The organism is Actinokineospora sp. UV203, from assembly GCF_056323665.1.
In genome coordinates this window covers 6,389,167-6,445,546 of record NZ_CM150484.1, presented here as the reverse complement: position 1 = coordinate 6,445,546, position 56,380 = coordinate 6,389,167, and the positions used below count along the sequence as shown (strand labels likewise).

Annotated in this window: 59 protein-coding genes (2 of these 59 running past the window's edge); 5 read left to right on the top strand and 54 right to left on the bottom strand. The window is 69.0% G+C overall.

What is annotated here, in order from left to right:
- The 18 genes from fmt to pyrR all read right to left on the bottom strand — a co-directional run.
- A protein-coding gene (gene fmt, locus ACUZ2Y_RS31030) for a methionyl-tRNA formyltransferase (protein ID WP_476325572.1) crosses the window boundary here: on the bottom strand, positions 1-861 show its 5' portion. The gene continues 63 nt to the left of window position 1, outside the view; 861 of the gene's 924 nt are visible here — the first part of the coding sequence; it begins with the start codon at positions 859-861; its stop codon lies off the left edge, out of view.
- Positions 861-1,406 carry a peptide deformylase gene (gene def / locus ACUZ2Y_RS31025; protein ID WP_476325570.1) on the bottom strand — a complete coding sequence of 182 codons (546 nt, stop codon included), beginning with the start codon at positions 1,404-1,406 and terminating at the stop codon, positions 861-863. The genes fmt and def overlap by 1 nt, the downstream gene beginning before the upstream one ends.
- Positions 1,407-1,483: 77 nt before the next feature.
- Positions 1,484-3,520 carry a primosomal protein N' gene (locus tag ACUZ2Y_RS31020; RefSeq protein WP_476325568.1) on the bottom strand — a complete coding sequence of 679 codons (2,037 nt, stop codon included), beginning with the start codon at positions 3,518-3,520 and terminating at the stop codon, positions 1,484-1,486.
- Between the two features lie 30 nt (positions 3,521-3,550).
- On the bottom strand, positions 3,551-3,718 hold the full coding sequence (locus ACUZ2Y_RS31015; protein ID WP_476325566.1) for a DUF397 domain-containing protein: 168 nt from the start codon (positions 3,716-3,718) through the stop codon (positions 3,551-3,553).
- A 6-nt stretch (positions 3,719-3,724) separates the two neighbouring features.
- Positions 3,725-4,558 (bottom strand): helix-turn-helix domain-containing protein, encoded by an 834-nt coding sequence (locus ACUZ2Y_RS31010; RefSeq protein ID WP_476325564.1) that lies wholly within the window; start codon positions 4,556-4,558, stop codon positions 3,725-3,727.
- Between the two features lie 57 nt (positions 4,559-4,615).
- Positions 4,616-5,020 carry a DUF5313 family protein gene (locus tag ACUZ2Y_RS31005; RefSeq protein WP_476325562.1) on the bottom strand — a complete coding sequence of 135 codons (405 nt, stop codon included), beginning with the start codon at positions 5,018-5,020 and terminating at the stop codon, positions 4,616-4,618.
- 60 nt (positions 5,021-5,080) lie between these two features.
- Positions 5,081-6,262: a methionine adenosyltransferase gene (gene metK, locus ACUZ2Y_RS31000; RefSeq protein ID WP_476332147.1), complete on the bottom strand. Its 1,182-nt coding sequence runs from the start codon at positions 6,260-6,262 to the stop codon at positions 5,081-5,083.
- A gap of 63 nt (positions 6,263-6,325) precedes the next feature.
- Positions 6,326-7,582, bottom strand: coding sequence for a bifunctional phosphopantothenoylcysteine decarboxylase/phosphopantothenate--cysteine ligase CoaBC (coaBC, locus tag ACUZ2Y_RS30995; RefSeq protein WP_476325560.1), 1,257 nt, complete (start codon positions 7,580-7,582; stop codon positions 6,326-6,328).
- Positions 7,579-7,866: a DNA-directed RNA polymerase subunit omega gene (gene rpoZ, locus ACUZ2Y_RS30990; RefSeq protein ID WP_091380704.1), complete on the bottom strand. Its 288-nt coding sequence runs from the start codon at positions 7,864-7,866 to the stop codon at positions 7,579-7,581. The genes coaBC and rpoZ overlap by 4 nt, the downstream gene beginning before the upstream one ends.
- Positions 7,867-7,882: 16 nt before the next feature.
- Positions 7,883-8,488 carry a guanylate kinase gene (gmk, locus tag ACUZ2Y_RS30985; protein WP_476325557.1) on the bottom strand — a complete coding sequence of 202 codons (606 nt, stop codon included), beginning with the start codon at positions 8,486-8,488 and terminating at the stop codon, positions 7,883-7,885.
- Positions 8,485-8,802 carry an integration host factor, actinobacterial type gene (gene mihF, locus ACUZ2Y_RS30980; protein WP_091380708.1) on the bottom strand — a complete coding sequence of 106 codons (318 nt, stop codon included), beginning with the start codon at positions 8,800-8,802 and terminating at the stop codon, positions 8,485-8,487. The genes gmk and mihF overlap by 4 nt, the downstream gene beginning before the upstream one ends.
- A 450-nt stretch (positions 8,803-9,252) precedes the next feature.
- Positions 9,253-10,074 (bottom strand): orotidine-5'-phosphate decarboxylase, encoded by an 822-nt coding sequence (gene pyrF, locus ACUZ2Y_RS30975; protein ID WP_476325555.1) that lies wholly within the window; start codon positions 10,072-10,074, stop codon positions 9,253-9,255.
- Positions 10,071-13,415, bottom strand: coding sequence for a carbamoyl-phosphate synthase large subunit (gene carB / locus ACUZ2Y_RS30970; RefSeq protein WP_476325553.1), 3,345 nt, complete (start codon positions 13,413-13,415; stop codon positions 10,071-10,073). The genes pyrF and carB overlap by 4 nt, the downstream gene beginning before the upstream one ends.
- Positions 13,415-14,611: a glutamine-hydrolyzing carbamoyl-phosphate synthase small subunit gene (gene carA / locus ACUZ2Y_RS30965; RefSeq protein ID WP_476325551.1), complete on the bottom strand. Its 1,197-nt coding sequence runs from the start codon at positions 14,609-14,611 to the stop codon at positions 13,415-13,417. Before carA ends, carB begins: the two co-directional genes overlap by 1 nt.
- Positions 14,604-15,146, bottom strand: a complete 543-nt coding sequence (locus ACUZ2Y_RS30960) for a PH-like domain-containing protein (protein ID WP_476325549.1) — start codon at positions 15,144-15,146, stop codon at positions 14,604-14,606. Before ACUZ2Y_RS30960 ends, carA begins: the two co-directional genes overlap by 8 nt.
- On the bottom strand, positions 15,143-16,420 hold the full coding sequence (locus tag ACUZ2Y_RS30955; RefSeq protein ID WP_476325547.1) for a dihydroorotase: 1,278 nt from the start codon (positions 16,418-16,420) through the stop codon (positions 15,143-15,145). Before ACUZ2Y_RS30955 ends, ACUZ2Y_RS30960 begins: the two co-directional genes overlap by 4 nt.
- A 70-nt stretch (positions 16,421-16,490) precedes the next feature.
- Entirely contained in the window at positions 16,491-17,423 is a 933-nt protein-coding gene (locus tag ACUZ2Y_RS30950; RefSeq protein ID WP_476325545.1) for an aspartate carbamoyltransferase catalytic subunit, read from the bottom strand.
- A complete protein-coding gene (pyrR, locus tag ACUZ2Y_RS30945) occupies positions 17,420-18,010 on the bottom strand; it encodes a bifunctional pyr operon transcriptional regulator/uracil phosphoribosyltransferase PyrR (protein WP_476325543.1) in 591 nt (196 codons plus the stop codon). The genes ACUZ2Y_RS30950 and pyrR overlap by 4 nt, the downstream gene beginning before the upstream one ends.
- Positions 18,011-18,265: 255 nt before the next feature.
- On the opposite strand from pyrR, the gene bldD reads away from it, so the two are divergent.
- Positions 18,266-18,754 carry a transcriptional regulator BldD gene (bldD, locus tag ACUZ2Y_RS30940; RefSeq protein WP_018686187.1) on the top strand — a complete coding sequence of 163 codons (489 nt, stop codon included), beginning with the start codon at positions 18,266-18,268 and terminating at the stop codon, positions 18,752-18,754.
- 168 nt (positions 18,755-18,922) lie between these two features.
- On the opposite strand, the gene nusB is transcribed toward bldD, so the two are convergent.
- From nusB to ACUZ2Y_RS30925, 3 genes are read right to left on the bottom strand one after another with little or no spacing between them, the layout of a single operon-like run.
- Positions 18,923-19,342 (bottom strand): transcription antitermination factor NusB, encoded by a 420-nt coding sequence (nusB, locus tag ACUZ2Y_RS30935; protein WP_476325540.1) that lies wholly within the window; start codon positions 19,340-19,342, stop codon positions 18,923-18,925.
- A gap of 1 nt (position 19,343) precedes the next feature.
- Positions 19,344-19,907: an elongation factor P gene (gene efp, locus ACUZ2Y_RS30930; protein WP_476325538.1), complete on the bottom strand. Its 564-nt coding sequence runs from the start codon at positions 19,905-19,907 to the stop codon at positions 19,344-19,346.
- A 38-nt stretch (positions 19,908-19,945) separates the two neighbouring features.
- A complete protein-coding gene (locus ACUZ2Y_RS30925) occupies positions 19,946-21,040 on the bottom strand; it encodes a M24 family metallopeptidase (protein ID WP_476325536.1) in 1,095 nt (364 codons plus the stop codon).
- 60 nt (positions 21,041-21,100) lie between these two features.
- On the opposite strand from ACUZ2Y_RS30925, the gene ACUZ2Y_RS30920 reads away from it, so the two are divergent.
- A complete protein-coding gene (locus ACUZ2Y_RS30920; protein ID WP_476325534.1) occupies positions 21,101-21,529 on the top strand; it encodes a B-4DMT family transporter in 429 nt (142 codons plus the stop codon).
- A 121-nt stretch (positions 21,530-21,650) separates the two neighbouring features.
- Here ACUZ2Y_RS30920 and ACUZ2Y_RS30915 read toward each other — a convergent pair whose 3' ends face one another.
- The 15 genes from ACUZ2Y_RS30915 to ACUZ2Y_RS30845 all read right to left on the bottom strand — a co-directional run bounded on the left by ACUZ2Y_RS30915 (position 21,651) and on the right by ACUZ2Y_RS30845 (position 36,005).
- Entirely contained in the window at positions 21,651-23,132 is a 1,482-nt protein-coding gene (locus ACUZ2Y_RS30915; RefSeq protein ID WP_476325532.1) for a glycoside hydrolase family protein, read from the bottom strand.
- An 84-nt stretch (positions 23,133-23,216) separates the two neighbouring features.
- Positions 23,217-23,651: a type II 3-dehydroquinate dehydratase gene (aroQ, locus tag ACUZ2Y_RS30910; RefSeq protein WP_476325530.1), complete on the bottom strand. Its 435-nt coding sequence runs from the start codon at positions 23,649-23,651 to the stop codon at positions 23,217-23,219.
- On the bottom strand, positions 23,648-24,757 hold the full coding sequence (gene aroB, locus ACUZ2Y_RS30905) for a 3-dehydroquinate synthase (protein WP_476325528.1): 1,110 nt from the start codon (positions 24,755-24,757) through the stop codon (positions 23,648-23,650). The genes aroQ and aroB overlap by 4 nt, the downstream gene beginning before the upstream one ends.
- Positions 24,754-25,266: a shikimate kinase gene (locus tag ACUZ2Y_RS30900; RefSeq protein ID WP_476325526.1), complete on the bottom strand. Its 513-nt coding sequence runs from the start codon at positions 25,264-25,266 to the stop codon at positions 24,754-24,756. The genes aroB and ACUZ2Y_RS30900 overlap by 4 nt, the downstream gene beginning before the upstream one ends.
- Positions 25,263-26,456 carry a chorismate synthase gene (aroC, locus tag ACUZ2Y_RS30895; protein ID WP_476325524.1) on the bottom strand — a complete coding sequence of 398 codons (1,194 nt, stop codon included), beginning with the start codon at positions 26,454-26,456 and terminating at the stop codon, positions 25,263-25,265. Before aroC ends, ACUZ2Y_RS30900 begins: the two co-directional genes overlap by 4 nt.
- 557 nt (positions 26,457-27,013) lie before the next feature.
- Entirely contained in the window at positions 27,014-27,763 is a 750-nt protein-coding gene (locus tag ACUZ2Y_RS30890) for a prepilin peptidase (RefSeq protein WP_476325522.1), read from the bottom strand.
- 170 nt (positions 27,764-27,933) lie between these two features.
- Positions 27,934-28,350 (bottom strand): SH3 domain-containing protein, encoded by a 417-nt coding sequence (locus ACUZ2Y_RS30885; protein ID WP_476325520.1) that lies wholly within the window; start codon positions 28,348-28,350, stop codon positions 27,934-27,936.
- 16 nt (positions 28,351-28,366) lie between these two features.
- The gene (locus ACUZ2Y_RS30880; protein WP_476325518.1) at positions 28,367-29,245 is read right to left on the bottom strand and encodes a shikimate dehydrogenase; all 879 of its coding nucleotides are present in this window, start codon (positions 29,243-29,245) and stop codon (positions 28,367-28,369) included.
- Complete coding sequence (gene mltG / locus ACUZ2Y_RS30875; RefSeq protein WP_476325516.1) at positions 29,193-30,416, bottom strand: endolytic transglycosylase MltG; 1,224 nt, start codon at positions 30,414-30,416, stop codon at positions 29,193-29,195. Before mltG ends, ACUZ2Y_RS30880 begins: the two co-directional genes overlap by 53 nt.
- The gene (ruvX, locus tag ACUZ2Y_RS30870) at positions 30,413-30,904 is read right to left on the bottom strand and encodes a Holliday junction resolvase RuvX (RefSeq protein WP_476325514.1); all 492 of its coding nucleotides are present in this window, start codon (positions 30,902-30,904) and stop codon (positions 30,413-30,415) included. The genes mltG and ruvX overlap by 4 nt, the downstream gene beginning before the upstream one ends.
- Positions 30,901-33,564 (bottom strand): alanine--tRNA ligase, encoded by a 2,664-nt coding sequence (alaS, locus tag ACUZ2Y_RS30865; protein WP_476325512.1) that lies wholly within the window; start codon positions 33,562-33,564, stop codon positions 30,901-30,903. The genes ruvX and alaS overlap by 4 nt, the downstream gene beginning before the upstream one ends.
- Before the next feature lie 55 nt (positions 33,565-33,619).
- Entirely contained in the window at positions 33,620-33,895 is a 276-nt protein-coding gene (locus ACUZ2Y_RS30860; RefSeq protein WP_476325510.1) for a hypothetical protein, read from the bottom strand.
- Complete coding sequence (locus tag ACUZ2Y_RS30855; RefSeq protein WP_476325508.1) at positions 33,892-34,308, bottom strand: DUF948 domain-containing protein; 417 nt, start codon at positions 34,306-34,308, stop codon at positions 33,892-33,894. Before ACUZ2Y_RS30855 ends, ACUZ2Y_RS30860 begins: the two co-directional genes overlap by 4 nt.
- A gap of 55 nt (positions 34,309-34,363) precedes the next feature.
- Positions 34,364-34,588 carry a hypothetical protein gene (locus ACUZ2Y_RS30850; protein ID WP_476325506.1) on the bottom strand — a complete coding sequence of 75 codons (225 nt, stop codon included), beginning with the start codon at positions 34,586-34,588 and terminating at the stop codon, positions 34,364-34,366.
- Positions 34,589-34,667: 79 nt separating this feature from the next.
- Entirely contained in the window at positions 34,668-36,005 is a 1,338-nt protein-coding gene (locus ACUZ2Y_RS30845) for a replication-associated recombination protein A (protein ID WP_476325504.1), read from the bottom strand.
- Positions 36,006-36,049: 44 nt separating this feature from the next.
- Between ACUZ2Y_RS30845 and ACUZ2Y_RS30840 the strand changes: the two genes are divergently transcribed.
- Positions 36,050-36,652, top strand: coding sequence for a uridine kinase family protein (locus ACUZ2Y_RS30840; protein ID WP_476325502.1), 603 nt, complete (start codon positions 36,050-36,052; stop codon positions 36,650-36,652).
- An 8-nt stretch (positions 36,653-36,660) separates the two neighbouring features.
- Here ACUZ2Y_RS30840 and ACUZ2Y_RS30835 read toward each other — a convergent pair whose 3' ends face one another.
- The 9 genes from ACUZ2Y_RS30835 to ACUZ2Y_RS30795 form a co-directional block, all read right to left on the bottom strand.
- Positions 36,661-36,867, bottom strand: a complete 207-nt coding sequence (locus tag ACUZ2Y_RS30835) for a hypothetical protein (protein WP_476325500.1) — start codon at positions 36,865-36,867, stop codon at positions 36,661-36,663.
- 46 nt (positions 36,868-36,913) lie between these two features.
- Entirely contained in the window at positions 36,914-38,197 is a 1,284-nt protein-coding gene (locus ACUZ2Y_RS30830) for a site-specific integrase (RefSeq protein ID WP_476325498.1), read from the bottom strand.
- Positions 38,198-38,231: 34 nt separating this feature from the next.
- Positions 38,232-38,435 carry a helix-turn-helix domain-containing protein gene (locus tag ACUZ2Y_RS30825; RefSeq protein ID WP_476325496.1) on the bottom strand — a complete coding sequence of 68 codons (204 nt, stop codon included), beginning with the start codon at positions 38,433-38,435 and terminating at the stop codon, positions 38,232-38,234.
- 23 nt (positions 38,436-38,458) lie between these two features.
- Positions 38,459-40,054, bottom strand: a complete 1,596-nt coding sequence (locus tag ACUZ2Y_RS30820; protein ID WP_476332145.1) for a replication initiator — start codon at positions 40,052-40,054, stop codon at positions 38,459-38,461.
- 116 nt (positions 40,055-40,170) lie between these two features.
- On the bottom strand, positions 40,171-40,554 hold the full coding sequence (locus tag ACUZ2Y_RS30815; RefSeq protein ID WP_476325494.1) for a hypothetical protein: 384 nt from the start codon (positions 40,552-40,554) through the stop codon (positions 40,171-40,173).
- Positions 40,551-41,999 (bottom strand): FtsK/SpoIIIE domain-containing protein, encoded by a 1,449-nt coding sequence (locus ACUZ2Y_RS30810; protein ID WP_476325492.1) that lies wholly within the window; start codon positions 41,997-41,999, stop codon positions 40,551-40,553. Before ACUZ2Y_RS30810 ends, ACUZ2Y_RS30815 begins: the two co-directional genes overlap by 4 nt.
- 541 nt (positions 42,000-42,540) lie before the next feature.
- Positions 42,541-42,867, bottom strand: coding sequence for an AMED_5909 family protein (locus tag ACUZ2Y_RS30805; RefSeq protein ID WP_476325490.1), 327 nt, complete (start codon positions 42,865-42,867; stop codon positions 42,541-42,543).
- The gene (locus ACUZ2Y_RS30800) at positions 42,864-43,286 is read right to left on the bottom strand and encodes a hypothetical protein (RefSeq protein ID WP_476325488.1); all 423 of its coding nucleotides are present in this window, start codon (positions 43,284-43,286) and stop codon (positions 42,864-42,866) included. The genes ACUZ2Y_RS30805 and ACUZ2Y_RS30800 overlap by 4 nt, the downstream gene beginning before the upstream one ends.
- Positions 43,287-43,295: 9 nt before the next feature.
- The gene (locus ACUZ2Y_RS30795; protein ID WP_476325486.1) at positions 43,296-43,769 is read right to left on the bottom strand and encodes a hypothetical protein; all 474 of its coding nucleotides are present in this window, start codon (positions 43,767-43,769) and stop codon (positions 43,296-43,298) included.
- 164 nt (positions 43,770-43,933) lie between these two features.
- Between ACUZ2Y_RS30795 and ACUZ2Y_RS30790 the strand changes: the two genes are divergently transcribed.
- On the top strand, positions 43,934-44,683 hold the full coding sequence (locus tag ACUZ2Y_RS30790) for a GntR family transcriptional regulator (protein WP_476325484.1): 750 nt from the start codon (positions 43,934-43,936) through the stop codon (positions 44,681-44,683).
- A 62-nt stretch (positions 44,684-44,745) separates the two neighbouring features.
- On the opposite strand, the gene ACUZ2Y_RS30785 is transcribed toward ACUZ2Y_RS30790, so the two are convergent.
- The 7 genes from ACUZ2Y_RS30785 to aspS form a co-directional block, all read right to left on the bottom strand.
- A complete protein-coding gene (locus ACUZ2Y_RS30785; RefSeq protein ID WP_476325482.1) occupies positions 44,746-45,129 on the bottom strand; it encodes an SCO5389 family protein in 384 nt (127 codons plus the stop codon).
- 1,252 nt (positions 45,130-46,381) lie between these two features.
- Entirely contained in the window at positions 46,382-47,308 is a 927-nt protein-coding gene (locus ACUZ2Y_RS30780) for a zinc-binding dehydrogenase (RefSeq protein WP_476325480.1), read from the bottom strand.
- A gap of 12 nt (positions 47,309-47,320) precedes the next feature.
- The gene (locus ACUZ2Y_RS30775) at positions 47,321-48,418 is read right to left on the bottom strand and encodes a pyridoxal-phosphate-dependent aminotransferase family protein (RefSeq protein WP_476325478.1); all 1,098 of its coding nucleotides are present in this window, start codon (positions 48,416-48,418) and stop codon (positions 47,321-47,323) included.
- 10 nt (positions 48,419-48,428) lie between these two features.
- Positions 48,429-49,250, bottom strand: a complete 822-nt coding sequence (locus tag ACUZ2Y_RS30770; RefSeq protein ID WP_476325476.1) for an SGNH/GDSL hydrolase family protein — start codon at positions 49,248-49,250, stop codon at positions 48,429-48,431.
- Positions 49,251-49,391: 141 nt separating this feature from the next.
- A complete protein-coding gene (locus ACUZ2Y_RS30765) occupies positions 49,392-50,606 on the bottom strand; it encodes a hypothetical protein (protein ID WP_476325474.1) in 1,215 nt (404 codons plus the stop codon).
- Between the two features lie 166 nt (positions 50,607-50,772).
- Positions 50,773-51,714: a DUF389 domain-containing protein gene (locus ACUZ2Y_RS30760; RefSeq protein WP_476325472.1), complete on the bottom strand. Its 942-nt coding sequence runs from the start codon at positions 51,712-51,714 to the stop codon at positions 50,773-50,775.
- On the bottom strand, positions 51,715-53,511 hold the full coding sequence (gene aspS, locus ACUZ2Y_RS30755; protein ID WP_476325470.1) for an aspartate--tRNA ligase: 1,797 nt from the start codon (positions 53,509-53,511) through the stop codon (positions 51,715-51,717). It lies immediately after the preceding gene.
- Positions 53,512-53,970: 459 nt separating this feature from the next.
- On the opposite strand from aspS, the gene ACUZ2Y_RS30750 reads away from it, so the two are divergent.
- Positions 53,971-54,849, top strand: a complete 879-nt coding sequence (locus ACUZ2Y_RS30750; protein WP_476325468.1) for a hypothetical protein — start codon at positions 53,971-53,973, stop codon at positions 54,847-54,849.
- 114 nt (positions 54,850-54,963) lie between these two features.
- On the opposite strand, the gene ACUZ2Y_RS30745 is transcribed toward ACUZ2Y_RS30750, so the two are convergent.
- A complete protein-coding gene (locus ACUZ2Y_RS30745; protein ID WP_476325466.1) occupies positions 54,964-55,608 on the bottom strand; it encodes a hypothetical protein in 645 nt (214 codons plus the stop codon).
- Positions 55,609-55,760: 152 nt separating this feature from the next.
- Positions 55,761-56,380 carry the 3' end of an intein-containing Rv2578c family radical SAM protein gene (locus tag ACUZ2Y_RS30740; protein WP_476325464.1) on the bottom strand. 1,291 nt of this gene lie beyond the right edge of the window, so the window shows 620 of its 1,911 coding nt (coding positions 1,292-1,911); its start codon lies beyond the right edge, outside the window — the gene reads right to left on this strand; the stop codon is at positions 55,761-55,763.

Genomic DNA, 56,380 nt, shown 5'->3' with positions numbered 1-56,380 from the left:
TTTCTTCCCTTGTGCCTGTACTTCGCCCAGCTTCAACGGCCACGTTGCCGTCCCGACCAGGATGCGCTTGCGCTCGACGAGCAGTTCACCCGGGGCGAGATCGCCTTCGGCAGGGCTCATCGGGCCGAGCTTGATTCGCTCGCCGCGGAACTCCGCCCACGCGCCCGGCTCGGGCGTGACCGCGCGAACGCGGCGGTCGACCGCGAGGCCGGGGAGGGTGAAGTCGACCTTCGCGTCGTCGACGGTGATCTTGTGGGCGTAGCTGACGCCGTCGGCGGGCTGCTCGCGCGCGACCAGCTTGCCGTCTTCGATCCCGTCCAGTGTGGACAGCAGAAGACCGGCACCCGCGTGAGCGAGCCGGTCGAGCAGGGCACCCGAAGTGTCCTCGGGCTTGATCGGCTCGGTGAGCACACCGAAGACCGGGCCCGCGTCGAGTTCCTTGACGATCTGGAACGTGCTGGCGCCGGTGATCTCGTCGCCGTGGTAGATCGCCGCCTGCACCGGCGCCGCGCCGCGCCAGGCGGGCAGGACCGAGAAGTGCAGGTTGACCCAGCCGAACCGGGGAATGTCCAAAGCGGACTGCGGCAGCATGGCGCCGTACGCCACGACCGGGCAGCAGTCCGGCTCGATCTCCCGCAGCCGCGCCTGGAACGCCTTGCTCGACGCCTTGCCCGGGCTCAGCACCTCGATGCCGTGCTCATCGGCCAGCGCCCCGACAGGGGAACGCACCAGCTTGCGACCGCGGCCCGCGGGCGCGTCCGGCCGGGTGACGACGGCGGCGACCTCGTGGCGCCCGGACTCCAGCAGGGCGCGCAGCGACGGCACGGCCACCTCGGGCGTGCCTGCGAACACCAGCCGCATCAGCGGGCCCCGAAGAGCGGGTGCGGGCTCTGCTTGAGCGTGGGCACCGCGCCGTCGAACCATTCCGCGTTGCGGATCTCGCGCATCGCGAGCTTGCGGGTGGTGTCGTCGAGCCGGTCGACGAACAGCACGCCGTCGAGGTGGTCGGTCTCGTGCTGGATGCAGCGGGCCAGCAGGTCGGTGCCCTCGACCTCGATGGGCTCGCCGTGCACGTTGAACCCGCGCGCGACCACGTTGCCGTGGCGGCGGCAGTCCCAGGAGAAGCCGGGGATCGACAGGCAGCCCTCGGGGCCTTCCTGGTAGTCCTCGCCGACCGAGGTCCACACCGGGTTGATCATGTGCCCGGCGAACCCGTCGCAGTGGTAGGTGAACACGCGCAGCCCGACCCCGAGTTGCGGCGCGGCGATCCCGGCGCCGCCCTGGGACTCCATCGTGTCCCAGAGGTCCTTGACGAGGTTGTGCAGCTCTCGGTCGAAGTCGACCACCTCGGCCGCGGGCGTGCGCAGCACGGGATCCCCGAAGAGCCGGATCGGCTGAACGGTCACAAAGCTCCTTCGACGTGCGGGCGGTCGTCCCAGTGTATTCAGCCCCGATGCGGCGCTTCACCCCGGCGCGGACCGGGTCAGATCATCTCCAGCGGATCGAGTTGGACGCGCAGGGGGTCTGGTTCTTTGCGGGCGGTGCGGATGGCTTGGGCCTTGGCCAGGGCGGTGGCGAGGGCTCGGCCTTCGGCGCGGGTCACGCGGATCAGGGCGCGTTCGCGGGCCGCCTGGCCGTCGGCGTCGAGTTCGCCCAAGGGGACCGGGCCGAGGACTTCACCGGTCGGGGGCAGGGGGAGGTCGTCCAGGAATGCGGCGAGGGCGCTGGGGGTGCCGTCGACGGAGGCCATGCGGACGGCCGGGGGGAAGCCGAGTTCGGCGCGGGCGGCGAGTTCGCGCGACGCGTGCCAGACCGGGTCCCAGCGGACGAGGGCTTGGACGGTGGGGGCGGCCGAGTCGGCCATGACGACGACTCGGCCGCCCTCACTCGCGGGCCTGACCAGCGCGGACGCGGTCATCCAGCGGCGGAGGGCTTCCTCGGTGGCGCGCAGGTCGGCGCGGTTGAGGAGGGCCCAGGCGTCGAGGAGGAGGGCGGCGCCGTAGCCGTTCTCGGCGACGGGTTCGGCGCCGGGGGTGGCGACGACCAGGGCGGGTTCGGGGCCGACGGCGGCGAGGACTTCTTGGCCGCCGGAGGTGCGGACGGGGACTCCGGCGAAGGCCCGGCCCAGTTCTTCGGCGGTGCGTTTGGCGCCGATGACGACGGCGCGGAGTTTGCGGGAGCCGCAGGTGGGGCAGCGGTAGTTGGCGTCGGCGGCGGCGCACCAGCGACAGGCGGGGGGTTTGCTCTCGCCCTGGCTCAGGGGGCCCGCGCAGCGGCGGCAGCGGGCGGGGGTGCGGCATTCCTGGCAGGTGAGGGCCGGGACGTAGCCGCGGCGCGGGACTTGGACCAGGACTGGGTGGCCTGCCTTGAGGGCGGCTCGGGCGGCGTCGAAGGCGACGGAGGGGACGCGGGCGGTGCGGGCGGCCGGGTCGCGGGCGAGTTGGGACTCGTGTTCGCCGATGGCGGTGACACGGGGGGCAGCGTCGCGGATGGTGTCGCGGGTGGCGACGATCTCGGGGGCCCAGCCGGAGTCGACGAGGACCTGGGCCTCGGCGGTGCGGGCGAAACCGGCGACGAGAACGCTTGCTTTGCCTAGAGCGCCGCGCTGGATGAGGACGTCGCGGACGTGCGGATATGGGGAACGCAGGTCGGAGTGCTGGTCGTCGCCGTCGTCCCAGACGACGAGGATGCCGGGGTTCTCGACCGGGGCGTAGGCGCTCGCGCGGGTGCCGACCACGATCCGCGCGCGACCGCGCCGCAGGGAGAGCCAGGCCCGGTAGCGCTTCGCGGGACCTTGGTCGGCCGACAGCGCGACGACGGCGTCGGCTCCCGCGAGGGCCACGCAGGCGGCGTGGACTCGGGTGACGTCGCGGTGGTCCGGGACGACGAGGACCGCGCCCCGGCCTGCGGATGCGGCGGTCGCGGCGAGTTCGGCGAGTCGGGTGGGCCAGTCCTCCCCCGGCACGGCCTGCCAGACGGCGTGGGCCTGCCTGCCGGTGCGGACGGCTTCGAGGAAGGCGGTGCCACGCGGGTAGCGCGACCAGCCCGCCGGGTCGGGGGCGGCGGACGGTGGGGTGGGTTCGGCGGGGTCTTCGGCTTCGACCCGGCCGTGGCGGGGTGGGATGGCGAGGCGGAGGACGTCGATCATGGTGCCGCCGTAGCGGTCGGCGACGGCGCGGCAGAGGCGGGCGATCTCGGGGGCGAGGACCGGTTCGGGTGAGACGACTCGGTCGAGGAACTGGAGGTTGCCGGGGTGGTCGGACTCGGCGATCCGCTCGATCAGGAACCCGTCGACGAGTTGGCCGGCGAAGCGGACGCGGATGCGGCAGCCGGGGACGGCGTCGGCGGCGAGCTTGTCGGGGACGAGGTAGTCGTAGGTGCGGTCGAGGTGCGCGAGGGGCACGTCGACGTAGACCTTGGCGACGGGCAGTTCGGCAGCGGGCTGTTGCTTGCCCTTCGGGGGGGCGGGTTTTTTGGGTGCGGCGACCTCGAACAGGGCGTCGGGGTCGGCTGCGGACATGTGCGCTGGTCTACCAGAGGGGACCGACGATCACTCGGCGCGGGCCAGCAGGTGCGGAGCCCAGGACGAGACGGGGAGGCGCAACGTTCCCCCATCCGGGTTCTTGGAATCACGCAAACGGACCTCGGTCGAGTAGACAACTTCAACGCAGTCATCGTCGTCAGTGCTGAAGGTCGACTTCCGCCACTCAGCGTGCATGCTGTTTCAGCTCCGTTCGTGATCAGCCGCCATCATCGCCATGAAGTTCACCGAATCGGTGGAACTCAAAGCCACCTTCGCCAGCATATCCGTGAGCTCACGAAATTCGTCGGTGTCTTCCTGCTCGTGCAGGAAGCCTGATGCGCCCACGTGCTCCACGTAGACGATCGGCGGTTCCTTGGCGAACTCCATTTTCGAGAAGTAGCCGGGGTTGCGGTAGGCACCGTGGCGGAAGGGAATCACGTGGATGGCGATGTTGGGCAACTTGGCCATGCCGATCAGCCAACGCAACTGCTCGGCCATCTGTTCGGAGGTTCCATATGGCCTGCGCAGAACCCCTTCATCGAGGATGGCGGTATAGGTAGGGCTGGCCAGTTTGGTCAGCACACGTTGGCGATCCATTCGGATCGCCACCCGAGTGGCCTGTTCTTCGGCGGTCAACTTGCCGAGCCCGATGATGGTGCGCACGTAGTCGCGAGTTTGCAGCAGGCCGGGCACAACCGAGGGCGCGAAGTTCACGATGGAAATCGCCGTGTCCTCAAACACTTGCAGGACGGATCGGTTGATCGGCAGCCGAGCCGCGAGCCAATGCGGGGCAGCCAGATCCTCGACCAGATCCATGATCCGTTTGCGCTCTTCGCCGATCACGCCATAGATCGCGAGCATGGCCGACACCTCGGCCACGGTCGCGACTCGGCGGGCGTTCTCCGTGCGGTTCAGGGTGGCGATGGAGACGCCTAGGCGGGCGGCGGCTTGGCGGGTGGTGAGGCCAACTCGCTCGCGCATGGTCGTCAGTTCGTTCCCCAGTGCGCGCATTCTGGCGGGCAGTCGTTCGCTCATGTGTTCATGAGATCAGCTCCCCACCGCACCGCAACCGACACGAATGGCTGAGGTTTCTCAGGGGTCGAAACGCTGATCGTGGTAGGCCGCGTACATCGCGACCACTTCCGCCCGATCATGCGGCTCGGCCTCTTCGCGAATACGCCGATTCAAACCCGCCGGGTATCCGTGCTTCACGAGCCGCCGCTCCGACGCGTGCTCCATAAAGGACATCGCGAAGTACAAACCAGTGATGTAAGCCAGCGTGACCATCGAAAACCGCAACGACAACGGGCCGGGAACGAACAGCAGCAGCCACCACGGTGCCAACAGCACCAGGGACCTGGCCAGGTGGCGGAAGACCCACGTCCTACACGTCAGGTCCCAGAGCACCCAGTGCCGAAACTTGTCGGGCAGCCTTCCCCCGATGGCATACCAGAGCCACCGCAACGGGCCAGGACGGTCTCGGACCACACTGGACATGCTAAGCGGCCGGTGTCCAGGTGGCTTGATCACCCTGGACACCGGCCGCTTAGGAAGAACCTAGTGACCGACGGCCTGCTTGAGGTCGTCCGCGCGGTCCGTGCGCTCCCACGGCAGGTCCAGCTCCGGGCGACCGAAGTGGCCGTACGCCGCCGTCGGCGCGTAGATCGGACGCAGCAGGTCCAGGTCGCGGATGATCGCCGCGGGACGGAGGTCGAAGACCTCGCGGATGGCCTGCTGGATCTTCAGCGGGTCGGCGTTCTCGGTGCCGAAGGTCTCGACGAACAGACCCACCGGAGCCGCCTTGCCGATCGCGTACGCGATCTGCACCTCGATACGCGAAGCGAGTCCCGCCGCGACGGCGTTCTTCGCGACCCAGCGCATCGCGTACGCGGCCGAGCGGTCGACCTTTGACGGGTCCTTGCCGGAGAACGCGCCACCACCGTGACGGGCCATGCCGCCGTAGGTGTCGACGATGATCTTGCGGCCGGTCAGGCCGGCGTCGCCCATCGGGCCACCGATGACGAAGCGACCGGTCGGGTTGACCAGGAGGCGCACGTTCTCGGTGTCGAGGTCGAGATCGGCCAGCTCCGGCAGCACGACCTGCTCGCGCACGTCGACGCCGAGCAGCTTCTCCAGGTCGACGCCCTCGGCGTGCTGGCTGGACACGACCACCGTGTCGAGCCGGACCGCGCGGTCGCCGTCGTACTCGATGGTGACCTGGGTCTTGCCGTCCGGACGCAGGTAGGGCAGCACACCGTCCTTGCGGACCTTGGTGAGCCGCTTCGCGAGCCGGTGCGCGAGCGCGATCGGCAGCGGCATGAGCTCGGGGGTGTCCATGCAGGCGTAGCCGAACATCAGACCCTGGTCGCCCGCGCCCTGGCGGTCGATCTCGTCCTCGGCGTGGTCTACCCGCGACTCGTACGCGGTGTCGACGCCCTGGGCGATGTCCGGGGACTGCGACCCGATGGCGATGTTCACGCCACACGAGTTGCCGTCGAAACCCTTGGCCGAGGAGTCATACCCGATGTTGAGGATGACCTCGCGCACGATCGACGGAATGTCCGCGTACGCCTCAGTGGTCACCTCGCCGGCGACGTGCACCTGGCCGGTGGTCACCAGCGTCTCGACCGCTACCCGCGACCGCGGGTCCTTGGACAGCAATGCGTCCAGAACGGAGTCACTGATGGCGTCGCAGATCTTGTCCGGGTGGCCCTCAGTGACCGACTCCGAAGTGAACAGTCGGCGGCTACCTGTTTCACTCACGACTAACCCCACCTCATCCGAAGACTTATCGTCTTCACTTTATCCAGGCGGCGTGTCGCGCCGCGACCGGCTGATTGTGCTCACCACTGCGTCCCAGACTTCGGACGCCACTTGTGCTTTCGAGCCGAAGGCGATAGCGCGTTCCGTGCCGTCGGCGCTGAGCAACCATCCTTCATTGTCCTCGGTCTCGAACGCTTTGCCTTCTCCCACCCTGTTGACCACCAGCAAGTCGCATCCCTTGCGGGCGAGCTTGGCGCGCGCGTGGTCGAGGACGTCGGACCCGTTGTCGCCGGTCTCGGCGGCGAATCCGACGATAATCTGCTCGGAGTCCGGTTCGCGGCGGCGGTTCTCGACCAGCTCGGCCAGCACATCGGCATTGCGGGTGAGCGCGACCGCGTCCGGGTCCGCTTCGGTCTTCTTGATTTTGAACTCGGCCCGGTGCGTGGGCCGGAAGTCGGCTACCGCGGCGGCCATGACCACTACATCGGCGTCGGCGGCCGCTTTGTGAACAGCGTCGCGCAATTCGGCCGCTGTTCCGGCGTTGACGATGTCCGCGCCCGCGGGTTCCGGGAGCGCGGCGGTGTGCGCGGAGACCAACGTCACGCGCGCGCCGCGCTGCACGGCCGTGCGCGCGAGGGCGTAGCCCTGCTTGCCGGACGAGCGGTTGCCCAGGAAGCGCACCGGGTCGAGCGGTTCACGGGTGCCGCCCGCCGAGACGACGACGTGCAGGCCTTCCATGTCGCGCGGCAGGGCGTCGGAGCGGGCCATCAGCAGCCGGGCCAAGTCGACGATCTCGGCCGGGTCGGCGAGCCTGCCCTTGCCGGTGTCGGCGCCGGTGAGCCTGCCGCTGGCGGGCTCGGACACCACGACCCCACGCGAGCGCAGGGTGGCGACGTTGGACCGCGTGGCCGCGTGCTCCCACATCTCGGTGTGCATGGCCGGGACCATCAGCACCGGGCAGCGCGCGGTGAGCAGGGTGTTCGTGAGCAAATCGTCGGCCAGGCCGTGCGCGGCCTTGGCGAGCAGATCCGCCGTCGAGGGCACGACCACGACGATGTCGGCCTCTTGGCCGAGTCGCACGTGCGGCACCTCGGGCACATCGGAGAACACGCCGGTGTGGACCTTGTTGCCGGACAGGGCCTCGAAGGTCGCCGCACCGACGAACCGCAGAGCGGCCTCGGTCGGCACCACCCGCACGTCGTGACCGGACTCGGTCAGTCGGCGCAGGACCTCACAGGCCTTGTAGGCGGCGATGCCGCCGCCTACGCCCAGGACGACCCGAGGCCGGGACGTCACTCGCCCTCGGTGTGCTCAAGCAGACCGGAGTGGATTTCGCGCAGCGCGATGGACAGCGGCTTCTCGCGCGGGCCGGGCTCGACGAGCGGGCCGACGTACTCGAGAAGACCCTCGCCCAGCTGGGCGTAGTAGTCGTTGATCTGGCGCGCGCGCTTGGCCGCGTAGATCACCAGGGCGTACTTGGAGCTGACCTTCTCGAGCAGGTCATCGATCGGCGGGTTGGTGATGCCTTCGAGGGCGGTCGACGGCTCGCCCAATGCGCCCAACTCGGTAGGGGTGATCACTCGCAACAGCTCCAGGTCAATCCGATGATGGCGTGAGTACCAAGGTTAGCAACTCGGTGGCAGCCTGCCGTACATCGGCATTCACCACGACCGCGTCGAACTCCGTCGACGCGGCCAGTTCTTCCTGCGCTATTGCCAGCCTACGGGCGACCACGGTCTCCTCCTCGGTGCCACGGCCGGTGAGCCTGCTCACCAGCGTGTCCCAGGACGGCGGCACCAGCATGACCAGCTGGGCCAGCGGCATGGCCGCGCGCACCTGGCGCGCGCCCTGCAGCTCGATCTCCAGCACGGCGGGCTTTCCCGAGGCCAGCGCGGCCTCGACCGGCCCGCGTGGGGTGCCGTAGTGGTTGCCCGCGAACTCCGCGTGCTCCAGCAACTCGCCCGCCTCGACCATGCGGTCGAACTCGGCGCGGGTGACGAAGTGGTAGTGCGCGCCGTCGATCTCGCCGGGGCGCGGGGCCCTGGTCGTGACCGAGACACTGAAGTAGAGGTCGGGGTGGAGCCTGCGCAGTTCGCCGACCACGCTCGACTTGCCCACACCCGACGGACCCGACACGACAGTGAGCCGGGACCGGGTAGCGACACCCGGGCCCGGCTCACGGCCGTTCAAACTGTCATTCACTCGCTGGGGAACTCGGCGAGCAGGGCCTTGCGCTGACGGTCTCCGAGACCGCGCAGACGGCGGCTCGGGGCGATCTCCAGGCGCTCGATGATCTGCTGTGCACGCACCTTGCCGACGCCTGGGAGGGCCTCCAGCAGAGCGGTGACCTTCATCTTGCCGAGGATCTCGTCGTTGTCCGACTGAGTCAGCACGTCCTTGAGGGTCGTGCCACCTCGCTTCAGGCGCTCCTTGAGCTCAGCCCGGACGCGACGGGCGGCAGCCGCCTTCTCCAGCGCTGCGGCCCGCTGCTCCTCGGTCAGCTGGGGAAGGGCCACGATTTCCTCCGTGGGGATTGGTTCTCCGGATCGGTGCCAGGACGTTACCGAGCCCTGGCCTGCGAAGACAACGCGGGTCCCGTCTGTGCGCACGGTGACGACGTGCTAGAAGTTGATCAACGTCCGCGATCATGTGGGGCTGTGACCTGCGTCAACCGGCTGGGCGGGGCCGGAAAGCGGCTCGTCACGGAGCGCGATCGGGTGCCCACGGGAGGAGAAAGTGTCATTTCCACCACTTTCCGAGTTGTGCTGAACACACCCCGTCAGACCACCCGCCGCCACCTGCGCGAACAGAAATGGGGTCGGCGAATAGGCCGAATGGCGTAGTCGGAAAGGATTCGGTGTCCGATTGTCGCGGCGGAGTGCGGTGTGGATGGCGGCAATACAGCGCACCTGTGAACGCGAAAGCGGCGCCGTGATGTGCCACGGCGCCGTCTTCTCGTGCGATGGTCAGATGGCGGCTAGTTCGTCCCTGGCGCGCAGCGCGGCGGTGCGTAGGTCCGCGACATCCGGGCCGTGCTTCAGGACGTCCCTGGAGCTCGTGGGGAGCACGTGGGCCGTCGGACCGAACACCCGGTCCAAGTCCGCCGCGCCCGCGCCCTGGGCGCCCACGCCGGGGGCCAAGATCGGGCCGTTGAGCTTCGACAGGTCCAGGCCCGTCTCTCCCACCGTCGCGCCGATGACCAGGCCCACCGAGCCCATCGGGTCGGCACCCGCGTTTCGCGCCGCGGCTTCGTCCACGACCGTCTGCGCGACCAGGTTGCCGTCACCCACGGCGCGCTGGACCGAGGCGCCTTCCTTGTTCGACGTGAGCGCCAGGACGAACACGCCTCGGCCGGTGCGCTCCGCCTCGTCGATCGCCGGGGACAGCGAGCCGAACCCCAGGAAGGGCGACAGCGTCACCGCGTCCGCGGCGAGGGGAGAACCCTCACCGAGGTACGCGGCGGCGTAGGCGGCCATCGTGGAGCCGATGTCGCCCCGCTTCACGTCCAGCAGCACGAGGGCGCCCGCGGCCTGGGACTCGGCGATCACGCGTTCCAGGACGGCGACCCCGCGCGACCCGTAGGCCTCGAAGAACGCCGACTGCGGCTTGAGCACCGAGATCTCCCCCGCCAGCGCCTCAACACACGTCAGCGCGAACCGCTCCAGGCCGCTGACATCGCGGGGCAGGCCCCACGCGTCGAGCAGGCCGGGGTGCGGGTCGATGCCGACGCACAGGCGCCCGCGCGCGGCGACCGACTCGGCCAGCCGCGCGCCGAACGGGGCCCTCACTTGCGGACCTGGGCGGCCACATCGGCCCGCAGCGACGCCTGCAGCTCCTGCAGGGACCGCACGCCGATGTCGTCGCGGATCAGGGCCTCGATGCCATGCACCGCCGCCGCCGCGCCCTGGATCGTGGTGATGCACGGGATGTCGCGCGACACGGCGGCCGTGCGGATCTCGTAGCCGTCGACACGGGGGCCGGGGTTGCCGTACGGGGTGTTGATCACCATCTCGACCCCGCCCTCGCGGATCAGGTGGACGATGTCGACCTCACCCGGGACCGCCTCGGTGTGCTTGCCCACGACCGTGCACGGAATCCCGTTGCGGCGCAGCACTTCCGCCGTGCCCGAGGTCGCGAGGATCTCGAACCCGAGGTCGGCGAGGCGCTTGACCGGGAACACCATCGCGCGCTTGTCGCGGTTGGCGACGGAGACGAACACCCGGCCCGAGGTGGGCAGCGAGCCGTAGGACGCGGTCTGCGACTTGGCGAACGCCTTGCCGAAGGACACGTCGATGCCCATGACCTCGCCGGTGGACTTCATCTCCGGGCCGAGCAGCGAGTCGACGCCGTGGCCTTCCTTGGTGCGGAAGCGGTGGAACGGCAGGACCGCCTCCTTGACCGCGACCGGCGCGCCCGGGGGCAGCTCGGCACCGTCACCGAAAGCGGGGAGCATGCCTTCCTCGCGCAGCTCCGCGATGGTGGCGCCGAGCATGATCCGCGCGGCGGCCTTCGCGAGCGGGGCCGCGGTGGCCTTGGAGACAAACGGAACCGTGCGGCTCGCGCGCGGGTTGGCCTCAAGGACATAAAGCACGTCGTCCTTGAGCGCGTACTGCACGTTGAGCAGCCCGCGCACACCCACGCCCTTGGCGATCGCCTCGGTGGAGCGGCGGACCGCCTCCAGGTCGGTGCGGCCCAGGGTGATCGGCGGCAGCGCGCACGACGAGTCGCCGGAGTGGATGCCCGCTTCCTCGATGTGCTCCATCACGCCGCCGAGGTAGACCTCGTCGCCGTCGCACAGGGCGTCGACGTCGATCTCGATGGCGTCGTCGAGGAACCGGTCGACCAGCACCGGGTGCTCCGGGCTGACCTCGGTGGCCCGCTGGATGTAGCCGGCGAGGGTGGCCTCGTCGTAGACGATCTCCATGCCGCGGCCGCCGAGCACGTAGGACGGGCGGACCAGGACCGGGTAGCCGATCTCGTCGGCGATGCGCTTGGCGCCTGGGAACGAGGTGGCGGTGCCGTACTTCGGCGCGGGCAGGCCGGCCGAGGTCAGCACCTCGCCGAACGCGCCGCGGTCCTCGGCGAGGTGGATCGCCTCGGGCTGGGTGCCGACGATCGGCACGCCCGCGTCGGCCAGCCGCTGCGCGAGACCCAGCGGGGTCTGGCCGCCGAGCTGGACGATGACACCGGCGACCGTGCCCGAGCGCTGCTCGGAGTGCACGACCTCCAGGACGTCCTCGAACGTCAGCGGCTCGAAGTAGAGCCGGTCGGAGGTGTCGTAGTCGGTGGACACCGTCTCCGGGTTGCAGTTGACCATGACGGTCTCGAAACCGGCTTCGCGCAGGGCCATGGCGGCGTGCACGCACGAGTAGTCGAACTCGATGCCCTGGCCGATGCGGTTCGGCCCAGAGCCCAGGATCAGCACCTTGGGCTTGTCGTGCTGCGGCGAAACCTCGTTCTCGGCTTCGGGGTCGAGCTCGTAGGCCGAGTAGTGGTAGGGCGTGTTCGCGGCGAACTCGGCGGCGCAGGTGTCGACCGTCTTGTAGACCGGGCGCACGCCGAGGCGGTGGCGCAGCGAGCGGACACCGTCCTCACCGGCGAGTTCGGGGCGCAGCGCGGCGACCTGACGGTCGGAGAAGCCCGCCCGCTTCACCCGGCGCAGCAGCGGCTCGTCGAGCACGGGCGCGTCCATGACCTCGTCGCGCAGCTCGATCAGCGAGGCGATCTGGTCGATGAACCACGGGTCGATGCCGCTGGCCTGGTGCACCGCGTCGACGCTCGCACCCATGCGCAGCGCGCGCTCGACGGTGTAGAGCCTGCCGTCGTGCGCGGTCCGCAGGGCGTCGAGCGCGGTCTCCTGGGTCATGGTCTCCGGGTCGGGCCGGGTCCAGAAGCTCGCGTCCTTGGTCTCCATCGACCGCAGGGCCTTGCCCAGCGCCTCGACGAAGTTGCGGCCGATCGACATGGCCTCGCCGACGCTCTTCATCGTCGTGGTCAGCGTGGCGTCGGCGCCGGGGAACTTCTCGAACGCGAAGCGCGGGACCTTGACCACGACGTAGTCGAGCGTGGGCTCGAACGAGGCCGGGGTCTCGCCGGTGATGTCGTTGGTGATCTCGTCGAGCGTGTAGCCGATGGCGAGCTTCGCGGCGATCTTGGCGATCGGGAAGCCGGTCGCCTTCGACGCCAGCGCGCTGGAGCGCGACACCCGCGGGTTCATCTCGATGACGACCATGCGGCCGTTGCCCGGGTGGATGGCGAACTGGATGTTGCAGCCGCCGGTGTCCACGCCGACCGCGCGCAGCACATCGATGCCGACGTCGCGCATGTGCTGGAACTCGCGGTCGGTGAGCGTCATCGCGGGAGCGACGGTGACCGAGTCGCCGGTGTGCACGCCCATCGGGTCGATGTTCTCGATCGAGCAGATGACGACGACGTTGTCCTTGCGGTCGCGCATCAGCTCAAGCTCGTACTCCTTCCACCCGAGCACGCTCTCCTCGATGAGCACCTCGGTGACCGGGCTCTCGGTGAGGCCGGTGGAGGCGAGCCGCTCCAGCTCGTCGTGCGTGTGCGCCATGCCGGAGCCCAGGCCGCCCATGGTGAACGACGGGCGGATGACGACCGGCAGGCCAAGGTCGGCGACGGTCTCGCGGACCTCCTCCATCGAGTGGCACACGCGGCTGCGCGGGGTCTCGGCGCCGATGTCGGCGACGATGTTCTTGAACTTCTGCCGGTCCTCGCCGCGCTGGATTGCCTCGATGTCGGCGCCGATCAGCTCGACGCCGAACTTCTCCAGGACACCCTTCTCGTGCAGGGCGACGGCGGTATTGAGCGCCGTCTGCCCGCCGAGGGTGGCGAGCACCGAGTCGACCGGGTGGCCCGCGTCGAGCTCGGCCTGCAGGACCTTCTCGACGAACTCGGCCGTGATCGGCTCGATGTAGGTGGCGTCGGCGAACTCCGGGTCGGTCATGATCGTCGCCGGGTTGGAGTTGACCAGGCTGACCCGCAGGCCCTCCTCGCGCAGCACGCGGCAGGCCTGGGTGCCGGAGTAGTCGAACTCGCAAGCCTGGCCGATGACGATCGGGCCGGACCCGATCACCAGGACGTGCTTGATGTCTTCGCGTATGGGCATTAGGACTCGCCTCCTGCATTTTGCGGGACACCCGCACCCGGTCGGGCAGATCGTGGCGAAACAGCGTGCCACGACCCGCCCTCCATCAGAGTCACGAACTGGTCAAACAAGTCAGCGGCGTCGTGCGGACCAGCCGCCGCCTCGGGGTGGTACTGCACGGAGAACGCGGGCACGTCGAGCGCGCGCACACCCTCCACGCAGCCGTCGTTGGGGCAGTAGTGGCTGACCTCGGCGGCGCCGAACGGGGTGTCGAAGCGCTCCCCCGCCTCGCCTTCGAGGGCGAAGCCGTGGTTCTGCGAGGTGATCGCGACCCGGCCGGTGGCGACGTCGATGACCGGGATGTTGATCCCGCGGTGGCCGTACCGCATCTTGTACGTCCCGCGGCCGAGCGCGCGTCCGAGAATCTGGTTACCGAAGCAGATGCCGAACAGCGGGATCCGCCGCTCCAGCACCGACTTGGTCAGCGCGACCGCGTGGTCCTGGGTGGCCGGGTCGCCCGGGCCGTTGGACAGGAAGACGCCGTCGGCCTCGATGGCGAGGATGTCGTCGAGCGTGGCCGACGCGGGCAGCACGTGCGTCTCGATGCCCCGCGCGGCCATCATCCGCGGGGTGTTGGACTTGATGCCCAGGTCGAGGGCGGCCACCCGGAAGCGGCGCTCACCGTCGGCCTCGACCACGTAGGTCTCTTTGGTCGTGACGTCGCGCGCGAGGTCCGCGCCCGCCATCTGCTCGGTCTCCCGGACCCGGCCGACCATGGTGTCGACATCGGTCAGATCGTCGCCGGAGAAGACACCGGCGCGCATCGCGCCGCGCTCGCGGATGTGCCTGGTCAGCGAGCGGGTGTCGACGCCGCTGATGCCCACCACGGCCTGGTCGACGAGGACCTCGTCGAGGCCGCGGGTGGAGCGCCAGTTGGAGGCGATGCGGGCGGGGTCGCGCACGACGTAGCCGGACACCCACACCCTCGTCGACTCGTCGTCCTCGTCGTTCCAGCCGGTGTTGCCGATCTGCGGGGCGGTGGCCACCACGATCTGCCGGTGGTAGGACGGGTCGGTCAGGGTCTCCTGGTAACCGCTCATCGCGGTGCAGAACACCACCTCGCCGAACGTGGTGCCGGTGGCGCCGAAGGCTTCGCCGCGGAAGACCCGGCCGTCCTCCAGCACCAACGCGGCGGCAGTCCGCGTGCTCTTACTCACCGTGCGGTACCTCCGGGTTCACATTCTTCAGGGCGCGTACAGCGGGCACCCACGTGTCGTATTCGGTCTTCTCATCGGCCCGGAAGCCGGTGTCGAACTGGCTGTCGCCGATCGCCCAGCGGATCACGAGCAGGCCGTCGCCGCCCATGATCTTTCCAGCGATACCCGCCTCGGTGCGCGCGTCCACGACCGACTCGGCGGGAATCCACACGGGACTCGCGCCGGTCCGGTCAAAAAGCACGCCGTCGGTAAGCAGGTGGGCGGTCGCGTCGGCGCGGTAGCCGACGTCGCCCACGGCGACCCGGTCCTGCCAGCTCTTGTCCGTCACGGTGCTCGCGTAGACGCCCGTGCTCGGCGGTAGGAGTTCCTCGGTCTCACGCGAACGCACGCGCTCAAGCAGACCCGCGGGAACCTGCGGGAAGGCGGGCAGGACGGCGGCCTGTCGGCGGCCGCGGTTGCGGTAGCCCCACAGCATCAGGCCGACTAGCACCAGGAAGATCGCCAGGAAAAGCAGCGATAGCCCAAGCCTGCTCATCGGACCGCCTTCCCGTCGCGCGCGGTGACCTCGCCGCGCAGCAGCGTGGCGACCACGGTGCCCGGTAGCTCCATGCCCTCGTACGGGGTGTTGGCGGCGATGCTGGCGAGGTCGGCGCCGTGGACCGTCCAGCGGCCCGCCGGGTCGACCAGCGTCAGGTTCGCGGGCTCGCCGACCGCGATCGGGCGACCCTGATCGGGTAGCCCGGCGATCTCGGCGGGCCGCTCGCTCATCACCCGGGCGACACCGCGCCAGTCCAGCAGGCCCGGCTCGACCATGGTCGCCACCACGATCGGCAGCGCGGTCTGCAGACCGAGCATGCCGGGGCGGGCCGCGGACCACTCGCAGTCCTTGTCCTGGTGGGCGTGCGGGGCGTGGTCGGTGGCGACGCAGTCGACCGTGCCGTCGGCCAGCGCCTCGCGCAGCGACTTGGCGTCGTTGGCGGTGCGCAGCGGCGGATTGACCTTGTTGACCGGGTCGTAGGTGTTGAGCCGGTCGTCGTCGAGGAGCAGGTGGTGCGGGGTGACCTCGGCGCTGACCTGGGTGCCGCGCCCCTTGGCCCAGCGCAGCACCTCGGCGGTGCCCTCGGTGGAGACGTGGCAGACGTGCAACTTGGCGCCCGCGTGCAGGGCCAGCAGGCAGTCGCGGGCGACGATGGACTCCTCGGCGACCGCGGGCCAGCCGGTGAGACCCAGCCGCGCGGCCGTCTCACCCTCGTGGGCCTGCGCGCCGACGGTCAGCCGGGGCTCCTCGGCGTGCTGCGCGATGACCACGCCCAACGCCTTGGTGTACTCCAGCGCGCGGCGCATGATCAGCGGGTCGGCGACGCAGAGACCGTCGTCGGAGAAGATCCGCACGCCCGCCTTGGCCATGGTGCCCAGCTCGGCGAGCCTCTCGCCCTTGAGTCCCACGGTGACCGCGCCGACCGGATAGACGTCGACGAGGCCGACTTCCTGGCCGCGGCGCCACACGTGCTCGACGATGACCGCGTTGTCGGCGACCGGGTCGGTGTTGGCCATGGCGAACACGGCGGTGTAGCCGCCAAGGGCGGCCGCGCGGGAACCGGTCTCGATCGTCTCGGTGTCCTCGCGACCCGGCTCACGCAGGTGGGTGTGCAGGTCGACGAACCCCGGGAGGGCGACCAAGCCGTCCGCCTCGATGACCTCGTCGGCTTCTAAGTCATTGCCTATCTGGGCAATGACACCATCCCGGATCAACAGATCTACGGGATCGCCTTCGCCATAGGGCTTGGCGCCGCGGATGACCAGGGTCATGAACCGTCTTCCTTTCTGCTAGCGCGGGACACCCGCACCCGGTCGGCGTGAACGAGTAGCTGCGCGATGGTCACTCGTCCCCACCTCCGGCGGCCAACAGGTGGTACAGCACGGCCATCCGGACGTGCACCCCGTTGGCGACCTGTTCGGTGATCGCCGCGCGCGGCGAGTCGGCGACCGCCGGGGCGATCTCCATCCCGCGCAGCATCGGACCGGGGTGCAGCACGACCGCGTGCTTGGGCAGCAACCGCGCCCGCGCTTCGCTGAGGCCGTAGGTGATCGAGTACTCCTTGGCGGACGGGAAAAAGCCGCCGTGCATGCGCTCGGCCTGCACTCGAAGCATCATGACCGCGTCGAGCGTCGGCAACTCGGCGTCGAGTTCGTGACTGACCTGGACCGGCCAGTTCTCGACCCCCGCGGGCAGCAGCGTGGGCGGCGCGACAAGAACGACCTCGGCGCCGAGGGCGGTGAGCAGGTGCACGTTGGATCGCGCGACCCGGCTGTGCAGGACGTCACCCACGATCGCGACGCGCCTGCCGTCGATCCCGCCGAGCCGGTCGCGCAGCGTCGCCGCGTCGAGCAGCGCCTGCGTGGGGTGCTCGTGGGTGCCGTCACCCGCATTGATGACGCTGGTGCCGACCTCGGAGAGCCAGCCCGCAAGGCGGTGCGCGGCGCCCGAGGCCGGGTGGCGCACGATCACGCAGTCGGCGCCCGCGGCGGCCAGCGTGAGGCCGGTGTCGCGAAGGGACTCGCCCTTGCCCACAGAGGACCCGCCGGAGGAGACGTTGACCACGTCGGCGCTCATCCACTTCCCGGCGATCTCGAACGAGACGCGGGTGCGGGTGGAGTTCTCGTAGAACATGGTGATCACCGTGCGGCCGCGCAGCGTCGGCAGCTTGCGGACCTCACGGCCCAGCAGGGTCTTCTTCAGACCGTCGGCGGTGTCCAGAATAGCCAGCGCGGTCGCCGGGTCGAGCCCGTCGGTGCTCAGGAGGTGTTTCACTCGGACTCCTCCGGCCTGCGCAGCAGAACGGCGTCGTGACCGTCGGTCTCGGCGAGCAGGACGGCGACCTCCTCGGATCGGGCGGTGGGCACGTTCTTGCCCACGTAGTCGGCACGGATGGGCAGTTCGCGGTGGCCGCGGTCGACGAGGACGGCCAGCTGGACCGCGCGGGGGCGGCCGGCGTCGCGCAGCGCGTCGAGGGCGGCGCGGATGGTGCGGCCGGAGAACAGCACGTCGTCGACCAGGATGACCAGGGCGTCGTCGATCCCGCCGGGCGGCAGCGCGGTCGCGCCGAGCGGGCGGGTGGGTTTGCGGCGCAGGTCGTCGCGGTAAAGGGTCACGTCCAGCGTGCCTACCGGGACCTGCACGTCGGCGAATTCGGCGATCTTCGCGGCCAGCCGCTCGGCCAGCGGGCCGCCCCGGGTGGGTACGCCCAGCAACACGACCGGGCTCGCCCCGGACGCGCCGAGGGCGGTCTTCTCGATGACCTGATGGGCCATTCGAGCGATGGTGCGCGCGACGTCGCCGGCCGAAAGCAGCTCACGCTGCCCAGCCGGGTCTGCCGCGCCGCGGTCTCGCGACGCCACAGTGGACTCCTTCCCCGCCTCACTGGACGGGCTTTAAAGGATGTCGATCAGCCCAGTTGACCTGGGCTCACGTCGACCGTATCAGGCCGATTCGGGCGACTTGGCGGGTGGTCCGGGCCCATGTTCGCCAGGTCTCCTGGTCCGATCAGCTTGACCTGGTGACAACTCTGGGTAACCATTACTCAGCGTGTTGATTTGAAGCTACCCGAGGCTGTCGCTTAGCGCCGTCGGGGCGAACGAACGGAGAACCGCCGCATGGGCGACTACGCCAAGGCGCTAGGAGCCAAGCTCCGCGCCATCCGCCAGCAGCAGGGGCTGTCGCTGCATGGCGTCGAGCAGAAGTCCGGCGGCCGCTGGAAGGCCGTCGTGGTCGGCTCTTATGAGCGCGGCGATCGAGCGGTCACCGTGCAGAAGCTGGCCGAACTCGCGGACTTTTACGGCGTGCCGGTGGTGGAACTCCTGCCTGAGGGCCGGGTGCCATCCGGTGCCGAGCCCGCCACGAAGATCGTGATCAACCTGGAGCGGCTGCAGCAGCTGCCCGCGGAGAAGGTCGGCCCACTGGCCCGATACGCGGCGACCATCCAGAGCCAGCGCGGCGACTACAACGGCAAGGTGCTCTCGATCCGCACCGAGGACCTGCGGTCGCTGGCGATCATCTACGACATGACCCCCGGCGAGCTGACCGAGCAGCTCATCGACTGGGGCGTGCTGCCCCCTGAAGCCCGCCCGTCCAAAGAGGATTAGGTGATGAAACACCCGACCGCGCAGCATCCCCGTCTGCGCGCGTTCGGGTGTTTCACCGTCCGCCACCCCGGAATTTCATGTTGGGGTCACCTGCCAGGGTGATGCACTGGTGGCGGGGTAACCGTGGTCAGCTTTCGTCACGGTTCCCCTTAGGTGCCGGTCCGTAAACTAGCGAGCAGCGCGGAGCCTGTCGGCGATACCGCCGATGCGGCCTAGAACGCCGTTGACGAACCGCGGTGAGTCGTCCGTCGAAAGCGACTTGGCCAGCTGCACGGCCTCGTCGATCGCCACGGCGTCGGGCACGTCGTCGGCCCAGAGGATCTCGTAGAGGCCCAGTCGCAGGACCGCGAGGTCCACCGCTGGCATCCGGTCGAGTGTCCAGCCCTCGGCGTGTTCGGTGAGCAACTCATCGATGCGGGCCTGGTTGGCGCACACACCTTCGACGAGCGTGATCGTGTAGTCGTTCACCGGGGCGACGTCCGGCGAGCCGACCCGGGTCGACATGAGGGTGACCGGGTCGTCGCCTCGCAAGGCCGCCTCGAAAAGGAGGTCGACCGCGCGCTTGCGTGCCTTGCTTCGGGCTCCCACGTCAGCTGCTGACCCGGCCGAGGTAGCGCCCGTCGCGGGTGTCGACCTTGACCTTCTCGCCCGTGGTGACGAACAGCGGCACCTGGATCTCGGCGCCGGTCTCCAGCTTGGCGGGCTTGGTGCCACCGGTGGAGCGGTCGCCCTGCAGGCCCGGGTCGGTGTGCTCGATGATGAGCTCGACCGAGACCGGGAGCTCGATGAACAGCGGCGTGCCCTCGTGGGAGGAGACGTTCGCGCTGCTGTTCTCCAGCATGTACTTCGCGGCGTCGCCGACGACCTCGGGCGAGATGGAGATCTGCTCGAAGGTGTCGCCGTCCATGAAGACGTACTCGGAGCCGTCGTTGTACAGGTAGGTCATGTCGCGGCGGTCGACGGTCGCGGTGTCGACCTTGACGCCGGCGTTGAACGTCTTGTCGACGACCTTGCCGGTCATCACGTGCTTGAGCTTGGTCCGCACGAAGGCAGGGCCCTTACCCGGCTTGACGTGCTGGAACTCGGTGACGGTCCAGAGCTGACCCTCGAGGTTGAGCACCAGGCCGTTCTTCAGTTCGTTGGTCGAAGCCACGAGCTAGATCTCCTGTGTTTCGCGCATGGGTGATCGTCCTAGACGACCATGAGCTGCTTGGTGGTCAAGGTGAGGAGCTCGGGTCGGCCATCCCGTACGACCAGCGTGTCCTCGATGCGGACACCGCCCTTGCCGGACAGGTAGACCCCCGGCTCGACCGTGACCGCCATGCCGGCGGAAAGTGTACCTTCACCGGTCTTGGCCAGGGCGGGTGCCTCGTGGATCTCGAGTCCGACGCCGTGTCCGAGCCCGTGGAGGAACTCCGCGCCGCGGCCCGCGTTCTCGATCACCTCGCGGGCGGCGGCGTCGACGTCCTGTACTCGGGCCCCCGGTTTAAGAGCGGCGCGGCCCGCGGCCTGTGCGGCGGCGACCAGGTCATAGACCTCGCGCTGCCAGTCGGCGGGCTCGCCGAGCACCAGGGTCCGAGTCATGTCGGAGTGGTAGCCGTCGATGAGCGCGCCGAAGTCGAGTTTGACGAAGTCGCCCTGGTGCAGGACGGCGTCGGTCGGGCGGTGGTGCGGGATGGCCGAGTTGGCGCCGGTGGCCACGATCGAGTCGAACGCGGGCTTGGTGGCACCGTGGTCGAGCATCCGGTTCTCCAGGTCGCGGGCGACCTCACGCTCGGTGCGGCCCGCGGTGAGGCCGCCGTGCTCGATCAGGTCGGCGAGCGCCCGGTCGGCCGCGGCGCAGGCCATCCGGAGCGCCTCGACCTCGGTGTCGTCCTTGACCATGCGCAGCCGCTCGACCAGATTCGGTGCCCGGGTGAACTTGAGCGAGGGCGCGGCCTCGGTGAGGGCGTCGAGGCCGTCGACGGAGACGTGCTGACTCTCGAAGCCGGTGCGGCGGTAGGTCGCGTCCTTCTCCGCCTTCGCGGCGAGGGCGAGCGCGCTGGAGCGGTCGATGAGGTGCTCCAGCTCGGGAACCTGCAGGCCCGCCTGCTCCACGTAGCGGCCGTCGGTGCAGAAGACCGTGCGCTCCTCGCCGTCGGCGTGCACGAGCAGCGCGCCGTTGGAACCGGTGAAGCCGGTGAGGTAGCGCAGGTTGAGCAGGTCGGCGACCAGCACCGCGTCGAGTCCCTGCTCCCGCAGCAACTCCCGCAGAGCTGTCCGACGGCGAACGTGGGCTTCAGGCATAGAAGGAGCTTACGACTGACCAGCATCCCGCGTCGGGTCGTCACCGCCTACTCTGCGGTAATGGCAACGTGGGTGGTTCGGGGTGTGGTGTTGGCCGTCGTCCACGCGGTGGCGGCGGTCGTGGTGGCGATGCTGAAGGCATCCGAGCCGACCGGGCGGACGCTTGTCGAGGCGCTGGTCCTGGGCGTGCTGGTGGGTGTCGCCGCGACTTGGGCAGCGGTGGACGCCTGGCGCGGCGTGGTCGACCGCGCTCGGACGTGGGTCATCGCCGCGCTGATCGCCGGGTTCGGTTCGGCGGTGCTCACCGTGATCGGGCGGGCCGTGCTGGTGGACCAGACGGGCACCAGTTCCCTGGGTTCGGCCCTGACCGGCGGCGCCGCGTTCACCGCCCTGCTGGTCCTGGTACCCGCGGGCCTGGGCCTGATCGCAGGCACCAAACTCGACCGCCCCTCCCCCACCGCAGGCAAGCGCCGCAAGTCCCGCACCTGACTCCCGCGAGTCGCCCCCTCCGGCAAACGAGTTCGACATTCGCGATGCTCACCGACCAACTCACTGTCGAACTCACTTGCCTGGCGGGGCGACTCGCTTGCCGGACGGGGCGACTCGCGGACTAGGGGTTGAGGGTGGGGGCGTCGGGGTAGTCGCGCCAGCGGCGGGGGGTGATGGGGAGCGGGACGGACGAGTTGAGAGTGGCCAGGGTCGGGTCGGTGAACTGCCACAGGTGTTCGTCGAGCACGAAGGCCAGGCGGCTGTCGGCGGTGACCACCTTCGCGGCGGCGTCGAGGCGGGCGCGGACCGGTAGGGATTCGAGCGCGGGGATGCGGCTGTCCAGGACGCGGACGGCGAGCTTCTCCGCCACGGCCCGGCGTTCGACCCGCAGCAGGCCACCCTCGACCACCACGTCGACGGTGCGCTGCGGGGACGGCATCGCGAAGCCGCGCAGCGCCTCGGGAGCGCGAGCCGGGTCGTCGCAGGCGCCCGCGTTCGCGATGTCGGCGCCGAAGTGGACCAGGTCGGTCGGGGCGTGCACGGTGCGGGTCGCGCGAACGAGGTCGACGGGGATGCGGTCGCAGGGGTCCTCGACCGAGCGGACGGCGTGCCCCTGTGGGTCGCGCACCAGGCCGGGGCCTTCCTTCCACGGGCCCGGAATGTGGATCGGCTGCGCGGGTGACCTGCGGAAGTCCTTGTCCCAGAAGGTGATCGTCGTGCCGTGTTCGGTCTCGTGGGCGATGGCGAACGCGCCCAGGGCGGGCACCCACATCAGGTCCGCGCTGAACGCGTCGACCACGGAGCGCATTCGGGCGGCGGTGCTGCTGAACGCGCGGAAACCGCCCGGCGACAGCGTTTCCACGTCGACGGTGAAGGTCGGGTCCTTGGCGCGCAACAGGAACTGGCCCGCGCCATTCCACCCGGCGTCGCTGCCGGTGGTGTCGGTGAACATCAGGTAGAACCAGCCGTCGACGTGCACCGCCGCGGGCTGACCGGCGCCATAGATGTTCTCGCGCAGCACATTTCGGGCTGCGGTGACGATCGGTTCGCCGCCGTTGCCTCGGCTCCAGACGCGGCCGTCGGGGCTGGTGGCAACCCCGATCGAGTTGCCGTGGGCGTGGTCGCCCGCCGCGCCGGTGTAGTACAGGTAGTAGGTGCCGCGGACCTTGATCACCGACGGGTCGCAGGTGTGCATGCCGTCGAAACCCGTTGTGCTGCCGGAGAAAATCGGCGTCGCGGGACTGCCGTCGGGTCCGACGAAGGTGCTGTCCAGGGAGGTCGACTCGGCGAGGAGGATGTCGTCGCCCGGCGGGTTGGCCACACCGAGCTGGCTGCACCACCACATGCGGTAGCGCCCGCCGTCGAGCATCAGCGTCGGGCCGTAGTTGTACGGCGCGTCACCGCCGCCCGCCGCGACCACGCCCGGGCTCTGCCGCGGGCGGTCGGTGCGCAGCGTCAACCGCGGGGTCGGTGGGGCCTCCGATGGGGCCGCCGACGTGACAAGGGGCCGGGACTGGCCTGCTTCACCCGCGGCTGTCGTGCAGCCGGTGAGGAGGCCGCCGATCAGCAGAATCGACGCGGCCCTGCGGCGCGGACTCGACATGCGGGGGTGATCGGCCTTCCGGGCGGGTGACGGGAGGCCCCCAGTGTAGGGGTGCCGAGTCGCCCGGATGGGTGAATCGGACGATCAAGGTTTGGCGTTGTCCGCCAGCCAGCGCAGGGCCAGGGTGTAGCCGTCGACACCGAGTCCGACGATCACCCCGGCGGCCAGCGCGGACAGGTAGCTGTGGTGCCGGAAGTCCTCGCGCTTGTGCACGTTCGAGATGTGCACCTCGATGAGCGGCGCGGTGAGCTGCGCGGCGGCGTCGCGGACGGCGATCGAGTAGTGCGTCCACGCGGCGGCGTTGAGCACGACCGGGACCTTGTTCTCGGCGGCCTCGTGCAGCCACCCGAGCATCTCGCCCTCGTGGTCGGTCTGCCGCACCTCGACGTCGAGGCCCAGGTCGGCGCCGGTCTCGACGCAGAGGCGGGCCAGGTCGGCGTGGGTGGTGCTGCCGTAGATCTCGGGCTCACGGGTGCCGAGCCTGCCCAGGTTGGGGCCGTTGAGGACGAGCACCTTCACAGCATCACCCCGGTCGATCCGCTCGGCTCCGCCGCGATCGCCGAGTAGGCCGCCGCCAGCAGCGACGGGTCGGGTCCCTCCAGCCTGCTGGGCTTGGCGAGACCGTCGAGGACGACGAAACGCAGGACACCGGACTTGGTCTTCTTGTCGCTCAGCATGCCCTCGATGAGCTGCGGCAGCGCGTCGGCGTCGTAGGTGACCGGCAGGCCGATGCTGGTCAGGATGCTGCGGTGGCGGTCGGCGGTGGCGTCGTCGAGCTTGCCCGCGAGCCGGGCGAGTTCGGCGACGAAGACCATGCCGACGCTGACCGCGGCGCCGTGGCGCCATTTGTAGCGCTCGCGGCGCTCAATGGCGTGGGCCAGGGTGTGGCCGTAGTTGAGGAACTCGCGCAGGTCCGATTCGCGCAGGTCGGCGGCGACGATGTCGGCCTTGACCTGGATCTTGCGGCGGATCAGCTCGCCGATGACCTCGCCCTCGGGGTCGAGCGCGGCGGCCGGGTCGGCCTCGATGAGGTCGAGGATGACCGGGTCGGCGATGAAGCCGCCCTTGATCACCTCGGCCATGCCCGCGACCAGCTCCCAGCGCGGGAGGGTGGCGAGGGTGGCGAGGTCGACCAGGACCGCGGAGGGCTCGTGGAAGGCGCCGACGAGGTTCTTGCCCGCCTCGGTGTTGATGCCGGTCTTGCCGCCGACGGCCGCGTCGACCATGCCGAGCAGCGTGGTCGGGACGTTGACCAGCTTCACGCCGCGCATCCAGGTGGCGGCGACGAAGCCCGCGAGGTCGGTCACCGCGCCGCCGCCGAGGGCGACGACGGTGCCCTGGCGGTCGAGGCCGATGCGGCCCAGCACCTCCCAGCAGAACGCGGCCACGGAGAGCGCCTTGCCGTCCTCGGCGTCGGGGATCTCGATGCGGTGCGCGTCGATGCCGGCGGCGACCAGCTCGTCGCGGGTCGCCTCCGCCGTGGCGGCGAGCGTCGGCTGGTGGATGATCGCGACCTTGGAGGCGCCCTTGACGGCTTCGACCAGGTCGTCGAGCAGCCCCTTGCCGATGACGACGTCGTAGGGCTTCTCGGTGGCGACCCGGATACGCACCGGCTGCACGGTCATTCTCCTCGGTTCAGGACGGTGGCGAGCTGGGAGACGATCTCGTCCGGCGACTTGGTGTCGGTGTCGACCTCGACGCTCGCTATCTCACGGTAGAGCGGGAGCCGGGCGTCGAGCAGCTCTTTGAACTTGGCGCGCGGGTTGACCCCGGCGAGCAGCGGCCGAGCGGTGGACAGCCCGGTGCGGCGCACGCCTTCGGCCATGCCGACGTTGAGGAACACCACGGTGTGCTCGGCGAGCAGCTTGCGCGACTGCTCGGAGAGCACCGCTCCGCCGCCGAGGGACAGGACGCCGTCGTGCTCACGCAGCGCGACCGCGACCGCCTTCTCCTCGGCGGCGCGGAACGCCGCTTCGCCGCCGTCGGTGAAGATGTCGCTGATCGACTTGCCCATGGTCTCGACGATGTCGGCGTCGGTGTCGCGGAAGGCGACCCCGAGCGCGTCGGCGAGTGCCGTGCCGATGGTGGACTTGCCCGCACCCGGCGGGCCGACCACGACGGCGACGGGGCTCACCAGCGGTTCCGGAGCGCTTCGAGGTAGCCCTCGACGTTGCGCTTGGTCTCGATGAGCGAGTCGCCGCCGAACTTCTCCAGTGCCGCCTCGGCGAGGACGAGCGCGAAGACGGATTCGAGGACGACACCCGCCCGGGGCACCGCGCACACGTCCGAACGCTGGTGGATGGCGACGGCCGGTTCACCGGTGACGACGTCGACGGTCGACAGCGCGCGCGGCACCGTCGAGATCGGCTTCATCGCGACCCGGGCACGCAGGGGCTCACCATTGGTGATGCCGCCTTCGAGCCCACCGGCCCGGTTGGAGCGCCTGGTCACACCCGCGACGGTGCCCTCGGCCCGGTCGATCTCGTCGTGCGCCTGGCTCCCCCACCGGCGGGCGGTGGTGAAGCCGTCGCCGATCTCGACGCCCTTCATCGCCTGCACGCCCATGAGCGCGCCGGCGAGTCGTGCGTCGAGGCGGCGGTCCCAGTGCACGTGCGAGCCGAGGCCCGGCGGCAGGCCGTAGGCGATGACCTCGATGACGCCGCCGACGGTGTCGCCTGCCTTCTTGACGGCCTCCACCTCGGCGACCATGGCCTCGGTCGCCGCCGCGTCGAACGCCCGCACGGGACTTTCGTCGATGGCCGCGAGGTCACCGGGTCCCGGGGTCGCGCTGTCCGGCGACGCCTCCGCGCCACCGATGGACACAACGTGGCTGATGACCTCGACGCCGAGGAGCTGGCGCAGGAAGGCCTTCGCCACCGTGCCCAGCGCTGTGCGTCCCGCAGTCTCCCGAGCACTGGCGCGCTCCAGGACCGGGCGGGCCTCGTCGAAGCCGTACTTCTGCATGCCGGGCAGGTCGGCGTGGCCGGGGCGGGGCCTGGTCAGGGGCTCGTTGCGACCCAGCTCAGCCAGCTCGGCTGGGTCCACCGGGTCGGCGGACATGACCTTCTCCCACTTGGGCCACTCCGCGTTGTCGATGTGCACCGCGATCGGACCACCCTGGGTCAGCCCGTGGCGCACCCCGCCGAGAAACTCGACCTTGTCGGTCTCGAAGCCCATGCGCGGGCTACGCCCAAACCCAAGCCTTCGGCGAGCGAGCTGCTCGTTCAGGTCCGATGTGGTGACCTCGACCCCCGCCACCATGCCTTCCAGCACGGCGACGAGCGCGGGTCCGTGTGACTCTCCGGCGGTAATCCAACGCAGCACGGCCTGATCCTGTCATGGGACCCCGGACCCCGACCGCCCGGATGGGACGAAGGGAACAGTGACGAATCCGACGAAACGGCTGGTGGAAGGGGTTCGAGTGATCACCTCCTGGTCGCGTTCGGGGAGCGGACATGTGGATTCGGGGTGCGGACGTTTGTCTTTGAGGTGTCCCACCTGGTGCTGTGGGGTTCGGGTGGGTGGAGCACGCATCGAGTGGCGGGGTCGGAAGTCGGCCGGTGGATGGGATGGCGAAGTCAACGGCGTCGATGGGGTGGTGAGTTGACGGGTGGCGGTTTGAGGATCGACCGGGTGACCGTGCTGGGGTCGACGACCTCGGCGAGGTCAGCGGGGCTGACGGGGCTAGTGGGCTGGACGGAGCGGACGGGTTAGCTGCTGGCGGGTTTGTGGGCCGACCGGGTTTGCGGGCTGGCGGGCCTGGGCAGGTTCGGCGGTGACCGGCTGGAGGGCTGGCGAGACCAGTCGGTTCGGCGGGCGGGCGAGTTCGGCGGGCAGGCAGCAGGGTTAGCAGGGTCGGCGAGGGTCGACGGACAGTGAGTTCAGAGCACGAACAAGCCCGTGGCAGCGAGCATGCCTGGAGCGTGGGGAATGCCTGATCGCCAACGGGTTCGGAGTTTTCGTGGGGCAGCGGCGGCCAGCACCAGCGTGATGACAGCGGCGAGCGTCAGGGCTAAGGGGAGGGCGATCAGATCCACCGCACCGAGGAGGGCACCGAGGGTCGCTGAGAGCTTGACGTCTCCCGCTCCCAGCGAGGGTGGGTGAACCAGGTGGATGGTGGCGTGGATCGCCAGGAAAGCCGTGGCGCCGAGGATCGCGTTCCACACAAGGGGTTTCCACGGGTTTCCCGAGGCCGCGCCGGCTACGAACGCCAAGGCCAGCGTGCAGGCGAAGACGGGATAGCCGGCCAGGGTGATCACGTCTGGTACCCGACGCTCTCGGAGGTCGACCACAATGAGGCTGACGGCGAACCAGGCATACAGCGCCGCGGTGGGGAGCCACCACGTAGGCAGGTCGCCGATATGCCAGTGCCAGGCGATGAGGCCCCAGAGAATCGCTGTGGGTATTTCACAGCATCCGGGGCACGCTCTGGTGCCTCTAGGTTGGCGGGCGAGAAATCGGCGGGCGATCATTCCCGCCACGATTCCGGCGGTCGCCGATACCAAAATCATGATCACCCGGCCTGGCGGGCCAAGGAAGTCGTTCAGCATCAAAGGCGTCAGTACGAACAACGGCAACGCAAACAGTGCGAAGTGGGCAGGAATCTGACGTGTCGGGGTTTTGACAAGCATGTGGCCTCCGGTTTCGCTTTCAGGTTAGCGAGAGGGAGGTGGGGTGTCATTTACCCGATAGTATGGGGATGCTCGTTTGACGGGAGTGCCGCTTTGTGCTTATCGCGGCGAGAGTGGGCAAGGCCGCCCGTCCAGAGGGTCGGGCGGCCTTGAAGCCGGCAAGAACCACCTCAGCAGCCGGGAAGCGCCCCCTCGACATAGAGCATGGAGGAAGCCACCCAGCCACGGACGCCGGTCGTATTGTTGGTGATCTTGTACCACGCGGAATTCGGTTGCGGCGCCGTAAAGCAGTGCGCCGTGACACTGTGACTGCGGTATCCCAGCCCCGCGATCCCGTAGCCGATGCCAGGGCCGGTCCGAATACGAACGCCGTCCTCCCGGAATTGCGCGTAAGCGAGAGGACCGGCAACGCCGCTGCGCGAAGCCTGCGAATACGTAGTCGCACCGGCATTTCCAACTGCGATGAACCCCATGGCGCACGCCACTACGGCGATCATGAGACCAGCGCGAATCAATCGAACCATTGATACCCCCAGATAGCGAAACAGTTCGTAATCCACCGTGCCGGCGGGCGCCGAAATGATCAAGCTCCGGTGACCGGGCTCACAGCAGAACGCCGCCCGTGGCCATTCGCAGCGCGTCGCGCATCTCCAGGCGGGGTGCGGGGTGCCCAGTGAAGTGCTCCACCTGCGTGAAAGCCTGGTGCAGCAGCATGTCGAGGCCGGTCGCGAGCCTGCCGCCCGCCGCTGAGACCGCTTCCGCGACCGGCGTGGGCCACGGGTGGTAGATGACGTCCAAGACGCACGGCGCCTGCGCCATGGCTCGCGCCAGTGGTGCGACGGCCGACGCGGGGGCGGTGTTGACGACCACCGCGGCGGATCTTGCGAGTGCCGCGAGATCCACTGTGGACCAGTCGGCCAACCGCAGCGACAACGAAAGCCCCGCCGCGCAGGCGATCGCGTCGGCAGCGCGCGCCGGGTCGCGGACGACGAGGGTCACCTCTTCGACGCCGAGTTCCGCCAGACCCGCCAATGCGGCGCGAGCCGTGCCGCCCGCGCCAAGGACGACCGCGGTCGGGCCAGACTCGTATCCCGCGGCGCGGAGGGCGCCGGTGACGCCGTCGATGTCGGTGCAGTCGGCGTGCCAGGTGGCGTCGGCACGGTGGATCAACGTGTTGGCGGCGCCGACCGCGAGAGCACGAGGGGTGGCCGTCGTGGCGAAGGTCAGTGCGGCGAGCTTGCCGGGCATGGTGACCGACAGGCCCGCCCACTCCGGGCCCATCGATGCGATCAAGCCCGGGAGCCGGGCTTCGTCGCAGTCGATTCGTTCGTAGGTCCAACTGCTCAGCCCAAGCGCCGTGTAGGCGGCGTTGTGCAGGACCGGGGAGAGCGAGTGATCGACAGGTGAGCCGAGTACGGCCGCGCGTCGGTCAGTACGCACCGTTGGCCCTGGCCTGCTTGATGTTGGCCTCGTGCTGGTCATTGGTGTCGGCGAAGCATGAGGTGCCGTCCTTCTGGCACTTCACGAAGAACAGCCACGTGCCCTCGGCCGGGTTCGCCGCCGCGGCCAGGGCCGCCTTGCTGGCCGCCGCGATCGGGGTCGGTGTGAGTCCCGTGTTGAGGTAGGTGTTGTACGGCCCTGCCTTCGCGCGGTCCTCGCCCTTCGTCGTGATCGTTTGGCGGGTGAGCACGTAGTTGATCGTCGAGTCGAACTTGAGCTCCATCGCCTTGACGAGCCGGTTGTACGTGACCCTGGAGACCTTGGTGAAGTCACCTTCGATGGCCTCGCGCTCGATCAGGGAGGCGATGACCAGGACCTGGTACGGCGTGAACCCGGTGGTCTCGGCCAGCTTGGGCATCCCGTAGCTCTGCAGCCGCGCTGACGACTCGGTGACCAGCTTCGTCCACAGCTCCTCGGCGGTCGACCCCGGCTTGACGTCGTAGACGTCCGGGGCGATCAGGCCTTCAAGCCTGCGCTTCGGTTCCGGCGCGCGGGAGGCGTCGGGGATCGCCCACTCGGGGACGCCGAGGGCCTTCAGGTCGCCCGTCTCGGCGACCCTGAGCAGCTCCTCGACCGGCACACAGCTCTTCTTGCCGTCCAGCGTCGCGCAGGACGCGGCGGACAGCTGGGAGATGATGCCGGGAATGACGGTCGTGCCGTTAGCCAGGTCGTCGAGCTGCGTACCGGCCCTGATCTGCAGGTGACCGACCTTTGACGCCGGGGTGACGATCTTCTGGACAGCCGCCTCACCGGAGACCTTCGTCCGCATCACGTAGTAGCCGGGCTGGACCGAGCGGACCTTCGCCTCGTTCTGTGCCGCCGCCAGGAACGCCTTGCTGCTCGCGACGATGCCGTCCTCGGCCAGCCGCCCGGCGATGGCTCCCGTGGAGTCACCGCCCTTGACCTCGAACACGACGTCGCGCTCGCCGGCACCGGTGAAGTCGTCGTAGCCGCCCAGGCCCGAGAGCTGGCGGAAGCCGAACCACACACCGCCGCCGATCAGCAGCACCACCACGATGCCGAACACGGCCAGCCGGTTGCGGCGCTTCTTGCGCTGCTGCTTGGCCTTGCGTGCCGCCGCCGAGGCGGCGGTGGGCCGTCGGGGCCGCTCCCGGCTGGGGCGTTCCTCGAACAAACCGAGATCGTCGGTCATGAGTCCTCCGCAGATCGAGCGAGTGCCGCGGACCGGGCGTCTAGCCACGACTGCAGGATCTCCACCGCCGCCGCCTGGTCCACCACCGCTCGCTGGCGCTTGCCCTTGACCCCCTGCTTGCTGAGCATCCGAGACGCGGACACCGTGGTCAGCCGCTCATCGGCGAGCCGGACCGGGACCGGCGCGATCCGCCGGGCCAGCTCCATGGCGTACGCGTGCGCGCTCTCGGCCGCCGCGCCGTGCCGCGAGGCCAGCGTCCTCGGCAATCCGACCACCACTTCGACCACCTCGTGCTCGACGACGAGCTCGGTGAGCCGGTCGAGGTCCCCACCCGACCGTTCGTCCCGAGACAGCGTAACGAGCGGTGTGGCGAGGATCGGACCCGGATCGCTCACGGCGACCCCGACCCGCACGGAACCGACGTCCACGGCGAGCCTGCGGCCACGTCCTGGGTCGTCGGTTCCCGGCCGGTCGAATGCGGGAGTCACGATCCGCCCAACGCCCTGCGCAGGGCGTTCACCGCCTCGCCGATACCGTCGGCGTTCGCGCCGCCACCTTGGGCGAGGTCCGGCTTACCGCCACCACGCGCGTCGATGGCCGAGGCGAACGACGGAACGAGCTTGCCCGCGGCGATGCCGTTGTCCCGCGCGGTCGAGGTGGTGGCCACGACGAACGCGACCTTGCCGTCGACCACGGAGAACAGGGCGACCACGCCTGCCCGGGAGCCGAGTCGGTTGCGGACCTCGCTCGCGAGGGACCGCAGGTCGTTGCCGCCGACGCCGTCGGGCACCTTGAGCGCGACCAGCGCGGTCCCGTCGATGTCCTGCGCCTGGTCGACGAGGGTTCCGGCCGAGGCCAGCAGCTGTCCCGCGCGGAGCTTCTCCAGCTCCTTCTCCGCGCCGCGCAGCCGCTCGATGAGCGCTTCCACACGTGCGGGTACCTCGTTATCGGGAACTTTAAGCATCGTGGCGAGGTTCTGGACCAGTGCGCGCTCCTTGGCCAGGTAGCGCATGGCGTCCATGCCGACGTAGGCCTCGAGGCGCCTGCTGCCGGAGCCGACCGAGGACTCGCCGAGCAGGGTGATCGGGCCGATCTGCGAGGAGTGCTCGACGTGCGTGCCACCGCACAGCTCGCGCGACCACGCTCCGCCGATCTCGACCACGCGGACCTGCTCGTCGTAGGTCTCGCCGAACAGCGCGACCGCGCCCATCTCCTGCGCGCCGCCCATGTCGGTGTAGACCACGCGGACCGGCAGGTCCTTGCGGACGGCGAGGTTGGAGACCTCTTCGATCTCGCTCTTGGTCTCCTCGGACAGCCCGCCGGACCAGGCGAAGTCGAGCCGCAGGTAGCCGGGCTTGTTGTACGACCCGCTCTGCAGCGCGGTCGGGCCGAGCACCTGGCGCAGCGCGGCGTGCACGACGTGGGTGCCGGAGTGGCCCTGACGTGCGCCGATGCGCCATTCCTGGTCGACGGTGGCCTCGACGTGCTGGCCTTCGGTGGCCTCGCCGCTGAGCACGCGCACCTGGTGCACCCACAGCTTGCGGGCGATCTTCTGGACGTCGAGGACCTCCATCTCGACGCCCTCGCCGGTGATCGTCCCGGCGTCGCTCTCCTGGCCACCGGACTCCGCGTAGAGCGGGGTGCGGTCGAGCACGACCTCGACGATGTCGCCCTCGGCGGCGCCGCTGACCCGCTTGCCGTCGCGGACCATGCCGCGGATGACGGACTCCGACGCGAGGTCGGTGTAGCCGGTGAACTCGGTGCCGCCCAGCGACAGGAGATCACGGTAGACGGACTGGTCTCCGTGGCCGGTCTTACGCGAAGCGGCGTCGGCCTTGGCGCGGGCGCGCTGCTGGGCCATCAGCTCGCGGAAGCCGTTCTCGTCGACCGACAGCCCCTTCTCGGCGGCCATCTCCAGGGTAAGGTCGATCGGGAAGCCGTAGGTGTCGTGCAGCTGGAAGGCCTGGTCGCCGGGCAGCATCGCGCGACCCTCGGCTTTGATCTTGTCCGCGGCGAGGTCGAAGATCTTCGACCCGCTGACCAGGGTCGCGAGGAAGGTCTCCTCTTCCTTGCGCATGACCGACTCGATCCGCGCGAAGTCGCTCGCGAGGTCGGGGTACGACGGGGACATGGTGTCGCGCACGACCTTGGCGAACTCGCCCAGCACCGGCTCCTGCACGCCGAGCAGGCGCACGGACCGCACGATGCGGCGCAGCAGGCGGCGCAGGACGTAGCCGCGGGCCTCGTTGCCGGGGGTGACACCGTCGGCGATGATCATCATGCCGGAGCGGGCGTGGTCGGCGATGACGCGGAAGCGCACGTCGTCGACGGCGTTGCCCGCGCCGTAGCGGCGGCCGGACATCTCCTCGGCCTTGCTGATCACCGGGCGGACCAGGTCGGTCTCGTAGACGTTGTCGACGCCCTGGAGCAGGTACGCGACGCGCTCGATGCCCATGCCGGTATCGATGTTCTTGCGCGGCAACGAGCCGACCGGCGGGTGGCCCTTCTTCGGGCTCAGGTCGCCGCGCTCGTCCTGCATGAAGACGAGGTTCCAGATCTCGAGGTAGCGGTCCTCGTCGGCCTCAGGCCCGCCGTCGACGCCGTGCTCGGGGCCGCGGTCGTAGTAGATCTCCGAGCAGGGGCCGCCGGGACCGGGCACGCCCATGTCCCAGTAGTTGTCCTCGCCGCCGCGGCGCTGGATGCGGTCCAGCGGCAGGCCGGCGATCTTCTGCCACAGCTCAAGGGCTTCGTCGTCGTCGTTGTAGACGGTGGCCCAGAGGCGGTCCGGGTCGAAGCCGTAGCCGCCGTCGGCGACGCTGTTGGTCAGCAGCGTCCAGGCGTGCTCGATCGCCCCGGCCTTGAAGTAGTCGCCGAAGGAGAAGTTGCCCGCCATCTGGAAGAACGTGTTGTGCCGGGTGGTCTTGCCGACCTCGTCGATGTCGCCGGTGCGCACGCACTTCTGCACGCTGGTGGCGCGCGGGTACGGGGCCGGGGCGTCGCCGAGGAAGTACGGCTTGAACTGCACCATGCCCGCGTTGACGAACAGGAGGTTGGGGTCTTCGAGGATCAGCGACGCGCTGGCGACCTTGGTGTGGTCGTTGGCGACGAAGTACTCGGTGAAGCGCTTGGAGATCTCGTGGGTCTGCACGGCTTGGTTCCTAAGGAATCAGTGGGTTCGACGACGGGGCGGCGCGGCGAACGGCTCAGCCGTTCGCCCTACGCGCTCGCGCGTCGGGTCGGCCGCCCGGCCGGACCCCGGAGCGGCGCTCCACGACGTCGGTGAGTTCCTCTTCGCGTTCGACCATGCCCGCGCGCACGTCCGCGCCGAAGGCGCCGATGGCGCCCGCGAGTTCACGCACGGCGTCGCCGACGTTGCCCGCGATGCCCGCGGGTGTCACGGCGTGCGCGGTCTGCTTGGCCTTGCGGGACAGGGCGACACCGGTGGCGACGCCGAGGCCGAGCCAGAAGACCCGCTTCATGCGCGGACTCCCTTGCGCTTGCGGCGGGCGGAACGCGAGTGCTTGCCCTCGACCTCGCCCTTGGCGCGGCGGCGGGCCTTCATCGCCTTGCTCAGTCCATAGGACAGCGCGGCGAACTTGACCAGCGGGCCGCCGAGCGTGGCGGTGAACACCGAGGTCAGCGCGGAGACGTTGCCGGTGACGGCCTGCGCGTTCGAGGTGATGCCGTCGACGCGCTCAAGCTGGGCGTTGACGTGCGTCAGCGTGGTGTTGGCACCGTTGAAGAGCGGGTCGCTGTTCTCGTGCGCCTTGCGGATCGCGATGGTGGCCTCGTCCAGCGTGCGCCCAAGCTTGAACAGCATGATGCCCAGCAGCACTACCAGCAGCACGAACGCGCCTGCGGCGATCAGCGCGGCGATCTGCCCTGCTGTCACGGGCCCTCCTCGTCAACGGGGTTTTGATCGGCGTCAGGCTACCGCGCCCCGGGCTTCACCTCGGGACAGGCACACCACTGACGGTGATCCCGCCGCTCGGCGCGCCGAATCCGAGAACGTGGGTGAGGGAAACGGTAAGCGCCTTTGCGTTGGGAGGCACTTCTTTATCCAGGATGATCACGCCGCGCGGGGTCTGACCGGCCGGGACATCGGGTGTCCAGCCGGTGTCCCGGCCGGCGATCCGAGGGCCGTAGGCGGTGTCGGTGCCGTCGCGCGCCACGAAATCGCCGAACAGCGGGAGTCCACCAGCGGTGGTCGGTGCGTCTGCGTGGGTGTCCAGCGTGCGCTCCGCCGGCGTCTCAGTCGCCGCGGATGACCCGGCGGAGCTTGGGGACTCGGTCGGCGAGTTGGCGTTCGGCGCCGCGGGTGGTGGGTTCGTAGTAGTCGCGGCCGACCAGTTCGTCCGGCGGGTACTGCTGGGTGAGGACGCCGTCGGGGACGTCGTGGGGGTAGCGGTAGCCGGTGGTGTTGCCGAGCTGCTTGGCGCCTTGGTAGTGCCCGTCGCGCAGGTGGGCGGGGACCAGGCCCGCGCCGCCCGCGCGGACGTCGGCCATGGCGCTGTCGATGGCGGTGATCACCGCGTTGGACTTCGGTGCGGTGGCCAGGTGGACAGTGGCCTGGGCGAGGGCGAGCCGGGCCTCCGGCATGCCGATGAGCTGCACGGCCTGCGCGGCGGCGGTGGCGGTGAGCAGGGCCGTCGGGTCGGCCATGCCGATGTCCTCGCTGGCGTGCACGACGAGCCTGCGGGCGATGAACCGCGGGTCCTCCCCCGCCTCGATCATCCGGGCCAGGTAGTGCAGCGCGGCATCCACGTCGGACCCTCGGATGGACTTGATGAAGGCGCTGATGACGTCATAGTGCTGGTCGCCGGAGCGGTCGTAGCGCACGGCGGCCTTGTCGACGGTCGCCTCGACCGTGGGCAGGTCGATCGCGCCGTCGCGGGTGGCGACGGCGGTGTCGGCGGCGGCTTCCAGCGCGGTCAGGGCACGGCGGGCGTCACCGCCGGCGAGACGGACGAGGTGGTCCTCGGCATCGGAGTCGAGGGTGACGGTGCCGGCGAGGCCGCGGTCGTCGGCGATCGCGCGGCGGATCAGGTCGCGCAGGTCGGTGTCGGTGAGCGGCTGCAGCTGCAGCACCAGCGAACGCGACAGGAGCGGGGAGACGACGGAGAAGAACGGGTTCTCCGTGGTCGCGGCGACGAGCAGGACGATGCGGTCCTCGACAGCGCCGAGGAGGGCGTCCTGCTGGGTGCGGGAGAAGCGGTGCACCTCGTCGATGAACAGGACGGTGGACTCACCGGAATGGCTGAGCCTGCGTTTGGCGTCGTCGATGACCGCGCGGACCTCTTTGACGCCCGCCGACAGCGCGGACAGGGCCACGAAGCGGCGGCCGATCGCGGAGGAGACCAGGGTGGCCAGCGTCGTCTTGCCGGTGCCGGGCGGTCCGTAGAGCAGGATCGACGCGGGCGCGGCGCCTTCGACGAGCCTGCGCAGCGGGGCGCCGGGGCCGAGGAGGTGGTCCTGGCCGACCACCTCGTCGAGGGTCGCCGGGCGCATCCGCACGGCCAGCGGCGCGTTCGGCCGCCGCGCCGAGGAGGTGGGCGCGGCGAACAGATCCAGATCGAACTCCTGTTCCACAGGGATCGACGCTACCCGTTCCGCGCGTGCGACAATTCGCACCCGTGACCCCGTCTGCGCGTGTCGTGCTGCTCGCGGGCCCTTCGGGCTCTGGGAAATCGACGTTGGCGGCCCGGGCGGGCGTGCCGGTCCTGCGCCTCGACGACTTCTACCGCGAGGGCGACGACCCACTGCTCCCGCGCGACGCGACCGGCCGGGTCGACTGGGATCTGCCCGCCGCCTGGCACGCGTCGGGCGCTGTCGACGCGATTGTCCGGCTGGCCACGACTGGGAAGATCCACGCACCGCACTACGAGCTCGGGGCGGACCGGCGGGTGGGCGGGTACGACCTCGTTCTCGACGGTTCGCCGGTGTTCGTGGCGGAGGGGCTGTTCGCGGATCGGATCGTGGAGGGTTGTCGGGCGGAGGGGGTGCTCGCGGACGCCGTGGTGCTCGCGCCGGGCGGTGGGCGGACGTTCGCGCGGCGGCTGGTGCGGGACGTGGCGGAGTCGCGGAAGGCGACCCATGTGCTGGTACGGCGGGGATTGCGGTTGTGGCAGGAGCACGCCGCGGTGGTGCGGCGCTGTGAGCTGGCGGGGATGCGCCGGCGGACCGCGCCTGAGGTGTTGGGGTTGTTGGAGGAGTTGTCCCGGCCGATCAAGGCCTAGTCGCCAGGTCACGGCCGGAGCAGGGGCTTGATCACCTCTCGGGCGTCCATCGCGGTGTACGCCTCCGCGACCCGGTCCAGTGAGTACTCCGCGTCGAAGACCAAACCGGGGTTGATCTTTCCGTCGAGCACGTCGGCGAGCAGTTCGCTGATATATCCCCGAACCGGCGCCACACCGCCCGCGACGGCGATGTTGTTGCCGAACTTGGGAAGCACCGCCCTGACCAGCCGCTATGGAGTTTGCGATCTTGCCGGGCCGTCCTCAGGCCGTCGCGGATACTTTGGTCGTGGACGAAGGGGGAAAGAGCTTGTTTGAGGCGTCGCGCGCCCGTTGGTGACTCGACGGGACAAGGTGCGTGTAGATCTTGAGCGTGAAGCCAGGGTCCGAGTGGCCCAGGTACTCCGAGACCTCACGGATTGACACGCCGTTAGCGAGCATCGTGGAGGCGCAGAGATGGCGCAGTGCGTGCAACCCGTCGCGACTCTTGACGATCGGGAAGCCAGCCTTCTTGATCGCAGGCTTCCACACCTGATCGCTGAAGTTGTAGCTTCGCCACACCCGTGCCGTGTGGGGGTTCGTGTAGTTGCGGGCCGGGTCAGGGGCTTTGCCGAGCAGAAGCCGCACGGTAAGCATCTCGCCATCAGGCTTACCCCACGGCAGCGTCAAAGAATGCGACCCAAAGTCAGCCAAATGATTATCAATCCTCTCCAGAGCGCCAGGCCCGATGGGCACCTTCCGCGTCTTGTTTCGCTTGGGCAACGAGAACACGGGCACGTTACCCAACCATCTGATTTGGCGCTGGACATGGACAACCATTTCATCTCGATCTATATCGTCAGGACTGAACCCGAAAATCTCAGCCTGTCGAAGAGCGAGCCCAGCGCCAAGAATCGAAACGATCCTTTCGCGAAGCGGAAGGGCAAGGGTAACCGCGTGCAGCTTCGCATCCGACCACGGCACGACCTTCCGTTCCGTCGCCACGGGACGTTTGACACTCTTGGCTTTGCAAGGGTTGTGGCGAATCTTCCTGTCTTCCACGGCACCTGACAAGATCGCAGACAACAAGTCGAACGTCACGCCGCGCGTAGAGCCCTCAAGGCCGCGTGCATCCATCCAGCCAAGCCAATTACGAATTGTTTCGGTCTTCTCTGCCGTTTTCAAATCCATGTCACCAAAAAACGGCCATACCAGACCGCTAAGCCTACTCTCAACCGTGCTAACAGTGTTTGGGTCCAGGGATTGACCCTTGCGCCAGTTGGCCACGTAGGCACGCAAGGTCATGTTGCCCGCGTCGGGGTCGAGGTAGGTTCCGGTGAGTACGTCGGTCTGCATCTTGGCGAGGAAGGCTTGCGCACGAGCGAGCTGTTTATCGGGGAACGATTCCGACTTTTCCGCGCCGTCCACGTAGTAGCGAACTTTGTAGCGCATTCCCTTGCCGTACAACGGGGTCCGCTCCCGCACCGGCTTGCCCTTGGGTGTGAGGACGGGCCTGCCCTGTTCGTCCTTCTTATCCCGGTACCAGCGGTCTTGGACGTGTCCGGCCATGATGATCTCCGTTCGGTTCGGATTGCTGAAAGGTTCAGGCGGCCAGGTCGGTGCCGTTGTTGATCCAGTCGACGATGTCGGCCGGTTGGTAGCGGACGTGTTTGCCCATGCGCTTGAACGCCGGGCCGACCCCCTTGTGTCGCCACTCGCGCACGGTCTTCGCGGGCAGTTTCAGGAACGCCGCCAAATCGTCGGTGTCCCACAACGGTTGCCAGTTCGCTTGGTGGTGCGTGGTCATCGGTTTCCCCCTGTCCTCCCCGGTCAGGCCGCTTGTGGCGGAGTTGCTGAAATTTCGGGCAGCCCCCCGGTTGGTGTCCCGCCGTCGGGTGGTTTGTCGGCCATGGCCAGGCGTGCCCGGTCGTACTCGGCTCTCCACGTGATGCGTTCGGCGATGGAGCGCATGAGCAGGTGCGCGCGTGGGGGTGCGTTGCGGTCTCCTGGGTCGACCTTGCGCCAGATGAACCGCTCCGGTGCCGGGGCCTGTTTGACGATGCCGACTTCTGCCAGTGCTTCCCGGACGAACCTGGTGCGGTCGGCCTTGTGTTCGGCCACGGTCTTGCCCGACCACTTGCGCGAGACCTGAACCCTCTTGCCCGGAAGCCCGAGCGTGGTCCTGCGGTGCGCCCGCCCCTTGCAGTGACCGGGGTTCGTACGCGAGGTGGCCCCAAGCGGTTGGATGCCGTAGAGCAGCCACACCGCGCACCGGGGCGAGCACGGGGTGATGGCGAGTTCGGCGTGAAGCCGGTCGTGGTGCTCCGCCTGCGTGGTGGTGTCGGAGGCGATGACCTCACCGGTGGACTTGGTGAGGTACTTGGTCAGGTAGCCGATATGCCGCCCGGCTTCCTCGGTGCCGCCAAGGATGCCCTTGGAATGCACTTGTTCCCCGAACCTGGCCACATGGGACGGTTCGTCCACGTCATCAAGTGCATCCGCCCACGCGGTCAACGGGGTCGAGGTGTCCGGGTCTACGAACGCGGCCCGTTCGGTGTCCCACACCGGCAGGTGCGACCCGCTGTAGACGGGCTCATCATGGTTGGGCCACCACACCTGTAGGTAGGTCGCGGCGGTGACCTGCCGCAGCACCTCATGCGGGATCGACCCGCGTAGCGCGATGTGCAGGTGTGGAGCGGCCCGCCGCTGGGGCTCCACGGTGCCGAAGTACTGCACTTCCCACCCGAGGACGCGCCGCAGGTTCTGATACCAGCGGTCCAGCAGTGACGAGAAGTGCACCGCGTCCCGTGCCGCCCGCCGGTAGTCATAGCTGCCGGGGTGCACCGGTGACCCGTCGGAGCGCACCGGGCCGTAGGTGTCACACGTGAGCGTGACGAACATCGACGGCCGGAATCGTCCCGCGTACTGCCGCCCCACGGTGCGCTTCTCGACCTTGCGGCGTGGCAGGTTCGGCGCGTCCTGTCGCCGTTTGGTGGACCGGACCGGTGCCCGTTTGGTCACCGCGTCGGGCGACGGGAGACGGCCACGGACGCCCAGCTCGCGCAGCTCGGTGTCAACGGAGTGGATTTCCTCCCGCAGTTCGTCCGCGTCACCACCCGCCCCGACGCTGACCGCCTCCTGAAACTGGGTCACGAGGGTGGAGCGGTATTCCATCAGCGACACTTGATCAGCCGAGGGAGCCAACGCGGTGACATCGGGTTCGGTGTCGCGGTGCCAACCCTCCCGACACTGGGTCATCCGAAGTTTCTTGGCTTTCGTGGCGCAGGGTGCGCACACGGATTCCACTGTGGACCCGCAGTCCTTGGCCACGTAGGTGAGTTCGCCTGTCACGGTGTCGCCGCGTTCCATCACGAACGGCCTCACACACGCCCCGTGCTTCTCCGCCGCCGCCCGCAACACCTCCATGGACAGCGGTTGCACCGTCTTGCCCGCGTGGTCCTGGCCCTCGTTGCCGACCGTGGGGGTCACCGCGGATTCAGTGCCGTTGTCGCTGGTCACGGCCTGCGCCGTCGATGCCGTGGTCATGGTCGCGGCCTCCTGATCAACTCGGTTTCTGCGTCGAACCTCTCCCTGTCGGCCACGCCCCAGACGTGGACCTCGATCCCGTCGACCAGCCCGTCATAGGCGATCAGCCCGCACGACACCGCCAGATCCCCGGTGTCCACGGTCAGGCCCAACACCGCAGCCCACTCGGTGACGACCTGCACGGCTTCGGGTTCGCTGTAGTCGCCGCCGCCCGCGTGACCGACCAACCGCAGGCCGCCGCCCGTGGTGGCGTCGAGGGTCCAGTTCACCGGCCGAAGCCCGCACCGTTTCCCGATGCGGGTCATGGAGTCGGTCACGGCCGTGTCGATCACGTCTCGAAACGCCGGGATGGCACCGCCCGTGCGGGTCCTGTTGCTCATGCCGCCGTTCCTCCATCCGTCGAGTCGTCAGAGTTGTTGTGCGGGAAGGGAAGTACCGTCCCGTTGTCGTGGCCGGTCACGTAGTTGACCAATTCGACGATGTCGCTATCGGTCGGGTAGAACGCCCGTGCCCGCACCGGGGTCCGTTTGCCGTCTTCCTTGATCCAGGCGACACCGGGTGTCGACTCGGAGATCTCGTGAGCGTTGGCACCCCGAGCCCGCAGCCCGTCACCAAGCACCATGTCCACCTGGGTCGCCTCATCCAGGCGCATCGCGATCTTCGTGCCGAACAGGTTGCGGAACGGCACGATCTCCTTACGCGGGTCCTGAACCAGCCCGAACACCGCCACACCAGGGGCACGGCCCTGCGAGGTGATCGTTTGCAACGCCGCGTGTGCGCGTTCCTTGAGCTGCTTGTTGGTCTGATACGCCACGATGTCGGCCAGTTCGTCCACCACCAAGAGCACGAACGGCTCCCCGGAATCGAGCGACCACCAGCGCCGGATGCCCCGGAACTTCGAGGCCCGTTCCCGCACGAGAGAGGCGACCTTCTCCAGCAACACCACCGCCGCTTCCCCGTTGTCGTAGGCGAGTTCGGTGAACAGCTCAGGGGCCTGCCCCAGCTCCATGCCGCCCTTGGGGTCGATCCCGTAGACCAGCACCCGCCCCGAGCGGATCATCGACGCCAGCGCCCAGAGCAGCGACCAGAGCAGCGAGCCCTTACCGGCCCCCTGCACACCGACCCCGAGAATCTGATTCCCTTGCAGGCGCAGCACCCACGGCCGACCGCTCTCCGTGCGCCCCACAACGACCTTGCGCAGGTCAACCACGGTGCCGGGGGCAGCAATCCGCGGAACGCGCAGCGGAGTCGCCAACGGGTCCGAATGGATCAAATCCAGCTCGATCACACCCGGTTTGACCACCCGCACCCGACACGAGTCCGCACCGAACGAGTGCGCCAACCCCGAGGCGTGCGCCTCCCACTGCGCCGGGGCCTGCCCCTTGATCATCCGAACCCGGACCTTGTCCCGCCACCCATCCGACCGTGTCCGGCGCAACCGGGGAAGGTGCTCCTTGCCCTTCGCCGTGCCCGTGAGGTTCGCCAACCGCATCACCGTGCGCCACTGCTGCGAGTACACGAACACCCGCCGGTACTCGGTGCGCACCCACCGCACCCGCCGATAGAACGAATCCATGTCCAGGTGCCACCACAGCAACCCACCGAGCACAGCAGCAGCGACCAGGCCGCCGAGCCACCACCGGCCGCCCACCGCGTATACCGCCCCGCCGAGCAGGGCCAGGACGATTGTGGCCGGGAAGTACCACGCCATCCGGGCGAGCTTCACCAGGCTCCACACCAGCAGGCCCACCAGGACCACCGGGAGCAGGACAAGTTTCACCTTGCCCGGCAGCATCGTCCACCACGGCAGACGTGGCCGAGCCACTTCCAGAGGAGCCGGGTCGACCCACCGGCTACCCGCGCGCATCACCAACCACCCCGCTTGTCGAGGTCGCCGGTCGTGCGGATGGTCGGGAACTCCAGACCGAGCACCCCGGAACAGGTCGCGCATTCCGTGTCACCCGGCAGCAATCGAGCGAACCGTTTACACGTCTTACAGCGCGTTCGGGTGACCCCACTTGCGCGGGTAATCCCCTTGTGCCATATGCTTTCCACGTTGAAACCTTTCACGAGGGTTGAGACCACAGAAGCGGTCAGCCGCCAAGCAAAGGCCGCTTCTGTGACTTACTTTCCTTGCAGCGCAACAAAGGCCGTGCGACATCACCGCACGACCCTCGCGCGTTCTCAGTGTCTAATGTGGACTTTGACTCTGTCGCGTGTGGACTATCGGTAGTCTCGGTGTGTCACCTCCGCCGCCAACTCATCGCGCCTGCGGTCGGACTCACACGCCCGCTTGATCAAACGATCCAGGCCCAGCGCGCCGAGCAACATCCCCGCCAACCAGGCCGCAGCAAACCACTGCACGATCACACCTCCACAGAATCCGGGGAGGCCGGGGAGGTCACCGCGGATTCCGCCCCGTCCACTTCGGCCGCCTCTTTCAGGGCCTTGCGTCGCTTCTCCTCCCGGAGCTGCTTCTCCGCCTTCTCCGCGTGGTCCTTCTCCGTCGACGCCCACGCCATCGCCTCGTGGTGGTGATGCCGGTCGATCATCGCGACATCCCGATACACCCGCTCAGCCCGACGATGAAACGCCACCCGAACCGACGCCGACGCCCCCGGACCCGGCATCCCCTTACCAAGCACCTCATTGGCCTCACGAAGCGTCCGAATGCCCCGCAGATCCGCACTCACCGCGCACCCCCATCCCGATCACGCCGACGAGCCGACACCGTGCGCACACCCCGACGTTCAACTCGGTCATTCCAATCACGCGCTTGCACCTCGAACGCCTCAGCAGCCGAGGTCACCGAGGCCACCGCCCACCACGGAAGGCCAGGAGTCACGGCGATCTCACGCCACACCTTCGCCGCCTCCCACGAAGCCGACGCCATGACACGCGCCGCATCGGGATCGGAGACCGCACCATGAGCAACGGTTTCCGCCGCGTGCGTATAGACCGCATACGCCGCCTGCCACCGCGCGTCCAGCTCAGCCGGAATCACAACCAATTCCTCTCCGAGCGGGCCAAAGAGAGCCCAACCGGGCGGCCCGGACACACCCGCAGGCGCATCCAAGGCCGCACCGGCCGGAACCTCAAATACCGCGCTCAACGTCGTACCTCACGCGGCCTTGTTGACAGACTCGGACTTGCCGGCGTCAGCGGGACCAGCCGTCTTACGCTGCCCGCCACCGACCGCACCAGCCGCACGGAAGCCGGTCGCCCGGAACACGTATGACTGGTACTTGAACTCGCCATTGCCCGAGACGCGAGGCTCAGCCGTCAGGCCGTCCAACTCAACCGGGCGCATCCCCGGCAGAACCTCCGAGGTGGCCGGAACGGGCTGAACGTCGGCGAGAAACGTGATCTCGAACGATGCGCGCTTCGCGTTCGGCTCGTCAGGGTCCGTGACGGTGCCCTTCCACTGCCGCTTTCCGGTCGTCTCGTCAACCTTCTGCCGCACCGGACGGCCGGACGCGCGCTCCTCTCGTGACTGGTACTCGTTGTCCGGCGCGACCTCACCCATCAGGACAAGTCCCTGTGGGAATGCGTCGCCAAACTCGATCGGGAATCGGTAACCCCTGGTGATCGCCATGTGAAGCCCTCTCTATGTGGGTCCCCTCTTTGGGGCTCTCTCGCTTGGCGGTCTTGCTTGTGGATCACTTGGTATGCCAAGCTACAACTAGGTATACCAGGGCCTGGCATACCAAGTCAACTAGACTCCGCGAGACGAGTCACAACCCAGGAGGCGACTTCCCCGTGTCCAAGCACCGGTACGAGCAGATCGCGGACGTACTGCGGGAAAAGATCACAGACGGCTCACTCCAGCCGGGGGACCGTCTGCCGACCCAGGACGCCCTACAAGTCGAGTTCGGCGTCTCGCGCATCGTTGCCCGTCAGGCGTTGGACATCTTGGAGAGTCAAGGTCTTATCGACCGTGCACGCGGAGAAGGCGCGTTCGTTCGTCGGTATCAGCCGTTGGTGCGACGTTCGGCCGTTCACTACCAGTCGAACCCCGGTGCCCCCTTCGCGGAAGAGGCTCTAGCGTCTGAGCGCATTCCCAGCTACTCGCACAGGACGATCCCCGAGGCCGCCAGTAAGGACGTCGCGCGTCGTCTGGGAATCGAAGTCGGTGCCGATGTGATGCACACGCACTACGTCAGTTCCGCCAACGGGGAACCCATGATGATCGTTGACTCCTATGAGCCAATGGCCATTACCAAGGGCACGATCATCGAACGACCGGAGGAAGGCCCGCACATGGCTGCCGGTCTAGTCGACCGCTTCACCGCCATCGGTTGGCGGCCAACGTCGGTGGTGGAACGTCTCCGCTCCCGAATGCCGCAACCGTCCGAAACCGAGGCGCTACAGCTCCGTCCAGGCATACCGGTCATCATCATCACCCGCACGACCTTCGCGGGCGCGATCCCCGTGGAGACCGCAGACCTTCTCATCGACGCCCACCGATACGAGTTTGAGTATTCCCTGCCGGTCGAACCGCTGTCCTGACGCACGAAAAGCCCGCCGAGTCAGAAGTTTGACGCGGCGGGCTTTTTGCTGTGCTTAGGGCTTTAGCAGCTCACGAACTCGGGACGTTGGTTGAGCACCTGGGCGCGGGTCGAGACGAATTCTTCGTATTCCACGTGCGCGTTCGGGCGGAACAACCCCACCGCGTGACAGTTCTGGAACGCCATTCGAACACCGAAGTGCCGTTCGACCGCACCCTTCATCGCGTCACTTGCGACCAGGCGGAGCAGTTCGCCGCGCGAAGCCTCATCAGGAGGCGCAACCTCATTGACCGCGTAAGGCACGCCGTCGGTCAGGTTCGCATGAACATCACTCACCACGGACCAGGCATACGGCAGCGAGTCTTGCACGCACGCCAGGAAGTCAGCGTCTGTGATCGGGCCTTGCTGCGCCTTGTCGACGAGGGCAGGCGGAACCTTAAGCGACATCGGGTGATCTCCTCGCGCCGAAGTAACAACGACAACCCTTCTCACTTAACTCGGTGGCCTGTTACCGCGCCACCGCCCAAAGTGGTGAACCCGCTGCGTCGATCCGAACAACCCGCAGTGATCGGGAACCGGTGCCACCGTGCGTTCAGATCGTTTGCTGCTGAATTTGGCTCTATGGGATCAAGGCGCGCCGCCGTCGGCGGCACGCGGGGTGTGCCTGTTGCGCTGGCACCGTGTCCTCATCCATCGCGCCGCCAGGCGCGCCCTCCCGCTCCGCTACGGGCACGCCGACGGCGCACGGCGCGGACGGAGTCCGCCCATAGGCCCACGAGCCACCGACGGCGGCGCGCCAAACCACGAACCACAACCAGCACCAGGACGCCGAACACGACGAGGGCCAGGCCCACGAGCTGGGGGCGAGATTCGCCAGGGCTCCCCGCGGTGACTTGCCCACGTTTACGCAGCTCAAGACCGGTGCGAGCATCAGATCCGCCAAACATCATGACGCACTACCAGCGGGGTCAACCTGCATCGCTCCCGCCGACTCACCTTCCAGCCCGGCACGCAACGCGAGGTCAAGTGGGGTGTCCCTCGCAACGGAGCATCTAACCCTGGGCCGACAGCATCAAGGGCGCCTGACGGCGTCGGCTACGCCGATGGCATTCGCCACCCTTGACCCTGCCGACCCAGGGCTAGAGATCGCAGGGGCGAGGGAACGGAGCCGCCCAGGCACCAAGGTTCAAGACTCAGCCCCGCATCTCACCCCAGGAGCGCAGATGACCACCAACACCAGCCACCCCGACCAGATGGCCATGTGGACCCGCCACACCCTCACCGGGGTCATCGGGAACTGGCGCGGCCCCCGCGCCCCCTGGGGGAAGAGTGCGGGGGCCGCCGCGACCTACGGTCAGGCCGTGTCAAGCCACGTGGCCAATCCCAAGGCTAAGACCGTCACCACCCGCGCCACCACCACCACGTCACACGATCACCCGATGGCGTCCACCCCGAGGCGAACCCCCACGAAAACGATCCCCGCATCCGGGAGCCTGGGGGGTGCTCCAAACCGGACACGGGGACCTAAGACGGCCGCCAAGGTGTCCCTGCGAAACGCCCGATCAGCGACCACCAACAACGGTACGCACGCCCCCTCCAAAGGTCACCAGACTGAGGGCCACGGCCCCACCGCCAGGCCGTCTACAGGCCGTCTAACGTCAGGACGCAACCGGTCGCAACAGGACACAACCGGCGTGAATCAGCAGGTCAACGCAAGTTCAGCGCGTAACGGTGCGAGGCCGCGCAACCCCCGCCATTTGTTGTTGCCGAACATCTGGCCGACGGGGAGTTCCGGTCCGCCCGCCGGGACGCCGACGTAGCCCACCCGGCCGCCCGGGCGCACCGAGTCGAGCGCCTGCTGCATGGATTCCTTGGTGCCGACGCATTCCAGGACCGCGTCCGCGCCGATGCCGCCCAGCAGCTCGATCACCTTCGCGGCACCCTCGGCGCCGCGCTCGGTGACGATGTCGGTGGCGCCGAACTCCTTCGCCACCCGCTGCCGGGCGTCGTGCCGGGACATGACGATGATCCGTTCGGCGCCCAGGCGGTGGGCGGCGAGGACCGCGCACAGGCCGACCGCGCCGTCGCCGACGACGGCCACGGTGTCGCCCGGCCCGACGCCCGCGGCGATCGCGGCGTGGTGGCCGGTGCCCATGACGTCGGACAGCGTCAGCACGCTCGACAGCAGGCTCTCGTCGGGCACACCGGGGGTGGCGACGAGGGTGCCGTCGGCGAACGGGGACACGACGTACTGCGCCTGCGCGCCGTCGATCGGGTTGCCCGCCTTGTCGGTGCTGCCCCAGTAGCCGCCGCGGGCGCACGAGGTGTAGACGCCGTTGCGGCAGTGCACGCAGTCGCCGTCGCTGACCGCGAAGGGAGCGATCACGAAGTCGCCCGCCTTGACCGTGCGGACCTCCGAGCCGACCTCCTCGACGATACCGACGAACTCGTGGCCGATCCGGCGCGGCTTCTCCGTCGGCGAGACACCGCGGTAGCCCCACAGGTCCGACCCGCAGACGCAGGCCGCGACAACGCGGACAACGGCGTCGGTCGGGTCGCGCAGGGCGGGGTCGGGCACGTCCTCGAGCCGGATGTCACCAGCACCATGCAGGACCGTCGCACGCATGTATCCGAACTCCTATCGGCCGAGGACCCGGCGCAGCGCGCCGAGGACGAGTTCCACCCGGTCGAGCCGGGCGTTGTGGCCCATCAACCCGATGCGCCACACACTGGTGGCGAACGCGCCTGCCCCCGCGCCTATTTCCAGGTTGTACTCCGAGAGCAGAATGTGCCGGACCTTGGCGGAATCCACGCCGTCCGGGACACGCACGGTCGTCAGCTCCGGCAGCCGGTGGCCTTCGGCGGCGAACAGCTCCAGACCAAGTTCGCCGAGGCCTTCCCGCAGCCGCTCCCCCGCGACCCGGTGCCGCTCCCAGACCGCCTCCAGCCCTTCCTCCAGCACCCGGCCGAGCGCGGCGTGCAAGGAGGCGATCATGGCCACCGGCGCGGTGTGGTGGTAGGTGCGGCCACCGTTGCTCCCGTCGACGTAATCGCCGATCAGGTTCAAGTCCAAATACCAGGTAGGCGGCTTCGGCAGGCGCCGCTCCCACGCACGCTCGGACACCGTGAACGGCGCCAGACCCGGCGCGACGCCGAGGCATTTCTGGGTGCCGGAGTACGCGATGTCCACGCCCCAGTGGTCGACGCTGACCGGGATACCGGCCAGCGAGGTCACGCAGTCGGCGACCACGAGCGCGCCCGGGTCACGTGTGTGCGCGGCGACCGCGAGGGCGCCGATGTCGCTGCGGACACCGGTCGAGGTCTCCGCGTGCACCGCCGCGACGACCTTGGGCGCGGGGTGCGCGGCGAGGACGCGCTCGACGTCGATGGGCTGTCCCCACTCGTGATCGACCCGCACGACTTCGCCGCCGTAGCGCCCGGCGACGTCGACCATCCGCTCGCCGAAGAGTCCGTTCACCGCCACCACGACCACGTCGCCGGGCCGCACGAAGTTCGCGAACGCGGCCTCCATGCCGATCGAGCCGGTGCCCGACAGCGGCAGGGTGCGGGCGTTCTCCGTGCCCCACACAACCCGCAGGCGCGCGCACGTCTCGTCGAGCACGCGCAGGAACTCCGGGTCGAGGTGGCCGAGCAGCGGCGTGCCGAGCGCGGCGGTCGCCTCCGGATACGGGTTCGACGGTCCGGGTCCGAGCAGTACGCGGTCAACCAGTGCCATGCCCTGGACTTTACGGACGGACCGGGGCTTCCGCCGGTACGGGCCCACTGGGTTCGGCGCGGCCCAGCATCGACCGAACCATGATCCCCACGGCGTAGGGCACCAGGTCGCGCCCGCGCCGCCACAGCCACGGGATCCCCTTGATGATCAGCCAGGCGAAGTGCTCGACCTTGTTGGCGGGCCTGCCGCCCTCGCAGACCAGGCTGACCGGGTTCGGCACCGCGCAGCCCGCGGCGGCCAGCAGGTCGCCGAAACCGGCGGCGAGCATGCGGTGGCCCAGTTCGGAGGGGTGCAGGCGGTCGACCGCCCAGACATCGGGGCCGTACGCGTCGGGCATGCGGTCGAGGTCCAGGCACGGGGCGCCGGTCTCGGCGACGACCTCGTCGATCACCTTGTTGAGACGGTCGATGCGGTCCTTGAGGGCGCGGCGCAGCGAACCGGGGAGGCGGAAGACGCGGCTGTGGTCGTGGTAGCGGGCCAGCAGGACCATCGCGCCCTGAGCGTTGAGCGCGGTCACCACACGGGTGAGGTGTGCGCGCATCTGCTTCGGGTCGAAGTCCGAGCGGAGAGTGTCGTTCATGCCCGCGATCACGATCGCCGTGTCAGGGCGGGTCTTGAGGGCTTCGGGGAGTTGCCGGTTGTGGACGCAGGCTATGCGGGCACCGGTGAAGGAGAAGTTCTCCACTTGGGCGCCCAGGGCTTTGCCTAGGAGGGGGCCGACGCCGCGCCAGCCGCCTCGCGGTAGTGGGTCGCCTACGCCGAACGTCGTCGAGTCACCGAGGACGGCGAGCCTGCTCGCCGTCCAAGCCGTGGAAATCGCCACCGCGGTCACGGGTCAACGATCAGGGTTGCGGGCACCCCCGGGGTGAGATCGCGGTGACCGCGGAAGGGCGTGTCAGCGAAGAATCGGGGTTGCCTGCTGGTTTGGCTGGTGGGTGTCAGGTCGGGTGGTGTCCTGGCGCTTTAGATGTCTCTATCGGAACGCTGGGTAGAGATCTAGGGTGCGGTCGCCGAACCTGGTCCGCATCGCGGCGGCCACTGCCTCGGCGTGGTCGACCACGGCACTTGCTCCTGCCCTCTTGGCTGCCTTCGCCAGGTCTGCCCAGCGGGCCACCAACACCTCGCTCTGGTGCGGGGTGTCGACCGCGCCTCCCGAGCCGAGTTGGTCGATGTCCGGGACGGTCAGGTACTGCCAGGTCGTGAGCCACACCCAGAACACCTGGGCGTCCAGCAACCTGGGCAGAAACACCTCGTCGTCGTCCAGGTCCGGCCACATGACTCGGACCTCGGCCCGCCAAGCGGCGAGCATGGCGTCGGTCATGCCGGGAGGTAGGGCGTAGGCGCACCAGCAGGACGGGAACGGCACCGTCAGGTATGCCGCGTCGAACATCATGTTTCGGACGCAGCCGCCCTCGAAGTCGAGGAAACGCACGCCGCGGTTGGTGATCAGGTTGTTGTCGGGGCAGGAGTCCGACGGGCTGAACGCGCGGTGCCTGTTGTTGTCCAGCAACGCCACGGTGCCCTGGGCGAACTCGGCGGCCGCGGCGCTTGTCTCGATGCCGAACTCGCTTGCCAGCAACGCGGGCAAAGCCGCGACGGCGGTGGGGCCGTGTTCGGCGAGGGGGTCCTTGGCGCTGGGTGGGCTCTGCCTGCGCAGCAGGGCGTCGAAGTCGGCTTCGCGGCCCGCCGTCGTGGCGTGCAGGCGGCCCAGTGAGCGGGCCCAGGACAGCAGCGCGCCCTCGGCGGCGCGCGCGTCGGTGCCGTGCAACTTGCCCGCGAGAGTCGGGGCGCGGCCCAGGTCTTCCATGACCAGCAGGCGGGTGTCGCCGTCGTGGGCGAACAGTTCCGGGCACATGCGGTCTTCGGCGGTCAACGCTGTGAAGAGCTGATAGCTCACGGCTTCGCGGATCCAGCTGTCGCGCGGGGTGGTGCCCGGCGGCTGGACGTAGCGCTTGACGGCGAGGGTGCGTGGGAGGGAGAAGGGGCTCGACGCCACCTTCACGCGTAAGACGATGGAGCGTTCACTGCCGCCGAGGTCCTCCGGTTCGCCGAGCTGGATCCGGGCCCCGAACCGCTTGGTGAGCACTGATTCCGCTGCGACGACAGTCGCCAGTACCTCCGCCTGCTGGTCCGGTGACGTCACGGTTTCGTTCGTCTCCGGTGGGTCGGCGGCGATCTCCACACTCATCTCCTCTGACCCTACTCCCGATCGTAGGTCCCCAAGATCGGGCCTTGGGTGTCCCCGAGGACCGTAGTGGTACGCGACGATCCAGAGGGAGGGGGCGGTCGAGAAATCACGGCACGAAGCCAGAACGGGTGTCGTGCTCCCAGACCGTGAGACCTAGGTTTGAAACTCAGCCAGGCGATAACGGGCGTGCCGCGTCGTTGGCGAATCGCCTGCTCCGGCGCACCATCAGCACCGCCGAAGCGGCGACCACGATGCCCAGCAGGTTGATCGTCAGCTGACCGGCCGAGTCCAACACCTTCTGCCATTCGCCGAGGATCGCGGCGACGGCGATGTAGCCCGCGGCGGGCACAGTGGTGACCGAGATGAACACACCGACCAGGGCCGCGGACTTCGCCGAGGTCATCGACAGCATGCCCGCGGCGCCCGCCAGCACGGCCACGATCAGCGACCACGGCCCGACCTCGTAGACGAAGTCGACCTGATGATCGCCGACGATGACGCTCGCGTCGAACAGCCCGGCCGTCCAGCCCAGCCAGGTGCCGCCCGCGGTGACCGCGATGGCCACCAGGAAACCCAGACCCAGCGCCAGGCTCGCGCGCCGCACGAGGTCCCAGCGCCCCCGGACCAGCCCGACGGCGACCGCGGCGAGCGGTCCGAACTCCGGCCCGACCACCATCGCGCCGACGATCGTGATCGGCGAATCGGTGATCACGCCGACCGCGGCCAGCAGGCACGCGATGATGAGAAAGGCCAGGTAGGTGGCGTTGAGGCGGGACTCCTCGCCCGTCCGCGAGATGAGTTCCTCCCACACCACCGCGTCCGCCGCCTCGCCGGGAGCTTCGCGCTCGGCGAGGTCGGCGGCGTCGGACATCGCGGTGTCGATCTGCTCAAGGGTGATGCCCCCGCTGTGGTCGATGCCCAGTGAACACAGCGCGGCGAGGATCTCGTCGGCGGCCTCGCGGGCGACGTCGGCTTCGATGACGTCGCCCGCGGGCTGGACCGCGGCGCCCGGGAACAGCACGACATGGGTCGCACCGACATGCGTGCAGAGCAAGTCGAGCGCGGCCGTGCGATTTTCGGGCGGACACACCACCCGCAGGTGGAGCACTTACGCCTCTTCGGGCTTGGGTTCCACCTTGGCGGGCTTGAAGTCGACGCCCGCCTCCTTGCGCTGTTCCGGGGTGATCGGCGCGGGCGCGGCCGTCAGCGGGTCGTAGCCGCCGCCGGACTTCGGGAACGCGATGACCTCGCGGATCGACGGCTCGCCTGCGAGCAGGGCCACGATGCGGTCCCAGCCGTAGGCGATGCCGCCGTGCGGGGGCGGGCCGTAGGCGAAGGCGTCGAGCAGGAAGCCGAACTTCTCCCGCGCGTCCTCCTCGCTGATGCCCATCATCTTGAAGACGCGCTCCTGCACGGCCTTGCTGTGGATACGGATCGAGCCGCCGCCGATCTCGTTGCCGTTGCAGACCATGTCGTAGGCGTAGGCCAGGGCGTTGCCCGGGTCTTCCTCGAACCGGTCGATCCACTCGGGGTTCGGCGAGGTGAAGGCGTGGTGCACGGCGGTCCACTGGCCGGAGCCGACGGCGACGTCACCGGCGCTGACCGCGGCGGAGGCCTCCTCGAACAGCGGGGCGTCGACGACCCAGACGAACGACCAGGCGGACTCGTCGATCAGGCCGCAGCGCTTGCCGATCTCCAGGCGGGCGGCGCCCAGCAGGGCCCGCGCCTCGGACTTGACGCCCGCGCCGAAGAAGACGCAGTCGCCCGGCTCGGCGCCCGCGGCCTTGGCCAGACCCTCGCGCTCGGCGTCGGACAGGTTCTTGGCGACCGGGCCGCCGAGCGTGCCGTCCTCGTTGACCAGCACGTAGCCCAGGCCGCGGGCGCCGCGCTGCTTGGCCCACTCCTGCCAGGCGTCGAGCTGCTTGCGGGGTTGGCTCGCGCCACCGGGCATGACCACGGAGCCGACGTAGGGCGCCTGGAACACACGGAACGGGGTGTCGGCGAAGAACTCGGTCAGCTCGGTGAGTTCGAGGTCGAAGCGCAGGTCTGGCTTGTCGGTGCCGTAGCGGGCCATCGACTCCAGGTACGGGATGCGCTGGATGGGCTTGGGGATCTCGTAGTCCGCCAGCTCCTTCCACAGCGCGGAGATGATGCGCTCGCCGAGGGCGATGACGTCGTCCTGCTCGACGAAGGACATCTCGATGTCGAGCTGGGTGAACTCGGGCTGGCGGTCGGCGCGGAAGTCCTCGTCGCGGTAGCAGCGGGCGAGTTGGTAGTACCGCTCCATGCCGCCGACCATGAGCAGCTGCTTGAACAGCTGCGGGGACTGCGGCAGCGCGTACCAGGAGCCGGGGGCCAACCGGGCCGGGACCAGGAAGTCGCGGGCGCCCTCAGGGGTGGAGCGGGTCAGCGTCGGGGTCTCGATCTCGAGGAAGTTCTCCTCGTGCAGGACCGTGCGCGCGATGCGGTTGGCCTCGCTGCGCATGCGCATCGCGCGGGCCGGGGCGCTGCGGCGCAGGTCGAGGTAGCGGTGGCGCAGGCGCACCTCTTCGCCGACAGTGACGTTGTCGTCGAGCGGGAAGGGCAGCGGGGCGGACTCGCTGAGGACCACGAGTTCGGTGGCGAGGACCTCGATGGCGCCGGTCGGCAGCTCCGGGTTGTCGTTGCCCTCGGGGCGCGCGGCGACCTCGCCGACGACCTTGACGCAGAACTCGGCGCGCAGGCGGTGGGCGCGCTCGGCCATCTCGCCCTCGCGGAAGACGACCTGGGCCACGCCGGAGCCGTCGCGGAGATCGATGAAGATCACGCCGCCGTGATCGCGCCTGCGGGCCACCCAGCCGCTCAGGGTGATGGTCTGCCCAGCGTGCTCGGCGCGGAGTGTTCCGGCCTCGTGCGTGCGGATCACGGGTGACGCGCTCCTGTCCAGATGGTGGGACGCCGCCAGGCGAATTTTCGACCGGGGCAACATGTGTAGAGGTCAGGCTAGCCAATGGACGCCTGGTTCTGTCGAGCAGGTTTCCACCTGGGACTTGACTGCCTTAGCAGTCAACAGAGCGCCATGGGGCGCGACCATCGTAGTCAACCGTTCGGTGGCAGACATTGGCCCATTTGGGGGCATAGCAGTAGGGCCGATAGGGCTATCTGGTCACTGAAGGCAGCGAAACGGTTACCCACGAATTAACACTGTGGCTACCCATAGGGACGCCTACGACGTACTGTGACCGTCAGGGCGTAAGGGGTAACCCAGGGAGTGAACATGGGTAGCGGTATCACCCGCGAGCCAGTTCGTGAACTTCACCAGAACGGGAGTGTCCGCCATGCGATGACGGCCGAGCCGGATTCTTTGGCGGCTGACGCGTTCCCCATGGCACTGCGGTCTGCGATCCAGGCCAGCGGTCTCAGTCTGGACCGTATTCAGTACCGACTGCGGGCACGCGGCGTCTCGATCAGCGTGACGGCACTGAGCTACTGGCAGTCGGGAAGACGCAGGCCAGAGCGCGCCGAGTCACTCGCGGCGCTCGGCCATCTCGAAGACGTGCTGTGCGTGCCGACCGGGTCGCTTATCGCCCTGCTCGGACCGCCCCGCCCGCGCGGCAGAGTCAACCGCGAGTCGTCGCGGCTGACCGTCGAGGCACTGTGGGGCAACAGCGAGCCCGTCTCGCAGCTGCTCAAGCGCATCGACTTCACGACCGACGCCGCCATGACCAAACTCAGCCAGCACGACCGCATGGTGATCGCGGCCGACCGCGGCGAGAAGTCGATCAACATCCGCCAGGTCTTCCGCGCCGAACACGACGGCGCGGACCGGACCGTGATGGTCTACGACCTCGAACGGCCCGGCAGGCCGTTCCCGACGATCACCGCGGGCGAGAGCTGCCGACTGGGCCGATCCGCCCAGGACGCGGGCGCCGGCCTGGTCGCCGCGGAATTCCTGCTGGACCAGCCGCTGAGCCGCGGTGAGACGGCGATCGTCGAATACGAGCTGAAGCACCCCGGCCCGCCGTACTCGCGCGGCGACGACAGCTACTGCCGCAAGTTCACCACGCCGGTTCGAGAGTTCGTTCTGGAACTGCGCTTCGACCCGTCGGCACTGCCCGCGTACCTCGAGCAGTACACCGTCGACGGCGACGACCAGGTGACGAATCGGCGCAAGCTGGAGTGCACACCGGACGGGAAGGCGCACACGGTGGCTCTGGACTTCGGTCCGGGGATCCTGTGCGTCCGCTGGGAGTGGCCCGACTAGGGCTAGTCCGCCTCCCCGAATTTGTCTTGGGGTCACCTGGCGCTTTGCGGGCCGAGGGCATTGCCTCGGCCCGCTATGACTCGTCGGCCTGCCCTCTTCCTCCCTAAGCGAGGGTCAGCGCCAGGTCGCCACGTCGAGGGTGAAGACCGCCGTGCCTGACTGGCCGCGGGCGTTGGTGGCGGAGACGGTGATGGGGTGCCGCCCGGGTGGGGTGTCGGGGGCGGTGAAGATCCAGACCACCGCGCGGCCACCCTCATAAACCACTGTGGGGCTGAAGGTTACGCGCGATCCCGCGGGGGCGTCCCGCACGGCTAAGCGCACCGCTCCCCCGCCGGTCACCGTCACGCGGGTTTGGGCGGCGAAGCCCGCCTGGGCGGTTTCGGTGGCCGGGTTGAGCCACACTCGCGCGCCGCCTGGTTCGCGTTCCGGGGCGGTGATGGTCAGGGAGAAGAAGCAGCCTGCGACTTCCCCGTCGATGTTCGTCCCCATGACGGTGACCGGGTGGATTCCGCCGGGTGTCCAGCTTCCGCAGACCAGGGTGAGCCGGGATGACCCGCCCGCCGCCAGAAGCGGGGGCGAGAAGGTCGCGGACACCCCGCCGGGCAGGCCGAGCGCGGCCATCGTGAGTGTCTGCGGGCGCGAGCCCGGCGTTGTGCCGATGACCACGGTGGTGCTGTCGTGCGCGTCCACCTTCGCCGACAGGGAGTCGACGGACACGGCGAAGTCGCCCCGGGTGACGTGGGTGGGGAAGATCGACACTGGCGGGTCTCCTGGGCTGAGGGAGACCCACGATCGGGGCGGGCGGCCCGCTGAACAATCCGTACCCCAACAGGTACGGGTACGGATTGTTTGATCAACACCTCTCCGCGCGCCACCACCCGCACGCTTTCCGTCCGATCATGGCCTGCCGGTCAGAGCAGGGTCAGCTGCTCCTGGACCAACGGCGCCTCCGCCCGCGAGGGCAGGCTGCCGCGCGGCCAGGAAGGGGCGACCGGGTCTCGGCCGGCGAAGCCGTGTGCGCGCAGGAGCGGGCCGACTCGGGTGTCGAGCGCGCGGCGGTAGGCGAGGTCTGCGGTGCTTCTTGTCCCGTAGATACGTCGGTACAACGGGACCAGCGCCGGATGATCACGTGCCAGCCACTTCGCGAACCATTCCTTCGCGCCTGGGCGTAGATGCAAAGGAAGCACTGTCACCCCCGTTGCTCCCGCCGCGGCGATCTCGGCGAGGAGGGAATCGAGCTGTTCCCTGGAGTCGGTGAGGCCCGGGAGGACCGGGGCCACGAAGACCGCGCAGGGCAAACCGGCGTCGGTGATTCGGCGGACCAACTCGAGTCGGGCCTGCGGGGAGGCGGTGCCGGGTTCGAGTCCGCGCTGCAGTTCGCGGTCGAGCAGGGCGATGGAGACACCGACGCCGACCGCGACGTCGGAACTGACCGCCGTGAGCAGCGGCAGGTCTCGGGACAAGACCGTGCCCTTGGTCAGGATGGAGAACGGCGTCCCCGTGTCGGCCAGCGCGCGGATGATCCCGGGCA

Bases quoted from the DNA above. Each gene is read 5' to 3' on its own strand.
- ACUZ2Y_RS31020 (WP_476325568.1), bottom strand. From the start codon at position 3,520: ATGTCCGCAGCCGACCCCGACGCCCTGTTCGAGGTCGCCGCACCCAAA.
- ACUZ2Y_RS31015 (WP_476325566.1), bottom strand. From the start codon at position 3,718: ATGCACGCTGAGTGGCGGAAGTCGACCTTCAGCACTGACGACGATGAC.
- ACUZ2Y_RS31010 (WP_476325564.1), bottom strand. From the start codon at position 4,558: ATGAGCGAACGACTGCCCGCCAGAATGCGCGCACTGGGGAACGAACTG.
- ACUZ2Y_RS31005 (WP_476325562.1), bottom strand. From the start codon at position 5,020: ATGTCCAGTGTGGTCCGAGACCGTCCTGGCCCGTTGCGGTGGCTCTGG.
- carB (WP_476325553.1), bottom strand. From the start codon at position 13,415: ATGCCCATACGCGAAGACATCAAGCACGTCCTGGTGATCGGGTCCGGC.
- ACUZ2Y_RS30960 (WP_476325549.1), bottom strand. From the start codon at position 15,146: ATGAGCAGGCTTGGGCTATCGCTGCTTTTCCTGGCGATCTTCCTGGTG.
- ACUZ2Y_RS30955 (WP_476325547.1), bottom strand. From the start codon at position 16,420: ATGACCCTGGTCATCCGCGGCGCCAAGCCCTATGGCGAAGGCGATCCC.
- bldD (WP_018686187.1), top strand. From the start codon at position 18,266: ATGGGCGACTACGCCAAGGCGCTAGGAGCCAAGCTCCGCGCCATCCGC.
- ACUZ2Y_RS30925 (WP_476325536.1), bottom strand. From the start codon at position 21,040: ATGCCTGAAGCCCACGTTCGCCGTCGGACAGCTCTGCGGGAGTTGCTG.
- ACUZ2Y_RS30920 (WP_476325534.1), top strand. From the start codon at position 21,101: ATGGCAACGTGGGTGGTTCGGGGTGTGGTGTTGGCCGTCGTCCACGCG.
- ACUZ2Y_RS30915 (WP_476325532.1), bottom strand. From the start codon at position 23,132: ATGTCGAGTCCGCGCCGCAGGGCCGCGTCGATTCTGCTGATCGGCGGC.
- aroB (WP_476325528.1), bottom strand. From the start codon at position 24,757: ATGACCGTGCAGCCGGTGCGTATCCGGGTCGCCACCGAGAAGCCCTAC.
- ACUZ2Y_RS30890 (WP_476325522.1), bottom strand. From the start codon at position 27,763: ATGCTTGTCAAAACCCCGACACGTCAGATTCCTGCCCACTTCGCACTG.
- ACUZ2Y_RS30880 (WP_476325518.1), bottom strand. From the start codon at position 29,245: ATGACCAGCACGAGGCCAACATCAAGCAGGCCAGGGCCAACGGTGCGT.
- mltG (WP_476325516.1), bottom strand. From the start codon at position 30,416: ATGACCGACGATCTCGGTTTGTTCGAGGAACGCCCCAGCCGGGAGCGG.
- ACUZ2Y_RS30860 (WP_476325510.1), bottom strand. From the start codon at position 33,895: ATGAAGCGGGTCTTCTGGCTCGGCCTCGGCGTCGCCACCGGTGTCGCC.
- ACUZ2Y_RS30830 (WP_476325498.1), bottom strand. From the start codon at position 38,197: ATGGCCGGACACGTCCAAGACCGCTGGTACCGGGATAAGAAGGACGAA.
- ACUZ2Y_RS30825 (WP_476325496.1), bottom strand. From the start codon at position 38,435: ATGACCACGCACCACCAAGCGAACTGGCAACCGTTGTGGGACACCGAC.
- ACUZ2Y_RS30820 (WP_476332145.1), bottom strand. From the start codon at position 40,054: ATGGAGGTGTTGCGGGCGGCGGCGGAGAAGCACGGGGCGTGTGTGAGG.
- ACUZ2Y_RS30815 (WP_476325494.1), bottom strand. From the start codon at position 40,554: ATGAGCAACAGGACCCGCACGGGCGGTGCCATCCCGGCGTTTCGAGAC.
- ACUZ2Y_RS30795 (WP_476325486.1), bottom strand. From the start codon at position 43,769: ATGGCGATCACCAGGGGTTACCGATTCCCGATCGAGTTTGGCGACGCA.
- ACUZ2Y_RS30785 (WP_476325482.1), bottom strand. From the start codon at position 45,129: ATGTCGCTTAAGGTTCCGCCTGCCCTCGTCGACAAGGCGCAGCAAGGC.
- ACUZ2Y_RS30780 (WP_476325480.1), bottom strand. From the start codon at position 47,308: ATGCGTGCGACGGTCCTGCATGGTGCTGGTGACATCCGGCTCGAGGAC.
- ACUZ2Y_RS30775 (WP_476325478.1), bottom strand. From the start codon at position 48,418: ATGGCACTGGTTGACCGCGTACTGCTCGGACCCGGACCGTCGAACCCG.
- ACUZ2Y_RS30765 (WP_476325474.1), bottom strand. From the start codon at position 50,606: ATGAGTGTGGAGATCGCCGCCGACCCACCGGAGACGAACGAAACCGTG.
- ACUZ2Y_RS30750 (WP_476325468.1), top strand. From the start codon at position 53,971: ATGGCACTGCGGTCTGCGATCCAGGCCAGCGGTCTCAGTCTGGACCGT.